Source organism: Burkholderia sp. BCC1993 (genome assembly GCF_905339865.1).
Taxonomy (GTDB): domain Bacteria; phylum Pseudomonadota; class Gammaproteobacteria; order Burkholderiales; family Burkholderiaceae; genus Burkholderia.
The window spans coordinates 339,519-383,521 of the sequence record NZ_CAJPGZ010000007.1 but is presented as its reverse complement, the minus strand read 5'-3'; the positions used below and the strand labels follow the sequence as shown (position 1 = coordinate 383,521).

At 66.9% G+C, this 44,003-nt stretch carries 39 protein-coding genes, 1 other RNA gene and 1 pseudogene (1 of these 41 only partly in view); 5 read left to right on the top strand and 36 right to left on the bottom strand.

All coding sequences use genetic code 11. The features are described from left to right. The 5 genes and pseudogenes from U4Y91_RS14480 to U4Y91_RS14460 all read right to left on the bottom strand — a co-directional run. Positions 1–162 (bottom strand): annotated as a pseudogene (locus U4Y91_RS14480) (acetyl-CoA C-acetyltransferase); the annotation flags it as partial. Positions 163–261: 99 nt separating this feature from the next. After that, the gene (gene phaC / locus U4Y91_RS14475; RefSeq protein ID WP_321805580.1) at positions 262–2,136 is read right to left on the bottom strand and encodes a class I poly(R)-hydroxyalkanoic acid synthase; all 1,875 of its coding nucleotides are present in this window, start codon (positions 2,134–2,136) and stop codon (positions 262–264) included. Between the two features lie 132 nt (positions 2,137–2,268). Further along, on the bottom strand, positions 2,269–2,406 hold the full coding sequence (locus U4Y91_RS14470) for a hypothetical protein (RefSeq protein ID WP_321805579.1): 138 nt from the start codon (positions 2,404–2,406) through the stop codon (positions 2,269–2,271). A 121-nt stretch (positions 2,407–2,527) separates the two neighbouring features. After that, a complete protein-coding gene (gene pgeF, locus U4Y91_RS14465; protein WP_321805578.1) occupies positions 2,528–3,367 on the bottom strand; it encodes a peptidoglycan editing factor PgeF in 840 nt (279 codons plus the stop codon). Between the two features lie 6 nt (positions 3,368–3,373). Continuing rightward, a complete protein-coding gene (locus tag U4Y91_RS14460) occupies positions 3,374–4,594 on the bottom strand; it encodes an RluA family pseudouridine synthase (RefSeq protein ID WP_321805577.1) in 1,221 nt (406 codons plus the stop codon). Between the two features lie 41 nt (positions 4,595–4,635). On the opposite strand from U4Y91_RS14460, the gene U4Y91_RS14455 reads away from it, so the two are divergent. Then, positions 4,636–5,460, top strand: a complete 825-nt coding sequence (locus tag U4Y91_RS14455) for an outer membrane protein assembly factor BamD (RefSeq protein WP_059604424.1) — start codon at positions 4,636–4,638, stop codon at positions 5,458–5,460. A gap of 80 nt (positions 5,461–5,540) precedes the next feature. Here U4Y91_RS14455 and U4Y91_RS14450 read toward each other — a convergent pair whose 3' ends face one another. From U4Y91_RS14450 to U4Y91_RS14440, 3 genes are all read right to left on the bottom strand, one after another. Beyond that, the gene (locus U4Y91_RS14450) at positions 5,541–7,784 is read right to left on the bottom strand and encodes an ATP-dependent DNA helicase (RefSeq protein ID WP_321805576.1); all 2,244 of its coding nucleotides are present in this window, start codon (positions 7,782–7,784) and stop codon (positions 5,541–5,543) included. A gap of 55 nt (positions 7,785–7,839) precedes the next feature. Continuing rightward, a complete protein-coding gene (locus U4Y91_RS14445; RefSeq protein WP_006755091.1) occupies positions 7,840–8,055 on the bottom strand; it encodes a YdcH family protein in 216 nt (71 codons plus the stop codon). 77 nt (positions 8,056–8,132) lie between these two features. Further along, the gene (locus U4Y91_RS14440) at positions 8,133–8,882 is read right to left on the bottom strand and encodes a hypothetical protein (protein ID WP_321805575.1); all 750 of its coding nucleotides are present in this window, start codon (positions 8,880–8,882) and stop codon (positions 8,133–8,135) included. A 158-nt stretch (positions 8,883–9,040) separates the two neighbouring features. On the opposite strand from U4Y91_RS14440, the gene U4Y91_RS14435 reads away from it, so the two are divergent. Then, complete coding sequence (locus tag U4Y91_RS14435) at positions 9,041–11,368, top strand: Tex family protein (protein WP_321805574.1); 2,328 nt, start codon at positions 9,041–9,043, stop codon at positions 11,366–11,368. Between the two features lie 115 nt (positions 11,369–11,483). Here U4Y91_RS14435 and U4Y91_RS14430 read toward each other — a convergent pair whose 3' ends face one another. The 17 genes from U4Y91_RS14430 to ndk form a co-directional block, all read right to left on the bottom strand. Next, entirely contained in the window at positions 11,484–13,397 is a 1,914-nt protein-coding gene (locus U4Y91_RS14430) for a potassium transporter Kup (RefSeq protein WP_321805573.1), read from the bottom strand. Positions 13,398–13,680: 283 nt separating this feature from the next. After that, the gene (locus tag U4Y91_RS14425; RefSeq protein WP_044848884.1) at positions 13,681–14,277 is read right to left on the bottom strand and encodes a phosphoribosyltransferase; all 597 of its coding nucleotides are present in this window, start codon (positions 14,275–14,277) and stop codon (positions 13,681–13,683) included. 8 nt (positions 14,278–14,285) lie between these two features. Continuing rightward, a complete protein-coding gene (locus U4Y91_RS14420; protein WP_044848883.1) occupies positions 14,286–15,632 on the bottom strand; it encodes an adenylosuccinate synthase in 1,347 nt (448 codons plus the stop codon). 113 nt (positions 15,633–15,745) lie between these two features. Continuing rightward, positions 15,746–16,894 carry an ATP phosphoribosyltransferase regulatory subunit gene (locus U4Y91_RS14415; protein WP_321805572.1) on the bottom strand — a complete coding sequence of 383 codons (1,149 nt, stop codon included), beginning with the start codon at positions 16,892–16,894 and terminating at the stop codon, positions 15,746–15,748. A gap of 100 nt (positions 16,895–16,994) precedes the next feature. After that, a complete protein-coding gene (locus U4Y91_RS14410; protein ID WP_009687995.1) occupies positions 16,995–17,186 on the bottom strand; it encodes a DUF2065 domain-containing protein in 192 nt (63 codons plus the stop codon). A 36-nt stretch (positions 17,187–17,222) separates the two neighbouring features. Continuing rightward, on the bottom strand, positions 17,223–18,122 hold the full coding sequence (locus U4Y91_RS14405; protein WP_321805571.1) for a protease modulator HflC: 900 nt from the start codon (positions 18,120–18,122) through the stop codon (positions 17,223–17,225). Positions 18,123–18,137: 15 nt separating this feature from the next. Beyond that, positions 18,138–19,496: an FtsH protease activity modulator HflK gene (gene hflK, locus U4Y91_RS14400; protein ID WP_321805570.1), complete on the bottom strand. Its 1,359-nt coding sequence runs from the start codon at positions 19,494–19,496 to the stop codon at positions 18,138–18,140. Between the two features lie 47 nt (positions 19,497–19,543). Then, complete coding sequence (hflX, locus tag U4Y91_RS14395) at positions 19,544–20,719, bottom strand: GTPase HflX (protein WP_321805584.1); 1,176 nt, start codon at positions 20,717–20,719, stop codon at positions 19,544–19,546. A gap of 72 nt (positions 20,720–20,791) precedes the next feature. Beyond that, positions 20,792–21,031 carry an RNA chaperone Hfq gene (hfq, locus tag U4Y91_RS14390; RefSeq protein WP_006399927.1) on the bottom strand — a complete coding sequence of 80 codons (240 nt, stop codon included), beginning with the start codon at positions 21,029–21,031 and terminating at the stop codon, positions 20,792–20,794. Positions 21,032–21,172: 141 nt separating this feature from the next. Next, entirely contained in the window at positions 21,173–22,510 is a 1,338-nt protein-coding gene (gene der / locus U4Y91_RS14385) for a ribosome biogenesis GTPase Der (protein ID WP_321805569.1), read from the bottom strand. Between the two features lie 247 nt (positions 22,511–22,757). Continuing rightward, complete coding sequence (gene bamB, locus U4Y91_RS14380; RefSeq protein ID WP_321805568.1) at positions 22,758–23,903, bottom strand: outer membrane protein assembly factor BamB; 1,146 nt, start codon at positions 23,901–23,903, stop codon at positions 22,758–22,760. A 40-nt stretch (positions 23,904–23,943) separates the two neighbouring features. Further along, positions 23,944–24,573, bottom strand: coding sequence for a tetratricopeptide repeat protein (locus U4Y91_RS14375; RefSeq protein WP_044848983.1), 630 nt, complete (start codon positions 24,571–24,573; stop codon positions 23,944–23,946). Positions 24,574–24,628: 55 nt separating this feature from the next. After that, positions 24,629–25,969 (bottom strand): histidine--tRNA ligase, encoded by a 1,341-nt coding sequence (gene hisS, locus U4Y91_RS14370; RefSeq protein ID WP_321805567.1) that lies wholly within the window; start codon positions 25,967–25,969, stop codon positions 24,629–24,631. Positions 25,970–25,990: 21 nt separating this feature from the next. Further along, positions 25,991–27,295, bottom strand: coding sequence for a flavodoxin-dependent (E)-4-hydroxy-3-methylbut-2-enyl-diphosphate synthase (gene ispG / locus U4Y91_RS14365; RefSeq protein ID WP_321805566.1), 1,305 nt, complete (start codon positions 27,293–27,295; stop codon positions 25,991–25,993). A gap of 106 nt (positions 27,296–27,401) precedes the next feature. Beyond that, positions 27,402–28,415: a helix-turn-helix domain-containing protein gene (locus tag U4Y91_RS14360; RefSeq protein WP_321805565.1), complete on the bottom strand. Its 1,014-nt coding sequence runs from the start codon at positions 28,413–28,415 to the stop codon at positions 27,402–27,404. A gap of 163 nt (positions 28,416–28,578) precedes the next feature. Beyond that, positions 28,579–29,718: a 23S rRNA (adenine(2503)-C(2))-methyltransferase RlmN gene (gene rlmN, locus U4Y91_RS14355; RefSeq protein ID WP_044848980.1), complete on the bottom strand. Its 1,140-nt coding sequence runs from the start codon at positions 29,716–29,718 to the stop codon at positions 28,579–28,581. Positions 29,719–29,773: 55 nt separating this feature from the next. Next, positions 29,774–30,199 carry a nucleoside-diphosphate kinase gene (ndk, locus tag U4Y91_RS14350; RefSeq protein WP_011352265.1) on the bottom strand — a complete coding sequence of 142 codons (426 nt, stop codon included), beginning with the start codon at positions 30,197–30,199 and terminating at the stop codon, positions 29,774–29,776. A 251-nt stretch (positions 30,200–30,450) separates the two neighbouring features. Here ndk and U4Y91_RS14345 point away from each other — a divergent pair, with 251 nt between their 5' ends. Further along, positions 30,451–31,149, top strand: a complete 699-nt coding sequence (locus U4Y91_RS14345) for a Bax inhibitor-1/YccA family protein (protein WP_006761414.1) — start codon at positions 30,451–30,453, stop codon at positions 31,147–31,149. 66 nt (positions 31,150–31,215) lie between these two features. On the opposite strand, the gene rlmD is transcribed toward U4Y91_RS14345, so the two are convergent. After that, positions 31,216–32,613, bottom strand: coding sequence for a 23S rRNA (uracil(1939)-C(5))-methyltransferase RlmD (gene rlmD, locus U4Y91_RS14340; RefSeq protein WP_124614463.1), 1,398 nt, complete (start codon positions 32,611–32,613; stop codon positions 31,216–31,218). A 228-nt stretch (positions 32,614–32,841) separates the two neighbouring features. On the opposite strand from rlmD, the gene U4Y91_RS14335 reads away from it, so the two are divergent. Further along, a complete protein-coding gene (locus U4Y91_RS14335) occupies positions 32,842–33,702 on the top strand; it encodes an endonuclease/exonuclease/phosphatase family protein (RefSeq protein WP_321805564.1) in 861 nt (286 codons plus the stop codon). Positions 33,703–33,729: 27 nt separating this feature from the next. On the opposite strand, the gene U4Y91_RS14330 is transcribed toward U4Y91_RS14335, so the two are convergent. From U4Y91_RS14330 to ffs, 10 genes are all read right to left on the bottom strand, one after another. Next, positions 33,730–34,506: a 3'-5' exonuclease gene (locus U4Y91_RS14330; RefSeq protein ID WP_321805563.1), complete on the bottom strand. Its 777-nt coding sequence runs from the start codon at positions 34,504–34,506 to the stop codon at positions 33,730–33,732. Between the two features lie 3 nt (positions 34,507–34,509). Beyond that, entirely contained in the window at positions 34,510–35,595 is a 1,086-nt protein-coding gene (rpoS, locus tag U4Y91_RS14325; protein ID WP_321805562.1) for an RNA polymerase sigma factor RpoS, read from the bottom strand. 11 nt (positions 35,596–35,606) lie between these two features. After that, positions 35,607–36,488, bottom strand: a complete 882-nt coding sequence (locus U4Y91_RS14320) for a peptidoglycan DD-metalloendopeptidase family protein (RefSeq protein ID WP_321805561.1) — start codon at positions 36,486–36,488, stop codon at positions 35,607–35,609. A gap of 5 nt (positions 36,489–36,493) precedes the next feature. Continuing rightward, a complete protein-coding gene (locus tag U4Y91_RS14315; protein ID WP_321805560.1) occupies positions 36,494–37,423 on the bottom strand; it encodes a protein-L-isoaspartate(D-aspartate) O-methyltransferase in 930 nt (309 codons plus the stop codon). Next, complete coding sequence (gene surE, locus U4Y91_RS14310) at positions 37,420–38,181, bottom strand: 5'/3'-nucleotidase SurE (protein WP_124486298.1); 762 nt, start codon at positions 38,179–38,181, stop codon at positions 37,420–37,422. Before surE ends, U4Y91_RS14315 begins: the two co-directional genes overlap by 4 nt. Positions 38,182–38,399: 218 nt before the next feature. Next, positions 38,400–39,605 carry a CaiB/BaiF CoA-transferase family protein gene (locus U4Y91_RS14305; protein WP_321805559.1) on the bottom strand — a complete coding sequence of 402 codons (1,206 nt, stop codon included), beginning with the start codon at positions 39,603–39,605 and terminating at the stop codon, positions 38,400–38,402. A gap of 48 nt (positions 39,606–39,653) precedes the next feature. Further along, positions 39,654–40,250: a recombination mediator RecR gene (recR, locus tag U4Y91_RS14300; protein ID WP_044847271.1), complete on the bottom strand. Its 597-nt coding sequence runs from the start codon at positions 40,248–40,250 to the stop codon at positions 39,654–39,656. Between the two features lie 31 nt (positions 40,251–40,281). Continuing rightward, positions 40,282–40,608 (bottom strand): YbaB/EbfC family nucleoid-associated protein, encoded by a 327-nt coding sequence (locus U4Y91_RS14295; RefSeq protein ID WP_006755698.1) that lies wholly within the window; start codon positions 40,606–40,608, stop codon positions 40,282–40,284. Positions 40,609–40,702: 94 nt separating this feature from the next. Next, positions 40,703–43,069: a DNA polymerase III subunit gamma/tau gene (locus U4Y91_RS14290; RefSeq protein ID WP_321805558.1), complete on the bottom strand. Its 2,367-nt coding sequence runs from the start codon at positions 43,067–43,069 to the stop codon at positions 40,703–40,705. 127 nt (positions 43,070–43,196) lie between these two features. Further along, positions 43,197–43,295: signal recognition particle sRNA small type (ffs, locus tag U4Y91_RS14285), an RNA gene on the bottom strand. A 427-nt stretch (positions 43,296–43,722) separates the two neighbouring features. On the opposite strand from ffs, the gene trxA reads away from it, so the two are divergent. Further along, positions 43,723–44,003: the 5' portion of a thioredoxin TrxA gene (gene trxA, locus U4Y91_RS14280; RefSeq protein WP_006402348.1), read on the top strand. Its footprint extends 46 nt past the window's final position; 281 of the gene's 327 nt are visible here — the first part of the coding sequence; its start codon is at positions 43,723–43,725; its stop codon lies beyond the right edge, outside the window.

The window sequence follows — 44,003 nt, the reverse complement described above, 5'->3', positions numbered from 1 at the left end:
GCCCATGATCACTTCGCTCACCTGCTCGGGCTTCACGCCCGAACGCTCCAGCACCGCGCGAATCACCGTCGCGCCCAGCTCCGGTGCCGCGACCTTCGCAAGCGAGCCGCCGAATTTGCCGACCGCGGTCCGCGCGGCCGATACGATCACTACGTCCGTCATTTCCGTTTCCTCCGGGCCCGCACGACACGGCGCATCGCTACCGGCCCTGTTAAAAAAACTGCGGTGCATCGGACAGCGTGCGCCGCTGTCCGGTTTTCGTCAATCGCGCTGCAACACGTAGCGACCCGGCGCTGGCTCGATCACCGGGAACTGCTCGCTCCCGGCCTTGGCGGGCGGCGCGACCTTGCGGCCGCCGTACTGGTCGAGCCACTCGACCCAGGTCGTCCACCAGCTGCCCGGCTGCTCGGTCGCACCGGCAAACCAGTCGTCCGCCGATGCGGGCAGGTCGCCGTCGTTGACCCAGTAGCTGCGCTTCTTCTTCGCCGGCGGATTGATCACGCCCGCGATGTGACCCGACGCGCCGAGCACAAATTTCAGCGGACCCGTCAGGATCGACGTCGATGCGTAGGCCGTCTGCCACGGCACGATGTGATCCTCGCGCGACCCGTAGATGAAGGTCGGCACGTCGATGCGCGACAGGTCGACGGATTCGCCGCACACCGTCAGCGCACCCGGCACGCGGAGCTTGTTCTCGAGATAGGTATTGCGCAGGTACCACGCGTACATCGGGCCCGGCAGGCTCGTCGAGTCGCTGTTCCAGTACAACAGGTCGAACGCGGCGGGCGTGCGGCCCTTCAGGTAGTTGTCGACGACGTAGTTCCACACGAGGTCGTTCGGCCGCAGGAACGAGAACGTGTTCGCGAACTCGACGCCGCGCATCAGCCCCGGCGCGGCGCCGTTCTTGCCGCCGATGGTCTGCTCGCGCATCTGCACGTGCGCCTCGTCGACGAACACGTCGAGGATGCCGGTATCGGTGAAGTCGAGCATCGCGGTCAGCAGCGTCATCGACGCGGCCGGATGTTCGCCGCGCGCGGCGAGCACCGACAGCGCGGTCGCGAGCATCGTGCCGCCGACGCAGAAGCCGAGCGTGTTGATCTGCTCGCGACCGCTGACCTGCTGCACGGCGTCGATCGCCGCGAGCAGCCCTTCGTTCATGTAGTCGTCCCACGTCTTGTGCGCGACCGACGCATCGGCGTTGCGCCACGACACGAGGAACACCTGATGGCCGTTCGACAGCGCATGCGCGACGAGCGAATTCTCGGGCTGCAGGTCGAGGATGTAGAACTTGTTGATGCACGGCGGCACGATCAGGAGCGGCCGCTCGAACACCTTGTCCGTCTTCGGCGCGTACTGGATCAGCTGGATCAGGTCGTTCTCGTAGACGACCGCGCCTTCGGTACACCCGAGGTTCTTGCCGACCACGAACTGCGATTCGTCGGTCTGCGAAATTTTGCCGCGCTGCATGTCGCCGAGCAGGTTCATCATCCCCTGCCGCAGGCTTTCGCCCTGCGTCTCGAGGATCGATTTCTGTGCGTCGGGATTGAGCGCGAGGAAGTTGCTCGGCGCCGCGGCGGCCGTCCATTGCTGGACGGAGAAACGGATGCGTTCGCGCGTCTTCGGATCGGTCTCGAGCGCGTCGGCCAGCTCCTGCAGGTAGCGCGCGTTGAGCAGATACCACGCAGCCGCGAATGCATGCGCGGGCGACGCCTTCCAGGCATCCCCGCTGAAGCGGCGGTCCTTCAGTTCAGGCGACTCGAGCTTCGCGGCGGCGGCCTGCTGCATCAGCGTCATGCAGTCGCGCGCATAGTCGGCCTGCAACTTCTGGAGCCGTTCGGGCGGGATCGCGGCTACCGGCAGCTTCAGCCCCGCGAACGGCGATGCCAGGCCTCCGAAGGCGCCCAGATCGGGCATCGACGGCATCTGGAACGGAACCGATGTCGGGAACTGGAATGCGGCGAATGGATTCGCGGTGGTCGACGCCGTTGCGGCGCGCGCCGGATCGGCGAAACCGCGCCACGCGTTCAGCCATGCCTCGAACATCTGCTGCATCGGCTGGGTAGCCTGGCCGAATCCGGTGCTGCCCGTGGAAGTGCCCGCCTGAGCGGACGTCGACGAATTTTTCGATGCTGTCATTACCTGCCTTACCGGTGATTCGTGAGCGTCAATCGTGAAATCCTGCTCGCGCGCGGCGTGCCGGTTGCGAGCCGGGCCGTCATGCTCTGGAGAGGCGTCTCCAGATTCTGCCGCAGTGCGGTATTTTTATCATTATCGTTTTCCCCATGTGAAGCGCTGCGTCAAACCGCTGAACATTTCTGCTCGAAGATAATCCGCGCGCAACAGGCGGGACAAGGCTTCCGGCGAAACATAAAACATTTTGATTGACTTGACTTCGCGATTATTCATTCGGTTGTCCATGCAACGCCGCATTGCCGCGCCAATATCGAGTTAAGCCGATTTCGCAACGCAACAAACCGCGCGCGCAGGCGCACGCGGTCAGCCCACGCGGTCAGCCCTTAGTCAGCTTTCAATCGGCCAGCCAGATCGCCGCCGCCATGCGGCCAGTCACGCGGTCACGCCGGTACGAATAGAAGCGTGCGGGTTCGGTGACCGTGCACGCGCGCCGGCCGCTCACGTGCGCCACGCCTGCGCGCGCGAGGCGCAGGCGCGCGAGCGCATGGAGATCGGCGAGGTACTTGCCGGGCGCGCCGTCGATCGCGACGAACGCTTGCCGCGTCTCATCATGCTCCGACTGCGGAGCGGTGTCGAGAAACGCCTCGCGCACGTCGGCGCCGACTTCGAACGCCTGCGGGCCGATCGCGGGCCCGAGGTACGCATGCAGCGCATCCGTCGCGCCGCCGGCGAGCGCCGCGACGCGCGCCGCGGTCTGCTCGACGATGCCGGCCGCGAGCCCGCGCCAGCCCGCGTGCGCGGCGCCCACCGCCCGGCCCTGCGCATCGCACAGCAGCACCGGCAGGCAATCCGCGACCATCACGACACAGACCGCCCCCGTGCGGTCGGTCACGCTCGCGTCGGCCTGCACGGGCGCCGAGGCAGCCGGCGCGGCCTCGATCACCTCGTCCGCACGCACGACCTGCGCGCCGTGAACCTGCTCGAGCCATGCCGCGCGCGACTGCCCCGCCAGCGCGAGCAGGCGCGCGCGATTCGCCGCGACATGGGCCGGATCGTCACCGGTATGCGGGCCGAGATTCATCCCGCCCGGCAACGCGGCGCCGTCCTGCCAGCGCCCGTACGGGCCTTCGCTCACGCCGCCGTCGCGCGTCGTGATCAGCGCGCGCACGCGCGGCGCCACCTGCCAGTCGGGCTGCACGCAATCCTGCCACGTCAACGGCGCCAGGTTCGTCATCGGCACTCACTCCTCCTCATCGTCGTAATCGTCGTCGTGATTCTCGTCGTGATCCCGATAATCGCCGGCGAAATCGTCATCGTCGTAGACACCGTCTTCATCGTCGAATTCCTCGTCGCCCTGCCCGAAGCCCAGCGCCGCGACGAGCGCGTTCATGTCGTCCGGCAACGGACAGCGCCACTGCATCGTCTTGCCCGTGACCGGATGCACGAGGCCGAGCCGCCATGCGTGCAGCGCCTGCCGCGCGAACCCGTCCGGCAGCGGCGCGACCGAGCGCTTGCCGCGCGCGCGCCCGTACACCGGATCGCCGAGCAGCGGATGCCCGACATGCGAGCAGTGCACGCGGATCTGGTGCGTGCGGCCGGTTTCGAGGTCGCACTGGATCGCGGACACCGGCTGACGTTGCCACATGCATGTGTCAACCGTGCGGAAATGCGTGCGCGCGGGCTTGCCCGACGCGCCGGTGACGACGGCCATGCGCGTGCGCTCGCGCGGATCGCGGCCGATCGGCGCGTCGATCGTGCCGTCCTCGGGCATCGTGCCCCACACGAGCGCGAAATAGCGGCGCTTCACCGTGCGCGCCTGCAGTTGGCGCACGAGGTCGGTCTGCGCGGCGAGTGTGCGCGCAACCACCATCAGGCCGGACGTCTCCTTGTCGAGCCGGTGCACGATGCCCGCGCGCGGCAGGCCGGCCGCCGCGTCGCCGTAGCGGTGCAGCAGGCCGTTGAGGATCGTGCCGCTCCAGTTGCCGGCAGCCGGGTGGACGACGAGGCCCGCCGGCTTGTTGATGACGACGAGCGCGTCGTCCTCGTAGATCACGTCGAGCGGCACCGGCTCCGGCGTGAACGCCAGCTGCTCCGGCAGCAGGTCGGGCACGAGCTCGATCCTGGCGCCGAGCGGCACCGGCTGGCGGATCTTCGCCGGCGCGCCGTCGACCAGCACGCGTTGCGCCTCGATCCAGCTCTGCAGGCGGCTGCGGGAGAATTCGGGGAACAGTTGGGCGAGCGCCTTGTCGAGGCGTTCACCCGCCAGCGACAGCGGCACTTCGACGACGCGCGGCGCCTCGTCGGCCGCCGCGGACGGCACCACAGGCGGCTGCAGCGCGCCTGCAGCCAGATCGTCATCGGGGGAATCCCCCGACGCAGCGTCGGCGGGCCGATCGCTTGGGCTATAATCTTCGCGATTTGGCTTGCCCCGCGGGGCATTCTGCGAACTTGAACGGGTCATTTAGACTGGGTCACCGAGACTTGAAGCTAGGACATGCGAGCATGATGAATTCGACCAAACGTACGGCCAAAACCGTCGCCGCCCGAGCTGCGGCGGTAGCGGCCGCGGCCCTCATCGCCGGCTGCCACGGCTTGCCGCAGAAGCAGGACGAGACGGCTACCTGGTCGAACAACAAATTATACTCAGAGGCCCAGGACGCACTGTCCGGCGGCGACTGGGGCAAGTGCGCGAAATATTTCGAATCGCTGCAAGGCCGCGATCCGTTCGGCCATTTCGCGCAACAGGCGCAGATCAACGTCGCGTACTGCAACTGGAAGGACAACGAAGCGGCAGCCGCCGACCAGGCCGTCGACCGCTTCATCCAGCTGCACCCGGATCACCCGGATATCCCGTACGCGTACTACCTGAAGGGGATGATCCACTTCAACGACGATCTCGGCCTGTTCGGCCGCTTCTCCGGCCAGGACATGAGCGAGCGCGATCCGCAGGCACTGCGCGAATCGTACGACGCGTTCAAGGTCGTCGTCGACCGCTACCCGAAGAGCAAGTACGCGCCGGACGCCGCCGCCCGGATGCGCTACATCGTCAACGCGCTCGCCTCGCACGAAGTGCACGCGGCCGACTACTACTATCGGCGCGGCGCCTATGTCGCGGCGATCAACCGCGCGCAGCTCGCGATCAAGGACTACAAGGGCGCGCCGGCGATCGAGGACGCGCTGCACATCATGATCCTGTCGTACGGCAAGCTGAACCAGCCGGAACTCGCGGAAGACACGAAGCGCGTGCTCGCGGGGACTTTCCCGGACAGCCCGTACATCACCGGCCACTCGCGCCCCGGCACGAAGAAGTCGTGGTGGCAGTTCTGAGCGACGCCCGTGCACCAACAAAAACCCGGCCATCGAGCCGGGTTTTTTGTTGGCGCCGCCCGTAGCAGGCGGCGGTGCGGTTATGCGCGTTTTTCCGCGCGATGCTCGTCGAAAAAGTCCTGCACGACCGCGATCTCGCGGGTGCGCTTGAACGGCGGCAGGCTCTGCCAGATCCGGCGGCCGTAAGGCTTGTCGACGAGCCGCGTATCGCAGATCATCAGCACGCCGCGATCGGTCTCCGCGCGAATCAGGCGGCCCGCGCCCTGCTTCAGCGTGATCACGGCCTGCGGCAGCTGGTGAACCGCGAACGGGCTCAAACCCTTCTTGGTCAGCGCGTCGAGCCGCGCGGCCAGCACCGGATCGTCGGGCGGCGCGAACGGCAGCTTGTCGATCACGACGAGCGACAGCGCGTCGCCGCGCACGTCCACGCCTTCCCAGAAGCTCTGGCTGCCGACGAGGATCGCATTGCCGTACGAACGGAAGCGATCGAGCAGCTCGGTGCGGCTGGCGTCGCCCTGCACCAGCAGCGGCATGTTCCAGCCGCGCGACTCGATCACGTCGCGCAGCTTCGACGCGATCCGGTCGACCGCGCGCAGCGTCGTGCACAGCATGAAGACGCCACCGCCCGATGCCTCGATCGCCGGCAGCGCGGCGTCGAACACGGCGTCGGTAAACGCCGGCGACGACGGCTGCGGCAGGTTGCGCGGCACGTACAGCAGGCCCTGCGTCTGATAGTCGAACGGGCTCGCGAGCGTCATCGAGCGCCGCGAGCTGAGCCCCATCTGGGCCGCGTAGTGCGTGAAGTCGCCGCGCACCGACAACGTCGCCGATGTAAAGACCCACGCGCGCGGCACGCCGGCGCGCTGCTTCGCGAAAATCGGCGCGACCGACAGCGGCGTTTCGTGCAGCTGGACGGTATGCGCGAACACCTCGACCCAGCGCACCTTCTCGTTCGGGTCATCGGCGGCCGCCTTGTCGCCGGCGGCGGCGGCATCGGCCTTCGCGGCCGCTTCCGCCGCACCGGGCGCGACCCAGCCCGCGAGCAGGTCCTGCAGCTCGCGGGCGCGCCGCAGGCACGCGCCGAGCGATTCCGCCCGCTCGGCCTGGCTCGCGAGCGCCGAGGCAAGCGCATCGAGCGCCACGTCGAGCGCATCGAGCGCGCCGAACATCGGATGATCGTCGCCCAGTTGCGCGAGCGACATGCGCACGATCTGGTCGTTCGCGAACGCGAGGCGCAGGTCGCGCGCCGCACGTTCGAGATCGCCGCCGAGCTTCACCCACTCGACCGCATCGCGCGCATGGCTCAGGCCCTCGGCGACCGTGTCGCGCGCGAGTTCGAGGATCTGCGTGGTCGACAGCGTCTCGCCGAAGAACAGCGTGGCCGTCTCCGGCAGCTGGTGCGCCTCGTCGAAGATCACCGTGTTCGCGTTCGGCAGCAGTTCGGCCATCCCGGTGTCGCGCAGCATGATGTCCGCGAAGAACAGGTGATGGTTGACGACGACGACGTCGGCCTGCTGCGCCTCGCGCCGCGCCTGCATCACGAAGCATTCCTTGTAATGCGGGCACTCCTGGCCGAGGCAGTTGTCGCGCGTCGACGTGACCATCGACCACACGGGTGCCGTCTCCGGCACGCTCGCGAGCTCGGCCTTGTCGCCGCTCTTCGTGATCTTCGCGAACCGGACGATTTCCTGCAGGTACGCGGTGTCCTGCCGCGACGGCAGGCGGCCGTTGTCGGCCGTGCGCTGCAGGTAGTAATGGCACAGATAGTTCGAGCGGCCCTTGAGCATCGCGACCGTCACCGGCACCGCGAGCGCGTTGCGCACCGTCGGGATGTCGCGCTGGAACAGCTGGTCCTGCAGGTGCTTCGTGCCGGTCGACACGATCACCTTGCCGCCCCACAGCATCGCGGGCACCAGGTATGCATAGGTCTTGCCGGTACCCGTGCCGGCCTCGACGATCAGCGTGTTGTCGCCGGCGTCGCCGTCGGTGTCGGCGGCGTCACCGTCCGCGGCGGACTCGGCCGCCTGGGCGCCTTCGCCGAGGCGGCGCGCCGGCCGCTTGCGGGTCTCGAAGATTTCCGGCTCGGGCATCCGGCGCGCGGACGCCTCCATCGCGGACGCGACCGCGCGCGCCATCTCGATCTGCGACTGGCGCGGGTGATAGCCGTCCAGCGCGCGCGCAAGCAGTCCGCCTTCGCCGAAAATCGTGTCGAGTTCGTCGACGCGCTTGCGGCTCAGCTCGAAGGTGCCTTCGGGCGCACGAACGCGCCCGGCGGACGACGCGTCACGCCGGGCATCGGGGTTGGCTTCAAGCGGTGAATTCAAGGCAAGCGTTCCTGTGTCCAGCGCCCAGGCGGCGCCGGCGCTTGCCAGGCCGCGCTCAGGCGCGCTTATCCGGTTCCAGCTGCGATTGCAGCAAAATGATTTTGTCCTTGGCCGCCAGCTTTTCCTTCTTCAGCCGGTGCAGCGTGATGTCGTCGATGTCGGAGTGTCCTTCCTTCAGCTCGATCTCCCGAGCGAGCTGCTGGTGCTGCTCCTGCAATGCTGCCAAACGGTTGTGCAATTCCTGCTGCTGTTCCGTGGGACGGTTTTGCATATGCGCCTCCTCATCGAAGCAGCGCGCCGACTGGCGTGCCGGCACGCACGAGACTGACTCCGGATCAATCCAACACGTTACTGCCCCTGCTGTTGCTGCTGCTTGGCCTTGTCGGCCGCTTCCTGCTGACGCCGTTCGACATCGGCCTTGTGCTGGGCGGCTTCCTTCTGCTTCTGCTCGTAGCGCGCGGCGTTGTCCGCCCGCTCCTGCGCCTTCTGCGCGCCCTGCTGGCGCGCCTCGTCGAGCTTGTGCTGGAAATCCGCCTGCTTCTGGTCGTATGCCTGCTTGTTCGCGGCGCGCTGCGGCCCTTCCGCGCCACGCTGCGCCCGCTTCAGTGCATTCTGCTCCTGCTTGTCGCGGAACGCAGCCGCGTTCGCCGCATCGTTCGCCGCGCGCTGCGGCGCTTCCGCCGCATTCTGCGCCTGCTTCAACGCCTGCTGCTGGTCGCGTTGCTGCGCCCGCACCGCGCGCTGCTCGTCGTCGAGCGCGAGCTGCTCCTGACGGATGCTCGCCCGCTCCTCGCGCATCCGGTCGCGCGCCACGCCGAGACAGTGATTGACGAAGAACTTGCTGTAGCAATCGTGCTCCGCCACGGCATAACGATAATCGTTTTCCGCGGAACGTTGATTGAGCACTTTTTGACGGGCGTCAAAATCCTGCGTGGCGGATGCGACAGGCGCGGCGACAGCGGCGTCCGGCGCGGTTGCGCCCGATGCCTGTGCGTACGCGACGGTGGACCCGGCGGACAAAGCCGCGGCAAGCGCTGCGCCGAGCGCGACGAGAGAAATGCGGGAAGTTGGCAACGTCGTAGGAAAGCTGCGGGACATGTGTCAAATTCTATCACCCCCGGCTGGACGCTCCGCCATTTATGGCAAAATGCCCCGCTTCACTCACCCGCGGCATCTGGTCCGGCGGGCCCGTCTCGCAGCCCGCCGCGCGGTCTGCCGGCCCGCGCCGCGATTTCAGCAGGCAGATCATCCACGACATGACGGAAACCGTAGCACTCAAGATCGTACAGCGCATCGCCACCGAACTGTCCGTCCAGCCGCGCCAGGTCGCGGCGGCCGTGCAACTCCTCGACGAAGGCTCGACCGTTCCGTTCATTGCCCGGTACCGCAAGGAAGTGACCGGCAACCTGGACGACACGCAGCTGCGCCAGCTCGAGGAACGCCTCCTGTATCTGCGCGAGCTCGAGGATCGCCGCGCGACGATCCTGTCGAGCATCGACGAACAGGGCAAGCTGACCGACGAACTGCGCGCCGCGATCGACGCGGCCGACAGCAAGCAGGTGCTCGAAGACCTTTATCTGCCGTACAAGCCGAAGCGCCGCACGCGCGCGCAGATCGCCCGCGAAGCCGGCCTCGAGCCGCTCGCGCAGGCACTGCTCGCGAATCCGCTGCTCGACCCGCAGACGGAAGCCGCCGCCTACGTCGATGCCGACAAGGGCGTCGCCGACGTGAAGGCCGCGCTCGACGGCGCGCGCGACATCCTGTCGGAACAATTCGGCGAAACGGCCGAACTGCTCGGCAAGCTGCGCGACTATCTGCACAGCCAGGGGGTCGTGTCGTCGGCGGTCGTCGAAGGCAAGGAAAACGAGGAAGGCGAGAAGTTCCGCGACTACTACGACTACGCGGAAACGATCCGGACCGTGCCGTCGCACCGCGCGCTCGCGCTGTTCCGCGGCCGCAACGCCGGCGTGCTGACCGTCAAGCTCGGCCTCGGCGAGGAACTCGACGCGCAGGTCCCGCATCCCGGCGAAGCGATGATCGCGCGCCATTTCGGCATCGCGAACCAGAGCCGCCCGGCCGACAAGTGGCTGTCCGACGTGTGCCGCTGGTGCTGGCGCGTGAAGGTGCAGCCGCACATCGAGAATGAACTGCTCACGCAACTGCGTGAAACGGCGGAAGCCGAAGCGATCCGCGTGTTCGCCCGCAACCTGAAGGACCTGCTGCTGGCCGCGCCGGCCGGCCCGAAGGCGGTGATCGGTCTCGACCCCGGCCTGCGCACGGGCGTGAAGGTCGCCGTGGTCGATCGCACCGGCAAGGTGCTCGCGACCGACACGATCTACCCGCACGAACCGCGCCGCGACTGGGACGGCTCGCTCGCGAAGCTCGCGCGCATCGCCGCGCAGACGCAGGCCGAGCTGATCAGCATCGGCAACGGCACCGCATCCCGCGAAACCGACAAGCTCGCGAGCGAGCTGATCTCGAAGCACCCCGAACTGCGGCTGCAGAAGATCGTCGTGTCGGAAGCCGGCGCGTCGGTCTATTCGGCGTCCGAGCTGGCCGCGAAGGAATTCCCGGAGCTCGACGTTTCGCTGCGCGGCGCCGTGTCGATCGCCCGCCGCCTGCAGGACCCGCTTGCCGAGCTCGTGAAAATCGAGCCGAAAGCGATCGGCGTCGGCCAGTACCAGCACGACGTGAACCAGCGCGAACTCGCCCGCTCGCTCGACGCGGTGGTCGAGGATTGCGTGAACGCGGTCGGCGTCGACGCGAACACCGCGTCGGTCGCGCTGCTCGCACGCGTGTCGGGCCTGAACGCCACGCTCGCCCGCAACATCGTCGACTATCGCGACGCGAACGGGCCGTTCCCGTCGCGTGACCACCTTCGCAAAGTGCCGCGCCTCGGCGACAAGACTTTCGAGCAGGCCGCCGGCTTCCTGCGCATCAACGGCGGCGAGAATCCGCTCGATCGCTCGTCGGTGCACCCTGAAGCCTACCCGGTCGTCGAACGGATCCTCGCGAAGATCAGCAAGCGGATCGACGACGTGCTCGGCAGCCGCGACGCGCTGTCCGGCCTGTCGCCGACGGAATTTGTTGACGAACGTTTCGGCCTGCCGACCGTGCGCGACATTCTGTCCGAACTCGAAAAACCGGGTCGTGACCCGCGCCCCGAATTCAAGACGGCAACGTTCCGCGACGGCGTCGAGAAGGTCTCCGACCTGATGCCCGGCATGTTGCTCGAAGGCGTCGTGACGAACGTCGCGGCATTCGGCGCGTTCGTGGATATCGGCGTGCATCAGGACGGCCTCGTCCATGTGTCCGCGATGTCGACGAAGTTCATCAAGGATCCGCACGAAGTCGTGAAGGCCGGCCAGGTCGTCAAGGTCAAGGTGCTCGACGTCGACGTGAAGCGTCAGCGCATTGCGCTGACGATGCGCCTCGACGACGAAGCGGCCGCGCCCGGCATGGCGCCGCGCGGCGGCCAGGATCGCGGCAGTGCCGGCCGCGGCGGCAGCGCCCGTCCGCAGCGTTCGCGCGAACCGGAACCGGCCGGCGCGATGGCCGCGGCGTTCGCGAAGCTGAAGCGCTGATCACGCGAAGGCTGTTGACGTATAAAAAACCCGCCAAAAGGCGGGTTTTTTATTGCTTCAGCGAGCGCGCAGCCAGATCGGCATGGGCCGCATGCGCGGCCACTGCGCGCACCGGTCAGATCTCGATCTTGGTACCGAGTTCGACGACGCGGTTCGCCGGGATCGAGAAGAAGTCGGTCGGCTTCGCCGCGTTCTGGTGCATCCATGCGAACACGCGTTCGCGCCAGATCGACATGCCGGGCAGATGCGTCGGCACGACCGTTTCGCGCGCGAGGAAGAACGAGGTGTCCATCAGCTCGAACGTCATGTCGTGCGTGCGGCCGAATTCCTCGAGCACGGCCTTCACGTCCGGCGTCTCGTTGAAACCGTACTCGGCCTTGACGATGAAGAGGCCGCCGCCCGCGTCGCGCGAACTCAGGCGCTTGTCGTCGCGCACGTACGGAATGTCGCGTGTGACGAACGTCAGGAAAATGGTCCGCTCGTGCAGCACCTTGTTGTGCTTCAGGTTGTGCAGCAGGCTGACGGGCACGAGCTTGTCGTTGCCGGTCAGGTAGATCGCGGTGCCCGACACGCGGTGCGGCGGATGCGCGAGCAGCCCCTGCAGGAACGGCTCGAGCGGGATACCGTCGGCGGCCGTGCGCTCCTTGACGATATGGCGGCCCTTGTACCAGGTCATCAGCAGGAAGAACAGCAGCGCGCCAATGCCGAGCGGCAGCCAGCCGCCCTGCGCGACCTTCAGCAGGTTCGCGCCGAAAAAGCCCAGGTCGACCGCGAGGAACACGGCGATGATCGCGCCGACGAGCAGCCGGTTCCAGTTCCACACCTTCACCATCACGACGGCCGCGAGCACGGTCGTGATCACCATCGTCGCCGTCACCGCGATGCCGTACGCGGCAGCGAGGTTGTCGGAGCTCTTGAAGCCGATCACGATGCAGAGGATCACGAACAGCAGCAGCCAGTTCACGACCGGCACGTAGATCTGGCCGATCGCCAGCTCGGACGTATGCAGCACCTTCATGCGCGGCACGTAGCCGAGCTGGATCGCTTGCGACGTCAGCGAATACGCGCCGGAAATCACGGCCTGCGAAGCGATCACGGTCGCGACCGTGGACAGCACGACGAGCGGCAGCAGCGCCCAGTCCGGTGCCAGCAGGAAGAACGGGTTCTCGATCGCCTTCGGATTCTGGATCAGCAGCGCGCCCTGGCCGAAATAGTTCAGCACGAGCGACGGCATCACGAGCCCGTACGCGGCGATGCGGATCGGCTTCGCACCGAAATGGCCCATGTCCGCGTAGAGCGCTTCCGCACCGGTCAGCACCAGCACGACCGAACCCAGCACGACGTAGGCCTGCAGCAGGTGCTCCGACATGAACGACGCCGCGTAATACGGATTGATCGCCGCGATGATGCCCGGCACGCGCACGATGTGATATACACCGAGCGCCGCGATCACGACGAACCACAGCACCATGATCGGCCCGAACAGCTTGCCGACCAGCGCGGTGCCGTGACGCTGGATCCAGAACAGCGCGATCAGGATCACGATCGTGATCGGCATCACGAGATGGGACAGGTGCGGCGTCGCGATCTCGAGGCCTTCGACCGCAGACATCACGGAGATCGCCGGCGTGATCACGGCGTCGCCGTAGAACATGCAGGCGCCGAAGATCCCGAGCGCCATCAGCGCGCCCGCGACGCGGGTTTTCGAGTCGAGCGGTCGCAGCGACAGTGCCATCAGCGCGAGCACGCCGCCCTCGCCGTTGTTGTCGGCCCGCATCACGAACAGCAGATACTTGATGCCGACCACCAGGATGATCGCCCAGAACAGCAGCGAGATCACACCGAGAATCGAGCCTTCCGTGAGCGGAATGCCGTGTGCGGGGCTGAACGCCTCCTTCAGCGAATACAGCGGGCTCGTGCCGATGTCGCCGAACACGACGCCGATGGCCGCTATCGCAAGCGCCCGCATCGAGTGTTGGTGCGTCGAATGCGCATGGGCTGCGTCGGTCGCCTGGATCGTGTCGTTCATATGAAGCGTAATAATCGGGTCCGGTCGGACAAAACGAGCGCTATTCTACTCGCGCCCCCCTGAAAAACCGTCCTGCCTTGTTGCCCTTAAACCACGTGATCCACGCTGCGCATGCAATCCTGCGCGAGCTGTGGCAGGGCTGCCATCATAGCCGGGGCCGCGCCATCTGCCTACCGCGCGCACCGATCGCCGTGCCCGCCGGCGCGGCGCGCCAATGGCGCGCCAATAAAAAACGGCGCCGCAAGCGGCGCCGTACAAGGCTTTCCTTCGATCGGCCGGCCGCTTACGCGCCCGAACCGTCGCGCTGCGCGCGACCGCGCTTGATCCATGCCTCGAGGTTGTGCGGACGAACCGTGTCCCACTCTTCGAACGGCTGATGAATCCACGGATTCGTCGGCAGATACTGTGCGTGATAGTCAGGCTTGACCTTCGAGCAGCCCTTGTACCAGAGCACGGCCGAACGCACGGCCGTGACCGACGGATAGCGCTCCTTCAGGTGCTCCTGCACGCGCGCGAGCGTGACGCCCGAATCGACGAGATCGTCGACCAGCAGCACGTTGCCCGCGAGACTGCCGCGCGTCATCGTGATGTACTGCGCGATGTCGAGCTCGCCCTGCTCGGTGCCGGCCGCTTCGCGGTACGAACTCGTCGCGAGGATCGCGAGCGGGACGTCGTAGATGCGCGACAGCTGGTCGCCGACGCGCAGACCGCCGCGCGCAAGGCACAGGATCTGGTCGAATTTCCAGCCCGATTCATGCACCTGCAGCGCGAGCAGCTCGATCAGACGATGGTATTCGTCCCAGCCTACCCACAGGTTCTTGTCGTCGTTGCGCGGATCGGTCATCAAGTCTGCCGCCGTCATCGTGATTTGCTGCGTCATGCCGAGAATTACACCTTGAACGGATGGCGAAGCAGGATCGTCTCGTCGCGATCCGGCCCCGTCGAAACCATGTCGACCGGCACGCCGGCCACTTCCTGGACGCGGGTCAGGTAGGCCTGCGCATTCGCCGGCAGCGCGTCCCACGTCTTGATGCCGACGGTGCTTTCCTTCCAGCCGGCGAACGTTTCGTACACGGGCTCGCAACGCGCGACGTCGGCCGCACCGCGCGGCAGGATGTCCACGTCCTTGCCGTCGATCTTGTAGCCGACGCACAGCTTGACTTCATCGAGGCCGTCGAGCACGTCGAGCTTCGTCATGCACAGGCCCGACACGCCGTTGATCTGGATCGAGCGGCGCAGTGCCGCTGCGTCGAGCCAGCCGGTGCGGCGCGGACGGCCGGTGACCGAGCCGAATTCCTTGCCGACGTTCGCCAGCGTGACGCCGACCTGGTCCTGGCGCTGCGGGTTGTCCGCGTCGTACAGTTCGCTCGGGAACGGGCCCGAGCCGACGCGCGTGCAATACGCCTTCGTGATGCCGAGGATGTAGTTCAGCTTCTGCGGACCGACGCCGGCGCCGGCCGATGCCGCGCCCGCGACGCAGTTGCTCGACGTGACGAACGGATAGGTGCCGTGGTCGATGTCGAGCAGCGTGCCTTGCGCACCTTCGAACAGCAGGTTCTGACCGGCGTTGTTCGCGTCGTACAGGCGGCGCGACACGTCGGCCACCATCGGCTTCAGGCGGTCGGCATAACCGAGCATCGTGTCGAGCGTGGCCTGGAAATCGACGGCCGCGCCACCCAGGTACTGGGTCAGCACGAAGTTGTGGAAATCGAGGTTTTCGCGCAGGCGGTCGGCGAAGGTCTTCGCATCGAACAGGTCCTGCACGCGCAGCGCGCGGCGGCCGACCTTGTCCTCGTACGCCGGGCCGATGCCGCGGCCGGTCGTACCGATCTTGCCCGCACCCTTGCGCGCTTCGCGCGCCTGGTCGATCGCGATGTGGTACGGCAGGATCAGCGTCGTGGCTTCGGAGATGAACAGGCGATCGCGCACGTTCACGCCGGCCTCTTCCAGCTCGCCGATTTCCTTGAACAGTGCCTCGGGGGACAGGACGACGCCGTTGCCGATGTAGCAGGCGACGCCTTCACGCATGATGCCCGACGGAATGAGGCGCAAGATGGTTTTCTTGCCGCCGATGATGAGGGTGTGGCCGGCGTTGTGACCGCCCTGGAAACGCACGACGCCCTGAGCGTGGTCCGTCAGCCAGTCGACGATCTTGCCCTTGCCTTCATCACCCCATTGCGTTCCCACGACGACCACATTGCGCCCGGGAGTCACGTTCACTGCGCTGGCAGACATGTTGATTCGTTAGCTGGTTAAAAACGTATTCTACCTATGTTCGCGGGCGATTCCGAATTTTTCCGTTTCGCTTCAACGATATGCACGCCGAACGACGGCCCGCGAACGCCTGTTTAACGGGGCTCGACCACCCATGCGCCGTCACGCTCGACGAGCGAACGGTCGCAGGCGAACTCGTCGAGCACGTGGTCGTGTCCCGGCAATGCCTGGATCACGACCTCGCCCGCGTCGCGCAGCGCCGCAACGGCCGCGCTCAGCGCGTCGCCCTGCGCCCACGGCGCGAGAATCGCGGTGCCGCGCGCCTCGACCGGCGAAATCCGCGCGAGCTCGCGCAGGTCGAGCGAGAAGCCCGTCGCCGGGCGGGCGCGGCCGTAGGCCTGGCCCACGTGGTCGTACCGGCCGCCGCGCGCGATCGCGTTCGGCACGCCGTCGATGTACGCCGTAAACATCGCGCCGCTGTGGTACGCGTAGCCGCGCAGGTCGGCGAGATCGATCGCCACCTCGACGCCCTTCGCCTGCGCCGCAAGCTGCGCGAGATCGTCGAGCGCGCGCGTGATCTCGGGCAGCACCGGCAGGCGCACACGCGCCTCGTCGAGCACGCTCGCGTCGCCGTACAGATGCGGCAGCGCACGCAGCGCTGCGCGCGTGTCGGCGCCGAGATCGTCGGTGAGTTCGTTCAGCAGCGGCACGTCCTTGCCCGACAGCGCGTCGTACAGCGCCTCGCCGCGCTCGGAAGCCTGCGCATCGCGCGCGAGCAGCGCCGCGAGCACGCCCGCGTGGCACAGATCCAGGCGGATGCGTGACAGCCCCGCGAGGTGCAGCGCGTCGAGCATCAGTTGCTGGATCTCGAGATCGGCTTCCAGCCCGGCGTGCCCGTAGATTTCGGCGCCGATCTGGATCTGTTCGCGCGTCGCGTGCAGCCCGCGCGGACGCGTGTGCATCACGTGGCCGGCATAGCAGAGGCGCGTCACGCCCTGGCGGTTAAGCAGGTGCGCGTCGATGCGCGCGACTTGCGGCGTGATGTCCGCGCGCAGGCCGAGCGTGCGGCCCGACAGCTGGTCGACCAGCTTGAAGGTGCGCAGGCGCAGGTCGTTGCCGCCGCTCGTCAGCAGCGATTCGAGGTATTCGAGCAACGGCGGCATCACCATTTCGTAGCCGTACGAACGGAAGCGGTCGAGCAGCCTGCGGCGCAGCTCCTCGATCTTGCGCGCTTCCGACGGCAGCACGTCGGCGATATTCTCGGGAAGTAACCAGGTCGACATCGGTACGGTCCTACGACGGGAAACAGGGCGCGACATGCGCGCCGCGAAATGAATCGGAAATCGGCAATCGGGCGGAACGAACGGCGGGTGCGCCGTCCGGTCAGGTGGCGAGCAGCAGCAGGACGAGCCCGAGCGCCATCACGATGAGCCCGCCGATCCGGATATGATGCGGCGGCCGCTCCGCTATTCTACGAAACGTGTCGCGCCAGGCGACGGGAAACACGAAGGGGAACGCCCCCTCGATGATCAGCATCAGTGCTACCGCGAGCAACAACGAGCCAGCCAGGTCCATGCGAGCGACGGCGCCGCTCGACGCGGCGCCCCAAGGTCAGTGTTTGCGGGGAGCGGGTGCCGCCGGTGCGGCACCGCCCGTCGGGCTGCGCATGAAACGGAAAAACTCGCTGTCGGGGTCGACGACGATGATGTCGTTGCGCTTGAAGGTATTCCGGTAAGCCTGCAGGCTCGCGTAGAACTGATAGAACTGCGGATCGCGGCCGAACGCATCGGCGGCGATCGACGCGGCCTTCGCGTCGCCCTCGCCCTTGATCGTCTGCGCGGACTTGTACGCATTCGCGAGCACCGCCTGCTGTTCGCGTTCCGCGTCGGCCTTGATCTGCTCGACATCGGCGGCGCCATCCGCGCGCACCTGTGCGGCCTGGTCGCGCAGCGCGGCAATCATCCGCCGATAGACGGCATCCGTCTGCGCAGCCGGCAAGTCGACGCGCGTCAACTGCACGTCGACCACGTCGACGCCGAAGCCCGATGCCGTCGCGCGCACCGCGTCGCGCGCCGCATTGGCAATCTCGCGCTGCCCGCCGAGCGCGTCGTCGAGCGCGCGCTTGCCGAACGCGTCGCCGAGTGCGCTCTTCAGCGCGCCGGCCAGACGCTCGGCGGCCGCCGCCGGGTCGCCGCCCGTCGCCGCGAAATACTTCATCGGATCGCTGATCCGATACTTGACCGCATACGCGACGAGCAGGTCGTGCTTGTCTTCGGTCGCCAGTTGCAGCGGATCCGACGACTCGAGCGATTGCAGGCGTGTGTCGATCAGCGTCGCCGTCTGCAGCGGCGGCGGCAGCTTGAAATGGATGCCGGGGCCCGCGAGTTCCGGTTGCGCGCCGTCGCGGCCCGACAGCACGGCAGCATGGCGCGGATCGACGGTCAGGACGGTCGACGACGCCGCGAAGGCGGCGATCACGATTGCGACGACGAGCGCAATGATTCGGTTCATGTTCTGCGCTCCCCGTTACTTCGTATCGTCTTCACGCGAGCGGCTGCGGAACGCTTCGCGCGATCGCAGCACGTCGCTGCCCTGTGCGGGCGCCGCCGCGGCCGAAGCCGCGCTCGCGGGTGCGCTCGCCGCGGCGGCGGCCGGCGCCGACGTCGCGTCGGGCGCGGATGCGCCGGCGGGCGTCGCGGCATTCGTCGCATTCGCGGCGTTTTGTCGCCCCTGCTCGACGAGCTTGTCGAGCGGCAGGTACACGACGCTGTTGCCGCCCTTGTTGCCGACGAACACCTTCGTCGCGTTCGAATAGATTTCCTGCATCGTCTCGAGGTACATCCGCTCGCGGATCACCGCGGGCGCCTTCGAATACTGTGCATAGACTTGCTTGAACCGGTCGGCGTCGCCTTCGGCCAGCGTGACCACGCGATCGGCATACGCCTTCGCTTCGTCGGCAAGTTTCGCGGCGTCGCCCTGCGCCTTCGGCAGCAGATCGTTCGCGTAGACCTGTGCGGCACGCTTCGCGGCTTCGCGATCATCGCGCGCCTTCGCGACTTCGGCGTACGCGGCCTGCGTCTGCTCGGGCGCTGCGACGCTCTGCATCGTGACGGCCGTCACCTCGAGCCCCGACTGGTAGCGATCGAGATCGCGCTGGATCGCGGCGGACAGCTGCGCGCGCAGCGCGTCGCGGTCCTGGTTCAGCATGTCGGCCGCGCTGCGCGTGCCGACGATCGCGCGCACCGCGGCCTGGGCGGCCTGCGACACGCTGCGCTCGGGATCGACGCTGCGGAACAGGTAATCGGTTGCCGAACGGATCCGGTACTGGACGACGAAACGCACGTCGACGATGTCGGCATCACGCGTCAGCATCGCCGCTTCCTTCACGTTCGCGAGACGCACGACGTTGTTGCGGCCGATCTCGATCGAACGGACCTGCGACGTGTCGACGATCTCGTGTGACGCGAACGGATACGGCGCGCGCCAGTGCACGCCCTGGCCGACCGTGCCCGACAGCTTGCCGAACTGCAGCACGACGCCCGTCTGGCCGTCCTGCACGACGAACAGCCCGCTGCCCGCGTAGACCGCGACCAGCACGCCGATCACGATGCCGACGCCGACGCGCGCGGCCCGGCCGTTGTCGGGCCGGAAGCCGTTGCCGCCCTTGCCGCCGAACAGGCCGCTCAGACGCCGGTTGAAGTTGCGCCACATCTCGTCGAGATCGGGCGGACCGTCACCGTCGCCACCGGGCGGACGCTTCGATTCGTTCACACGCGGACGGGATCCGTCGTTGCCCTTGCCTTCGCCGCGTCCCCAGCGGGGATCGTTGATCGACAGCAAGGCGCGCATCCGCCGCCAGGTACTCCGCTCGTTGTATTCGTTCACCAGAGTTTGTTCACCAGATTAGACGCCAGCGAACCGGCCGGGACCGGTTAGCGCCCGTGTTCGGAAATCGTGTGGTCTTCGTGTGGTTCAGCGGGTACGCCGTCGAGCGCGCCGTTGGGTAACGTCGCGCCGGTAAGGTGTTCCGCGGAGGCGATCTCGGCGATGGCGGCACGCAACGCGTCAAGACCCTGACCGGTGCGTGCGCTCAAAAAGACGCGCGAAATATTACCATACTCGTCCCGCTCGACCGCGTCGCCGCGGGCCGCCAGCTCGGGCACGGCATCGATCTTGTTGAACACCAGCACCTGCCGGATCGTGTCCGCGCCGATCTCGTGCAGCACGCCGTTCACCTGCTCGATCTGTTCGAGCCGCACCGCGCTCGACGCGTCGACCACGTGCAGCAGCAGATCCGCATGGATCGTTTCCTCGAGGGTCGCGCGAAACGCGGCAACCAGCTGGTGAGGCAGTTCCCGGATGAACCCGACCGTATCGGACACGACGATCTGACCGGCCTCGTCGCCGAGGTACACGCGTCGCGACGTCGTATCGAGCGTGGCGAACAGCTGGTCGGCCGCATAGGCCTGCGCTTTCGTCAGCGCATTGAACAGCGTCGACTTGCCCGCGTTCGTATAGCCGACGAGCGACACCGACATCGTGCCGCTGCGCGCGCGCTGGCGACGCTGCGTGCTGTGCTGCCGGCGCAGCCGGTCGAGCCGCGACTTCAGCATCTTGATGCGCTCGCCGATCAGCCGGCGGTCGGTTTCGAGCTGGGTTTCGCCGGGGCCGCGCAGGCCGATACCGCCTTTTTGCCGCTCCAGGTGAGTCCACGCGCGAATCAGCCGGGTCGACAGGTATTGCAGCTGCGCGAGTTCGACCTGCAGCTTGCCTTCGTGGCTGCGGGCGCGCTGCGCAAAGATATCGAGGATGAGGCTCGTGCGATCGACCACGCGCCGGTTAAGCGCCTGCTCCAGATTACGTTGCTGGGCCGGTGCGAGTGCGTGGTTGAAGATGACGATTTCGACGTTGTGCGCGTCGCAGGCAAGCCGCAATTCTTCGGCTTTGCCGCTGCCGATGAACATCTTGGCATCGGGGCTGGCGCGACGACCTGTGAGGGTGACGGCGGGACGTGCCCCCGCACTGGAGGCGAGAAGACTGAGTTCTTCGAGGCTGGCTTCGAAATCGGTCTTGCCGAAGTCGATGCCGACGAGCGCTGCGTTGATCAAATTATCGGGTGTCAAGATAAGGCGGCTGGCATCGGTCGCTCGCGGCGACCGGATGCCGGCCGCTGCAATGGGTTAGGACGAGGCTTCCGCGTCCGGGTGGAAATTCACCGGGCGCGCCGGCACGACCGTCGAGATGGCGTGCTTGTAGACCATCTGGGTCACCGTATTACGGAGCAACACGACGTACTGGTCGAACGATTCAATGTTCCCTTGCAGCTTGATGCCGTTGACGAGATAGATCGAAACGGGAACGTGCTCTTTGCGCAGTGCGTTCAAAAACGGGTCTTGTAACAATTGCCCTTTGTTGCTCATGGCGTACTCCATCTTTTTTTGCAGGTTGATCTGGATTGGCGACGAAGAAAAAGAGATCCGGCGCCAATCGCTACACTATAGCTGATTTTGCCTGCCCCGCCCGGGCGTAGGCCATGCGGCCTATCCCTTGCAGGACCTGCTTCAGCCCTTGTCCGCGTACGGGTTGTTCGACGAACGGAACTCTATGCGCAATGGAGTCCCGGTCAGTGAGAAAGTTTCGCGGAATCGGTTTTCGAGGTAACGCTTGTAGGTTTCCGTCACCGCGTCGAGCGCGTTGCCGTGGATGACGATCAGCGGCGGATTCTGGCCGCCCTGGTGCGCGTAGCGCAGCTTCGGACGCACCGGGCCGCGACGACGCGGCTGCTGAAACTCGACGGCCTCGATCAGCGCGCGCGTGAGCTTCGGCGTCGGCAGCTTCGCCATCGCCGCCGCGTACGCGTCGTCGACCGAGCGCATCAGCGCGCCGATGCCCGTCTTCTTCGCGGCCGAAATGTAGTGCGACTTCGCGAAGTCGAGGAATTTCAGCTTGCGGGTCAAATCCGCTTTCGCGCGATCGCGCGCGTGGTCGTCGAGACCGTCCCACTTGTTGACGCCGATCACGAGCGCGCGGCCCTGCTCGACGACGAAGCCGGCGATGTGCGCGTCCTGGTCGGAAATGTCCTGCTGCGCATCCAGCAGAAGAATGACGACGTTCGCGTCGGAGATCGACTGCAGCGTCTTCACGACCGAGAACTTCTCGATCGCCTCGAACACCTTGCCGCGGCGTCGCAGGCCCGCGGTATCGATCAGCGTGTATTTCTTGCCGTCACGCTCGAAGTCGACGTAGATCGAATCGCGCGTCGTGCCCGGCATGTCGAACGCGATCACGCGGTCCTCGCCGATCAGCGCGTTCACGAGCGTCGACTTGCCGACGTTCGGCCGGCCGACGATCGCGATCTTGATGCCGCGCGACGGATCGTCCTCGTCCGCTTCCTCGGGCTGCCCCGCGTACGCGACTTCCAGCGCCTCGTTGATCATGTCGGTCACGCCGTCGCCGTGCGCGGCCGAGATCGCGCGCGGATCGCCGAGGCCGAGCTCGTAGAAGTCGGTCGCGACCGCCGTGTACTTCATCCCCTCGGCCTTGTTGACGACCAGGAAGATCGGCCGGCCGGTCTTGCGCAGGTAGTCGGCGATCGACTTGTCCTGCGGCGCGAGCCCGTTACGACCATCGACGATGAACACGACGACGTCGGCTTCCTCGACGGCCTGCCGCGTCTGGCGTGCCATCTCGTGCAGGATGCCGTCCTTCGCGACGGGCTCGAAGCCGCCGGTATCGACGACCAGGTACGGCCGTTCGCCGACGCGCCCTTCGCCGTAATGGCGATCGCGTGTCAGGCCCGGCAAGTCGGCGACCAGCGCATCGCGCGAGCGCGTGAGCCGGTTGAACAGCGTGGATTTCCCCACATTGGGGCGCCCAACGAGGGCAATGACCGGTTTCATCTGTGTTTTCTACGGTGATGCGCAGCAGCGGGAGGCCCGCTGCTGCGGGCGGCTGCGCTGAATGAAAATATCACGAATTCGCGCCGCGCCGGATGCGCGCGCCGGGCGCGCGGTGCGCGCCGTCGTCTTTCGTTTCGAACTGCCTTTCAAATACCGAGCGGCCGGGGACACCGGCCGCCTTCATGTCGCGCGACCGTGGCGCGCGGGACAGGCCCGCCGCGCCGCGATTGCGCCTGTTGCGTGCGCGTCAGCGCGGACGGAATCCGTACAGGCCGCCGTCCTTGGTCTGCACGACGAGCGTATTGCCCGCCAGGACCGGCGCCGCGGTGATCGCGCTGCCGTCCGTCTTCATCCGCGCGATGAAGCTGCCGTCCTCGCGCGACAGGAAGTGCACGAAGCCCTTGTAGTCGCCCATCACGACCGCATGGCCGAGCAGGTAGGGCACGCCGACGTCGCGGCTCTTCAGCTTGTCGTTGCGCCAGAGCGGGTTGCCGCTCGCCGCGTCGTAGGCCGTCACGACCGACCAGTCGTCGCCGCCGGCAACGACAGAATCGTCCTGCGCGAGACCGCTGCGGCTCGAGAACGCCTTTTCCCACAGCGGGCGGCCCGAGTTCGCGTCGAAGCAGCCGAGCTGGCCCTGGAACGTGACCGCGCACGCTTCGGCACCCACGAGCGTCGGCGGACCGCTGACGTCGTTGATGCGCTCCACTTCGGTCACGCCCTTCGGGAACGACACGGGCGTCTGCCAGAACGGCTCGCCCGTCTGCAGGTTGATCGCGACCAGACCGCCGCCGGGGAAGCCCGCCAGCACGGCCGCATCGCCCGCGAACGTCATGCCGGCCGACACGCGCAGGTTCAGCGGCACCGCGCGGTTGCGGTAGTTCCACTTCTGCTCGCCCGTCTGCCCGTTGAACGCGATCACCTGACCGTCGATCGTGCGCACGATCACGAGGCCGTTGCCGACCAGCGGCGGCGAGAAGATCTCGCCTTGCACGGCCGTCTTCCACAGCTGCTTGCCGTCGGGACCGAGCACGAACACACCGCCCTTGAGCGCGCCGACCGCGGTCAGGTTGCCGTCGCTGCCGACACCGGCCGACAGGTCCGAACCGACCTTCGAGCGCCACAGCGTCTGGCCCGTCTTCGCGTCGATCTTCTCGACCGAACCGTTCTCGCCCGCCGCGTAGACGGCGTCGCCCACGGCCACTGGCGAGAACAGGTAGCGCCCGCCCTTGCCGACGCTCGCCTTCCAGACCTGTTGCACGTCCATGACGGGCTTGAACTCGGTGAGCGGCGTCGGCACGCGGCGCGCGTCCTTCGACGACGAGCAGGCCGCCAATGCCAGGACAGCCGCCGCGCAGGCTACGGGCACAGCGTAACGTTTCAGCAAATTCATCGGTTAGCGAAGCAGAGTTAAGAGGTTGAGGGGGCCGGGATCAGCCGCCGAGCGCATCGAGCTTGAACTGCACGAGCTGGCGCGCGGACTGGTCGTCCTGCGACAGGCCGGCGAGCGCGAGCTTGTACGCGGCGCGCGCATCGTCGGTCTTGCCTTGCGCCGCGAGCAGATCGCCGCGGCGATCGGCCACGAGGCCCTTGAATGCATCCACCGGCGTGCCGGACAGCAGCGCGAGGCCCGCGTCGTATGCCTTCTCGTCGAGCAGCAGCGACGCGAGACGCAGCTTCGCGATCTGCTTGTACTCGTCGTCCTTGGCGTGATCGGCGGCCCATTGCAGCTGCGCCTTCGCGCCGGCGGCGTCGCCGGCCGCGTACAACGTCTTCGCGGCCGTGAGCGCGGTCATCTGCGCATACGGCGTGCTGCCGAACTTGTCTTCCATGTCGGCGGCCGCACGGGCCATCGTCGCCTTGTCGTTCGCGGCAGCGGCCTTCTGCACCTGCTCGTACAACCCGGAAGCCTCGGCGGCCTGACGGCGCTGCCAGTAATTCCAGCCGTTGAAACCGGCCGCGACGACCAGCGCCGCGAGCACGATCCACGTCGTGAGGTTGCCCCAGCGGGCCCACCACGCCTTCAGACTTTCAATCGATTCTTGTTCGTCGTGATAACTCATCGGCGAGCGATTCCTTCCATTTCAGGCTTTTCTTGTCGAGCGAATGCCAGCGCGATCAGTCGTCGCCGTCTTCGGCGGATGCAACCATCGCATTGATTAGGAATTCGGTCAAGCTTTCGACCGGTACGGTCTGCTGAGCGTTCTTTTCGCCGTCCTCGCCCGCACCGCGCAGCGCTTTCACACCCACCGTGCCGTTCGCGACCTCTTCTTCGCCGAAGATCACCGCGAACGCGGCACCGCTCGCATCGGCCCGCTTCATCTGCGACTTGAAGCTTGCCGGGCCGCCGTCGGCGCTGCAGTGGAAAATCACGTCGAGGCCCGTATCGCGCAGACGCTCGGCCGCGATGAACGCCTGCTCGCGCGCGGTCTCGCCCTGGTGCACCACGTACACGTCGACGCCTTCCTGCTCGGGTGCGAGATCCTCTTCCTTCAGCAGCTCGAGAATGCGCTCGATGCCCATCGCCCAGCCGCATGCGGCGGTCGGCTTGCCGCCGAGCTGCTCGATCAGCGGATCGTAGCGACCGCCGGCCGCGACCGTGCCCTGCGCGCCGAGCTTGTCGGTCACCCACTCGAACACGGTCAGGTTGTAGTAGTCGAGGCCGCGCACGAGACGGGGGTTGATCTTGAACGGGATGTTGTTCGCGAGCAGCAGGCGCTGCAGCCCTTCGAAGTGGGCACGCGACTCGTCGCCGAGGAAGTCGATCAGCTTCGGCGCGTTCTGCGCGATTTCCTGCAGCGCCGGGTTCTTCGTGTCGAGCACGCGCAGCGGGTTCGTATACAGGCGACGCTTCGCGTCCTCATCCAGTACGTCGGCGAACTGCTCGAGATACTTGATCAGTTCGACGCGGTGCGCGGCACGCTCTTCGGCGAGGCCGAGCGAGTTGATCTCGAGCTTGATGCCGGTCAGGCCGAGGTCGTCCCACAGGCGCTGGCACATCATGATGATCTCGGCATCCGCATCCGGGCCCGCGAAGCCGAGCGCCTCGACGCCGACCTGGTGGAACTGGCGGTAGCGGCCGCGCTGCGGACGCTCGTGACGGAACATCGGGCCGATGTACCACAGGCGCTTCGGGCCGTCGTACAGCATGTTGTGCTCGATCGACGCGCGCACGACGGCCGCGGTGTTCTCCGGGCGCATCGTCAGGTTCTCGCCGTTCAGCGCATCGGTGAAGCTGTACATCTCCTTCTCGACGATGTCCGTGACTTCGCCGATGCCGCGCGTGAAGAGCTGCGTGTGTTCGACGATCGGCGTGCGGATGTTCTGGTAGCCGTACGCGCGCAGCAGCGATTTCACGGTAGCTTCGAAGAACTCCCAGAGGCCGGCATCCTGCGGGAGGATGTCGTTCATGCCCTTGACGCCGGCGAGCTTCTCGATCTTGCGTTTCTGTTCAGTCATCGTTCGTGTGTGTGGACGAATTTAGTTCAGGGCCTCGGTACGGCCGTAATTGCGAGCGACGTAGTCGCTGACGATCTGCTGGAATTCCTCGGCGATCCGCTCGCCGCGCAGCGTCTTGACCTTCTCACCGTCGATGAAGACGGGCGCGGCCGGGTTCTCGCCCGAACCCGGCAGGCTGATGCCGATGTTCGCGTGCTTCGATTCGCCCGGGCCGTTGACGATGCAGCCCATCACCGCGACGTTCATCTTCTCGACGCCCGGATACTCCTTGCGCCAGGCCGGCATCTGCTCGCGCAGGTAGGTCTGGATCTGCATCGCGAGTTCCTGGAACAGCGTGCTCGTGGTGCGGCCGCAGCCCGGGCACGCGATCACCATCGGCGCGAACGAGCGCAGGCCCATCGTCTGCAGGATTTCCTGGCCGACGATCACTTCGCCCGTGCGCGACGCACCCGGTTCAGGCGTCAGCGAAATGCGGATCGTGTCGCCGATCCCTTCCTGCAGCAGCACGCCGAGCGCGGCCGTCGACGCGACGATGCCCTTCGAGCCCATGCCGGCCTCGGTCAGCCCGAGATGCAGCGCGAAGCCGCAGCGGCGGCCGAGTTCGCGGTACACGGCGATCAGGTCCTGCACGCCGCTGACCTTGCACGACAGCACGATGCGATCGCGACCGAGGCCCAGCTCGACCGCGCGCTCGGCCGAGCCGATCGCCGACTGGATCAGCGCTTCGTACATCACGCTCTGCGCATCCCACGGCTGCGAGCGCGCGCCGTTCTCGTCCATCATGCGCGCAAGCAGGTCCTGGTCGAGGCTGCCCCAGTTCACGCCGATCCGCACCGGCTTGTCGTACTTCGCCGCGGCTTCGATCATCTGCGCGAACTGCGTGTCGCGCTTCGCGCCCTGGCCGACGTTGCCCGGGTTGATCCGGTACTTCGACAGCGACTCCGCGCAGCCCGGGTAGTCGCGCAGCAGCAGGTGGCCGTTGTAGTGGAAATCGCCGACGAGCGGAACGGTCACGCCCATCCGGTCGAGCTGTTCGCGGATGGCCGGCACGGCGGCCGCGGCCTCCGGCGTATTGACCGTGATGCGCACCAGTTCGGAGCCCGCATTCGCGAGTTCCTTGATCTGGATCGCCGTGCCGATCGCGTCAGCCGTGTCGGTATTCGTCATCGACTGCACGCGCACCGGCGCAGCACCGCCGATCGTCACGAGCTGCCCGCCCCAACGAACATCCACCGCATGCGACACGCGACGCGGCTGATGCCCGCCGAACACCGGCTCGGTTGAACAAATCTGACTGCTGCGTGGGGATTGAGCTTCGGATTGCATCGATAGATCCATTTACGCGGAATGCGCCGCGAGGCGGCGCATGAATTGAAAAAGCGCCGTGCCCTCGCGGCCTGTCCAGGACAGGCCTGCGCCACGGCGCTTGACGTCAGGGCAGCGTGAACCGCGCCACGTTACCCCGCGCTGCCGAATATTTTGCCGGATCGACCGGCTTTCCGTCGAACGCGACCGTATCAAGGCCTGCCTTGTTGCCGATCGTGACCTTGAACGGACCGTCGCCGGCGACCTGCTTCGTCTCGCCGGCCCGCACCAGCGCCGAGAACAGTTCCTTGCCGCTCTTGTCGCGCACGCTGAACCAGCAATCCTGCTTGACCTTCAGTTCGACCATCGACTGGCCTGCCGCGACCACGACGCTCGCGGGCTGGGCCGGCACGGCCGCGCTGCTCGCCGCGGCCGTCGCGACGACCGGTTGCGACGCGGGCACGGCGGCCGTCGGGGTCGGGGCCGGAGCAGCCGACGCAACGGCCTGCGGTGCCACGGCGGATGCCGCAACCAGCGCCGGAGCGTCGTTGCCGGCTGCCGCCGACGCACCGCCCTCGGCTGCCGCTTCGACGGAAGACGCCGCCGGCGCGCTGGCCGCCGACGCGTGTTCGGTGCCGCCACCCTTGAAGCGCGCGAGCCAGCTCGACGAATCGCCGCCAGTGTGCCACATGAGTACCGCGATCACCGCGACGACGACGATCGCCGTCCCCCACAGCCACGGATGATGGTGCGACGACCCGCCAAGCGGAATCGACACGCGGCCGCGCGGCAGATCCGTCCCCGACGACGCGGGCATCGACAGATCGACTTCCTGCACGCCACGCTCGCGGCGCAATGCGTGGGCGAACGGCTCCGGATCGACGCCGAGCATCTTCGCGTAGCTGCGCACGACGCCGAGCGCGAACGTTACGCCGGGCAAATGGCTGATGTCGCCAGCCTCGAGCGCACGCAGCTTCTGCGGAGCGACCTTGAGCCGCGCCGACACGTCGTCGACCGTCCAGCCCTTCGCCTCCCGGAGCTGCGCCAGCCGGCTGCCGACGGCCGCCAGCGTTTCAAGCCCCGCCGGTGCCGGCTTCGCGGCATTCGTCTCTGCGCCGTTGGTCGGCTGCGGCTCACTCATCCTTGTCCTCGCGTCGATTCTTCTTCACTGGCGGGCGCCGCCGGCTCCCGCAACTGTCCACATCATGCGCGGCGCCGAGGCGCCGCGACCGATCGCTATTCGCGTGTTGTACCGCAAGAAGTCCAGGCATCCGCACCCACGCGGCCCCGACCAGGCGTCCCCGTCAGATCGCCCGAACTTCGATGATTTTTGCTGCTGCGCCCGTTCGCTCCGCCAGGCGCGTGCGATCCTTCACGGCGCCGGCCAGCTGGCCGCACGCGGCGTCGATGTCGTCGCCGCGCGTCTTGCGCACGGTCGTGACGACACCCGCGTCGATGAGGACCTGTGCAAAGCGCTTGATCTGCTCCGGCTTCGAGCGGATGAGGCCCGATTCCGGAAACGGATTGAACGGGATCAGGTTGAACTTGCAGGGCACGTCACGCGTGACGGCCAGCAGTTCGCGCGCATGCGCTTCGGTGTCGTTGACGCCGTCGAGCATGCAGTATTCGAAAGTAATGAAGTCGCGCGGTGCGACTTTCAGATAGCGCTGGCACGCGGCCATCAGCTCGCGAAGCGGATGCTTCTTGTTGAGCGGCACCAGTTCGTCGCGCAGCGCATCGTTCGGCGCGTGCAGCGAAACGGCGAGCGCGACCGGCAATTCGGCGCCGAGGCGGTCCATCATCGGCACCACGCCGGACGTCGACAATGTGACGCGGCGGCGCGACAGGCCGTACGCGTTGTCGTCGAGCATCAGCCGCATCGCGGGCACGACCGCGCTGTAGTTCAGCAGCGGCTCGCCCATGCCCATCATCACCACGTTGGTGACAACCCGTTCGGCCTTGCCGTTCGGACCGGGCGCGCGACCCAGCGACGCACGCAGCGCAAACTCGGCCATCCGGAGCTGGCCGATGATTTCGGCTGTCGACAGGTTGCGGGAGAAGCCCTGCTTGCCCGTCGAGCAGAAGCGGCAGTTGACCGCACACCCGGCCTGCGACGACACGCACAGCGTGCCGCGCGTCTCTTCCGGGATGAACACGGTTTCGACCGCATTGCCGTTTCCGACGTCGATCAGCCACTTGCGCGTGCCGTCGGTGGAAACGTGATCGCTGACGATATCGGGCATCACGATCGACGCGCGGCCCTTGAGCTTTTCTCTCAGGGACTTCGCGAGATCGGTCATGCCGTCGAAATCGCCGGCGTTGTACTGATGGATCCAGCGCTGCAATTGCTTGGCGCGGAACGGCTTCTCGCCGAGGCTGCCGCAGTACGCGACAAGACCTTCGGCATCGAAGTCGAGAAGATTGACGGAAGTTTCGCTCGTCATGATGTGCTGCCTTGCCGCGTGCGCTGAATCCTGCCTACTTGTTGCCAGCCAGGGCTTAGCGCGAGTAGACGTTCATTTCCGGGAAGAAGAATGCAACTTCGACCGCAGCCGTTTCAGCAGCGTCCGAGCCGTGCACGGCGTTCGCGTCGATGCTGTCGGCGAAGTCGGCGCGGATCGTGCCCTTTTCCGCCTTCTTCGGATCCGTCGCGCCCATCAGGTCGCGGTTCTTCAGGATCGCGCCTTCACCTTCCAGAACCTGGATCATCACCGGGCCCGAGATCATGAAATCGACGAGGTCCTTGAAGAACGGACGTGCTGCGTGAACTGCGTAGAACTTCTCTGCGTCCGCACGCGACAGGTGTGCCATGCGCGATGCGACGATCTTCAGGCCGGCGCCTTCGAAACGGCTGTAGATCTGGCCGATCACGTTCTTTGCCACCGCATCCGGCTTGATGATCGACAGGGTGCGCTCGATTGCCATAAAAACTCCAAGAAATTAAGAAGTTACAGGTTCAAATGAATCCGCTATTGTAGCACGATCCCGTGTATCATTGCGATTGAACCCTTACAGGAGCGAAAGGTTCCAAATCCATATGTTTTTTGCGCCGCCCGGCCATTGAAACCTCGCGGCACGGAACGTATCTTAGCCATAGCTGCTCCGGTTTGCTGCGCCGCACACCGCGCGCGCCGAACCGGCCCCGGACGCCCACGCGTTCAATGTTAGGAGAAACCATGAACGACTATCCGTACAATTTCGGCCGCGGCGGCTCCGTCAGCACCGCAGAGGTTCGCAATCGCGTGCTGCGGAACACGTACTGGCTGCTCGCGCTGTCGATGGTGCCGACGGTGCTGGGGGCATGGGTCGGCGTCGCGACGGGCTTCTCGCTGTTCGCGGCCACGAGCCCGATGATGAGCCTGCTCGCGTTCTTCGCAATCGCGTTCGGCTTCATGTTCGCGATCGAGCGGACGAAAAACAGCGCGGCCGGCGTGTTCGTGCTGCTCGGCTTCACGTTCTTCATGGGCCTGATGCTGTCGCGCCTGCTGAGCTTCATCCTCGGCTTCTCGAACGGCCCGTCGCTGATCATGCTCGCGTTCGGCGGCACCGGCATCATCTTCGCCGCGATGGCGACGATCGCCACGGTCAGCAAGCGCGACTTCTCCGGGCTCGGCAAATGGCTGTTCATGGGCGTGATCGTGATCCTGCTGGCCTCGGTCGCGAACATCTTCCTGCAACTGCCGGCGCTGATGCTCACCGTGTCGGTGCTCGCGATCGCGATCTTCTCGGCCTACATGCTGTTCGACGTCCAGCGCGTCGTGAACGGCGGCGAGACGAACTACATCTCGGCCACGCTCGCGATCTACCTCGACCTGTACAACGTGTTCACGAACCTGCTCGCGCTGCTCGGCATCTTCGGCGGCAACCGCAACTGACGTTCGCCGTACCCCATGAAAAAACCGGCCCGAGGGCCGGTTTTTTTACGTCCACCGCCCGCCCGCTCAGTCGCGCTCGAACAGCGCGATCGATTCGACGTGCGACGTATTCGGGAACATGTTCACGACTCCGGCGCCCTTCAGCCGGTAGCCGGCCTCGTGCACGAGCAGGCCTGCGTCACGCGCGAGCGTCGACGGGTTGCACGACACGTAGACGATGCGCTTCGGCAGCGGGCCTTCGCCGCTCTGCGCGATTTCGGCCAGCGCCTTCGACACCGCGAGCGCGCCTTCGCGCGGCGGGTCGATCAGGAACTTGTCGAATGCGCCGAGCGCACGAAGGTCGTCGCCCGTCACCTCGAACAGGTTCCGGCACGCGAACGTCGTGTGGCCGTCGACGCCGTTCTCGCGCGCATTCGCCAGCGCGCGGGTCGTCAGCGTCTCGCTGCCTTCGATGCCCATCACCTCGCGCGACAGCCGCGCGAGCGGCAGCGTGAAGTTGCCGATCCCGCAGAACAGGTCGAGCACGCGATCGTCGCGCGACGGCGCGAGCAGGCGCAGCGCGCGACCCACCAGCACGCGGTTGATCTGATGGTTGACCTGCGTGAAGTCGGTCGGCTTGAACGGCATGCGGATGCCGAACTCCGGCAGCGTATAGTCGAGCGGCACGTCGAGCGGATAGAACGGCGTCACCGTGTCCGGGCCCTTCGGCTGCAGCCAGAACTGCACCTTGTGCTCGTCGGCGAACGCGCGCAGCAGCGCTTCGTCGTCCGCATTGATCGGCTCCAGCACGCGCAGCACCAGTGCCGTGACTTGCGAACCGACCGCGAGCTCGATCTGCGGCATCCGGTCACGGATCGACAGCCCCTCGACCAGCCGGCGCAGCGGCACGAGCATCGCCGATACGTGCGGCGGCAGCACTTCGCAGCTCGTCATGTCGGCGACATAGCTGCTCTTCTTTTCATGGAACCCGACCAGCACGCCGCCCTTCTTCGCGACGTTGCGCACGGTCAGGCGCGCACGGTAGCGGTAGCCCCACGACGGACCGTGGATCGGCGCGAACATCGTCTCGGCGCGCAGCTTCGACAGGTGCCACAGGTTGTCCTCGAGCACGCGCTGCTTGATCGCGACCTGCGCGCGCATGTCGAGGTGCTGCATCGAGCAGCCGCCGCAGGTGCCGAAGAATTTGCATTTCGGCTGCGTGCGCAGCACGCTCGGGCGCAGAATGTCGACAACGGTCGCCTGCTCGTAGCTCGGCTTGCGACGGTAGCTCGAATAGGTCACGCGCTCGCCGGGCAGCGCACCCTCGACGAAGATGACCTTGCCCGGCGTGCCGTCCTCGGTCGCCGTGCGGCCGACACCGCGCGCTTCCATGTCGAGCGATTCGATCTCGAGAACCGGGGCAGGCCCGGGCGCGACGGGCGCATTTTTCGATTTGCGCGCAGAAGTGGGGACGGCTTCGGACACCAGCTTTTCCTGACAAAACGTTGAAGAAGGCGAGATTGTAGACGACGAAAGCCCGCGTCGCCCGCTTTCGTGGCGCAAGCGTCGATACTGACGCATCTGCCGCGCCGCATCATGCAGGAACGGCCTGCAGGCCATCCGCCGCCGGCCCGCATGCGCGGCGTCTCGCGAGGTCAGCCGGCGGCACACGTTCTGCTCGCAACAGACTCAGGGGACTCGGGAGACTCGGCCATGCGACTGATCGACTGGAACATCCAATGGAGTCGGGACGCGGACGGCGTCGTCGACCTCCCCCGCACGATCGCCGCCGCCCGCCGGCTCGGCGACTTCGACGTGCTGTGCCTGCAGGAAGTCACGCGCGGCTTCGGCGCACTGCCCGGCCAGCCCGGCCCCGACCAGTTCGCCGAACTGGCGGCGTTGCTGCCCGGCTATACGATCGTCGAAGCGATCGGCGCCGACCTGCCGCCGCTCGAACCCGGCGCACCGCGCCGCCAGTTCGGCAATGCGATCGCGACCCGGCTGCCGATCGGGCGCGTGCTGCGCCAATTGCTGCCGTGGCCGGCCGACGCCGACGCGCCTTCCATGCCGCGCGTCGCGCTCGACGTCGAACTGGTGTTGCCGTCGGGTCGGCTGCGGGTCGTCACGACGCATCTGGAATTCTATTCGGCGCGCCAGCGACTCGCGCAGGTCGACGCATTGCGCGCCCGGCACCGCGAAGCGTGCGCGCATGCGGACCAGCCCGCGCCGGCCGAAAATGCCACGGGGCCGTTCAGCAAGACCGGCCAACCGCGTGATGCCATCCTCTGCGGCGACTTCAACAGCGCATTCGGCAGCGATGCGTACCGGCGCATGCTCGAGCCGATCGCCGACGCACCGTCGTTCGTCGATGCGTGGATCGCCCGACACCCGGACCGCACGCCGCCGCCGACCGCCGGCGTCTACGACACGGCGCAATGGTCCGACGGGCCGCTCGCATGCGACTTCGTGTTCGTGACCGATACGCTGCTGCCGCGCGTCACGCGCTGCGAGATCGACGGCGACGCGCGCGAATCGGATCACCAGCCGGTCGTGCTCGAACTCGATCGAGATTGATCGCGGCCTCAATGCGGGCCGCCCGCGTCAAGCGTCGAAACCAGCCAGGTATTCGGCCCAGTGCGACGCGGGCTCCTGCGCGAGCGAATTCTTCACGAGCAGGATCTCGTCCGCATATTCGCTCGGCGTCAGGCCGCCGCGCATCAGCTGGAACCGGCAATACAGCAGGTAGGTATTGACGACGTCGGTTTCGCAATAGTTGCGGATTTCCTCGATCCGGCCATCCTGGAACGCCGGCCACACCTGACTGCCGTCCATTCCGAGCTTGCCCGGGAACCCGCACAGCTTCGCGAGCGCGTCGAGCGGCGCATTCGCGCGCGCCTGATACATCGCGAGCACGTCCATCAGATCGGTGTGCCGCGAGTGATAACGCGAGATGTAGTTGTTCCACTTGAACTCGCGGTCGTCCTCGCCCAGATCCCAGTAGCGCGACGCGGGGACCCCGTGCACGAGCGCACGGTAATGGAGCACCGGCAGATCGAAGCCGCCGCCGTTCCACGACACGAGCTGCGGCGTGTATTTCTCGATCACGCGATAGAACGACTGGACCAGTGTCGCCTCGGTGTCCTGGGGCGTGCCCAGCGAGCGCACGCGGAAACCGTTGTTGTCGCGGAACACGCAGGAGATTGCCGCGATGCGCTGCAGGTGATGCGGCAGGAAATCGCTGCCGGTCTTCTCGCGGCGCGCGGCGAACGCATGCTCGGCCACCGCGGCATCGTCCAGCGTCGCGGGCAGGTCTTCCAGACGGCGGATGCCGTCGACATCGGGAATGGTCTCGATGTCAAAAACGAGAATCGGAGTCATCAGTTACAGAACGGCGTCCTTGCGTACGCCATTGGAGGCAAAGAACCGCTTGAGGCGCACCAGCGCTTCCTGCTGGATCTGCCGCACGCGCTCGCGCGTGAGCCCCATCTCGTCGGCCAGCTCCTCGAGCGTGGCCGGTTCGATGTGGTTCAGGCCGAAGCGGCGCTCGATCACGTGCCGATGCTTGTCGGACAGCCGCGACAGCCACGCGCGCGTGAGCGTCTCGAGTTCGCGGTGCTGCACCTCCGCGTCGGGCGACTGGCTCTGGTCGTCGGGCAGCAGGTCGAGCAGGCTGCTCGCGGGATCGAGATCGAGCGGCGCGTCGAGCGACGCGGTGTGCTCGTTGAGCGCAAGGATGTCGGTGACTTCCTCGGCGGTCTTGCCGGTGAGATAGGCGATGTCGTCGATGCTGGCTTCACGGCGCTCGGCGGCCTCGCCCGTCGACATCGAATTCTTTTCCAGGTGACGCTTCGCGCGCAGCACCTGGTTCAGTTCGCGGATCACGTGCACGGGCAGACGCACGGTGCGAGCCTGGTTCATGATCGCCCGTTCGATGCTCTGCCGGATCCACCACGTCGCGTAGGTCGAAAACCGAAAGCCACGCGTCGGATCGAATTTCTCGATCGCGTGCATCAGGCCGAGGTTGCCCTCCTCGATCAGGTCGAGCAGCGGCACGCCGCGGTTCAGGTAACCCTTCGCGATACTGACGACGAGACGCAGGTTGCGCTCGATCATCACCTGCCGTGCCTCGAATTCGCCGGCCTTCGCGAGACGGGAATAGCGCTGCTCCTCCTCGACGGTCAGGAGCGGCTTCACGCTGATACGGTTCAGGTAATGCTGGATCGTGTCGGCCGTGAGCTCGGCCTGCAGCAATGCGCGGAAATCGTCGACGTCGGGCGCGGCTTCCGCCCGGCCTTCGCGCTCGTCGTCGCCGTCCGCTTCGGCGTCGCGTGCCTCGAGATCACGTTCGTTTTCCGCGACGTCGTCTTCGTCGTCCTTCGAAGCGCCAGCTCGCTCCACCGATGCTTGCGTGGCACGACTGATCTTCTCAGACTCGGCTTGCGGCTCGTGGCGCTTCGATTTCGGCATGGTCGTCTCGGTTATTGAGGCGGCAAATACTTCAGCGGATCGACAGGTTTACCCTGCCGGCGAACCTCGAAATGCAGCATCACGCGGTCGGCATCGCTGTTACCCATCTCGGCGATCTTCTGCCCCTTCGTTACCGCGTCCCCCTCTTTTACCATCAAAGCGCGATTGTGTGCATACGCCGTGAGGTAAGTTGCATCGTGTTTGATGATAATGAGGTTGCCATAGCCACGCAGGCCGTTGCCCGAGTAGACGACGCGGCCGTCGGCCGCCGCCTTCACGGCCTCGCCGGACGTGCCGCCGATATTGACGCCCTTGTTCTTCGCGTCGTCGAAACCGTTCAGCACCGGACCGCGCACGGGCCATGCAAACGTCACGGGGCCGCTCGGCGCGGCTGCCGTATCGCTCGATGCGGCGGCAGCCGGCGGCGTGAGCGCGGACGACGAGCCCGCGGCCGGCGTCGCGGGACCGCTGCTGAGCGGCGCGGTCGCGACGGCGGCGCCGGTGATCGGCGCGGCAGCCGGCGAGCCGGCAAGCGCGGCACCGCCCGGCGGCGCGACACGCAGCAGCTGGTCGACTTCGATCTGATTCGGGTTCGCCAGGTTGTTCCAGGTGGCGATGTCGCGATAGTTCTGCCCGTTCTCGAGCGCGATCCGGTACAGCGTATCGCCCGGTTTCACACGGTAGAAGCCGGGCGGCGGCGGGCCGAGCGGCACTGCCGGCTGCGCGGCGGCGGTCGTGCCGAGCGATCCGGAGCGGTCGACGACGGGCGCGTTGTCGAGCCGTGTCGCACAGGCGGCCAGTAGCGTGGAGAACGCAGCCACACAGATCGCGCGCTGGGCGAACGTGAGCGGTTCCCTGGTTCGGTTGTTTTGCATCGCGCGCAACATACTCATCGGTTTCAAATCACTCCGGATTTTAAAGGGACAAAGAAAACGCGATCAAGCCGTGACTCCCGCCATTGCGCGTGCGCGACGCGCTCGACGAGCGTGAGCACCTGGGGCTGCCCGCTCTGCGCGCCGACCGGCGCGACGAGCCGCCCGCCGATCGCGAGCTGCTCGAGCAGCGCCTGCGGCACGTCGAGCCCCGCCGCCGCGATCACGATCGCGTCGAACGGGCCCGCGGACGGCAGGCCGACACGCCCGTCGCCGTAATGCAGACGGATGTTCGGCACGCGCAGCGGCCGCAGGTTCAGCTTCGCGCGCTCGTAGAGCGGCTTGATGCGTTCAATCGAATACACGTCGCGTGCCACGTGACTCAGCACCGCGGCCTGGTAGCCGCAACCGGTGCCGATCTCGAGGACGCGCTCGAGCGTGCGGCCGGCCATCGCGAGCTCGATCATGCGCGCGACGACCGACGGCTTTGAAATCGTTTGCTGGTGGCCGATCGGCAACGCGGCATCCTCATAGGCCTGCGTCGCGAGCCCGGGATCCACGAACAGGTGGCGCGGCACTGCGGCCATCGCATCCAGCACGCGCGCGTCGGTCACGCCGTTCGCGCGCAGGCGTTCGACCATGCGCTCGCGCACACGTTCCGACGTCAGCGCGAATGCACCGGCCGGCGCGACGCTCGGCGCCGCCGGCTTCGGCATCGCGGGCTTCAGCACGGTCGGCTTCGGTGCGGTCGCCGGCTTCGCGGCGGCCGTGCCGGGCACCGTGCGGGCGACGCCCGCCTTCACCGCCACCGGCTTCAGCACGGCAGCGGGCTTGTCGACGGCCTTAGGCACCGCGCTCGCCGCATGACGTTCACCGGCCCGGCCCTCCGATTTGCGTGGCGCTCGCTTGAGATCTTCGAGCGCGAGCGGGAACCGCTTCGCGCGCTCGCCGCTCATGAAGCCCGCCCTCCTGCGCGCGCCCATTCGCGCGTTGCAGGCAGCATTTGCGTATGCGTGAGATCGAGCTGCAGCGGCGTGATCGAGACGAAACCGTTTGCGACGGCGTGGAAATCGGTGCCTTCGCTCGCGTCCAGCGCCGCACCCGCGGCACCGATCCAGTAGACCGGCTCGCCGCGCGGGTCGGTCTGGCGAATCACCGGCTGCGAGGGGTGACGCTTGCCGAGGCGCGTGACCTGCCAGCCTTTCAGTTCGTCGTACGGCAGATTCGGAATATTGACGTTCAGCAGCGGCTGACCGGGCAGCGGATGCGCGAGAAAGTGCTCGACGATTTCCGCGGCGACGCGCGCCGCATCCGCGAGATGCGCCCAACCCTTGTCGGCCAGCGAAAACGCGATGGCCGGCACGCCGAACATGATGCCTTCGGTGGCGGCCGCAACTGTCCCTGAATAGAGCGTGTCTTCGCCCATGTTCTGGCCGTTGTTGATCCCGGACACGACGAGGTCGGGCCGCGCGTCGGCCATCCCGGTCAGCGCGACGTGCACCGAATCGGTCGGTGTGCCGTTCACGTAGAAGAAACCCGTATTCGTCGCGCGCTGCACCGACAGCGGCCGCGACAGCGTAAGGGAATTCGATGCGCCGCTGCAATTCTGCTCGGGCGCGATCACCGTGAGGTCGGCAAGCGGCTGCAGCGCGTCGCTGAGCGCGGCGAGACCGGGGGCGAGATAGCCGTCGTCGTTGCTGAGTAGGATTCGCATCCGGCGATTGTAACCGAGGAAAGATGGCGCGAGAGCGACAGTCCGGCGGGTGCGGACGGGCCCGCACGCACGACGCGCGCGCGGTGCGCCGCCGCATTGCGCGGCGGCGTTTGCAGGTGCGGGAAAACGCGGTGCCGCCCGGCTTTTCCCCCTCGAAGGGCCGCCGTGACGAGATACCCGTTCGGCAGACCTGACGCGCAGCGTCGAGCGCGCGGCGCTCAGATCGCGCCGGCCTCGCGCAGCGCGGCGATCGCCTGCGCGTCGTAGCCGAGACCGCGCAGCACCTCGTCCGTATGCTCGCCGAGTTCCGGCCCGAGCCAGCGCGTTTCGCCCGGCGTGCCGGACAGCTTCGGCGTGATGTTCGGCAGCGGAATGTCGGTGCCGTCGGCCAGCTTGAAACGCTGGATCATCTGCCGCGCGACGAACTGCGGATCGGTGAACATGTCGGCGGCGCTGTAGATGCGCCCGGCCGGCACGTCGGCCGCGTTGAGCACGGCCAGCGCGTCGTCGATCGTGCGCGGCGCGAGCCAGGCGGCGATCGCGTCGTCGATCTCCTGCGTGCGCGGCACGCGTCCGTCGTTGCGAGCGAGCGCGGGATCGTCGGCGAGGTCGTCGCGTTCGATCGCCTTCATCAGCCGCTTGAAGATCGGGTCGCTGTTGCCGCCGATCACGATGCTGCCGTCGCGGCACGCGTAGGTGTTCGACGGCACGATGCCAGGCAGCGACGCGCCGGTGCGCTCGCGCACCATCCCGTACACGCCGTACTCGGGCACCACGCTTTCCATCATGTTGAACACAGCTTCGTACAGTGCAACGTCGACCACCTGCCCCGCGCCGCCGTTCACGTTGCGGTGGTGGAGCGCCATCATCGCGCCGATCACGCCGTGCAGCGCGGCGATCGAGTCGCCGATCGAGATGCCGATGCGCGGCGGCGGCAAATCGGGATAGCCGGTGATGTGGCGCAAGCCGCCCATCGATTCGGCGATCGCCCCGAAGCCGGGCCGGTCGCGGTACGGGCCGGTCTGCCCGTAACCGGACAGGCGCACCATCACGAGCCCGGGGTTGTCGGCCGACAGCACGTCGTAGCCGAGCCCGAGCTTCTCGAGCAGGCCCGGGCGGAAGTTCTCGATCACGATGTCGGCCTCGCGCGCGAGTTGCCGCGCGATCGTCTTGCCGGCATCGGATTTCAGGTTGAGGGTGACCGATTTCTTGTTGCGCGCCTGGACCGACCACCACAGCGACGTGCCGCCCTGCTCGGGATGAAGCTTGCGCCACTTGCGCAGCGGGTCGCCGCCGTTCGGATCCTCGATCTTGATCACTTCCGCGCCGAATTCGGCAAAGAGGCGCGACGCGAACGGCCCCGCGATCAGCGTCCCGAATTCGAGCACTTTGACGCCCGCGAGCGGGCCCTGGCTGGTGCTCATGTGTCTCCCTGGCATGAGGAACGGCGCCGCCGGCCGGCGGCGCCCGGCTTACATCGTGCGGCGGTCGAGCATCGCGCGCGCGATGGTGCCCGCGTCGACGTATTCGAGTTCGCCACCCACCGGCACGCCGCGCGCGAGGCGCGTGACCGCGAGCCCGCGCGCCTTCAGCGTCTGGCCGAGGTAGTGCGCGGTGGCTTCGCCCTCGTTCGTGAAGTTGGTCGCGAGCACGACCTCCTTGACGACACCGTCGGACGCGCGCCGCACGAGGCGGTCGAAATGGATTTCCTTCGGGCCGATCCCGTCGAGCGGGCTCAGCCGCCCCATCAGCACGAAATACAGCCCGCGGTACGTCATCGTCTGCTCGAGCATGATCTGGTCGGCCGGCGTCTCGACGACGCACAGCAGCGTCGGATCACGCTCCTCGTCGCTGCACACCTCGCAGATCTGCGCTTCCGTGAAGGTATTGCACTTCTCGCAGTGCTGCAGGTGCTCGGTCGCGAACAGCAGCGACCGGCCGAGCCGTTCCGCACCCTCCCGATCGTGCTGCATCAGGTGGTACGCCATGCGTTGCGCGGATTTCGGCCCGACGCCGGGCAATACGCGCAACGCTTCGACGAGCGCGGACAGGGCGGACGGCTGTTTCATACGGCGGCTGAAAGCTGAACGGAGGCTGCACTCAGAACGGCAGCTTGAAACCCGGAGGCAGCGGCAGGCCCGACGTCATGCCGCTCATCTTTTCCTGCGACGTCGCTTCGGCCTTGCGCACCGCATCGTTGAACGCGGCCGCGACCAGATCCTCGAGCATGTCCTTGTCGTCCGCGAGCAGGCTCGGGTCGATCGCCACGCGACGCACTTCGTTGCGGCAGGTCATCGTCACCTTGACGAGGCCGGCACCCGACTGCCCTTCGACTTCGATCTGCGCAAGCTGCTCCTGCATCTTCTTCATGTTTTCCTGCATTTGCTGCGCTTGCTTCATCAGTCCGGCGAGGTTGCCTTTCAACATGGGAATACTCCTTCTTGATCGTGTGAAAACCGGCACGCGGCGCGTGCCGGTCAATGTGTGCGGGCGTGATTGTGCCTGTCGCGGTGCGCTTCGTTCAATGCAGCGTCGGCGGCGTGCCGTCCGGCGCCGGATCGGCGAGCGGCCGCACCGAGCCTTCGACGATACGCGCGCCGAAGTCACGCACGAGCTGCTGGACGAACGGATCGCCATGGATGTCCTGCTCTGCCTCGCGCTGGCGTGCCGCACGTGCAGCCGCATCGAGCGCCGCCGCAGTGCGCCGCGCGGGCCCGACCTCGACCGCGACCTCGACGGCCTTGCCGAGTGCATCGGCCAGGGCCGCCTTCAGTTTCGCGACCTGGGCGGCGTCCGCATACTGCGGCACCGGCACGGACAGTTTCAACGTTGTCGCGTCGACGGCCGTCAGCTCGCTGTTGAACGCGAGCTGATACGCGACGCCCTTCAGCGGCAACCGCGCGGCCAGCGCCGGCCATTCGCCGTCGAAGCCGACCGGGTCGAGCGCGATCGCGGGCGGCAGCGGGCGCGTGTCGACCGGTGCGGACGGACGGGCCTCCACTGCCTTCGGCGCAATGCGCACGTCGTCGGGGCCGCTGTCGAACACGGGCACGAAGCCGTCGTCCGCCGCACCGCCGAACATCTCGTCGGCGCTGAGCGGCACGTATTCGTCCGGCGGAATGTCTTCCCACGGCGGCGGGGCCTGGCGCGTGTCGGCAGCCTGCGGCGCGCGGGCCGCCGCGCGCGGCGTCGGTACCTGCACGGCAGGACGCGCTGCCGCCGGCTTTTCGACGGCCGGCTGGGCCGCCGCCGGCTTGGGCGCGGCGCCCGCGCGCGCGCGGTCGGACGACACGCGCATGCCGGCATTGCGCAGCACGTCGAGTGCGGCAGCTGCACCGCCGCGGGCCGACGGGCGCGCGGCGGGTTCGGCTGGCGCGGCACGCGGCGTCGGTTCGGCAGGCGGCGCAGGTTCGTCGTTGCGCTTGGCGGCGGCAGGCGGTTCAGGTTCGTTGCGGACAGCCGGCGGTGCATCGCTCGGCGGTACCGCCTGAGGTGCCGGGATCGCTTGCGGCTGCGGTGCGGCCGGCGCTGCGGGCGCAGCCGATGTTGCCGCGGATGCAGATGCCGGTGTCGAAACAGCCTTCACTGCCGGCGCAATCGCCGCATCGTCGGACTGGACCGCTGCCGGACGCGCAGCGGGCGTAGCCGCTTGCGGACGTGCGGCCGCCACGGCTGCCGGCTGCGGCGCCGACGACTTGGGTGCCGCAGCCGACGCAACGGCAGCGGCCGCACGCGGCGCGGATGCTGGTGCAGGCACGGCACGCGGCACGGCCGGCTGACCGCCCGGCGCACTGCCGGCGCCGACGGCCGGCTCGAACGCGAGCATCCGCAGCAACGTCATCGTGAAGCCGGCGTATTCGTCCGGCGCAAGGCCGAGCTCCGCGCGCCCGACCGTCGCGATCTGATAGAACAGCTGAACCTGCTCGGGGCTCAGCGTCTCCGCAAAGCGGCGCAGATCGGCCGCTTCCGGCCATTCGTCGAGCACCGAGCCCGGCGCGAACTGCGCCCAGGCGATCCGGTGCAGCAGGCTGGCGAGATCCTGCAGCGCGGTGGAAAAGGACAGGCTGCGCAGCGACATCTCGTCGGCGATCGCGAGGATCTCCGGGCCGGTGCCGGCCGCGAGCGCATCGAGCAGGCGCACCATGTAAGTCTGGTCGAGTGCGCCGAGCATGCCCGACACCGCCGATTCGGTCACTTCGTTCGCCGAGTAGGCGATCGCCTGATCGGTCAGCGACAGCGCATCGCGCATGCTGCCCTGCGCGGCGCGCGCGAGCAGACGCAGCGCCTGCTGCTCGAACGAGATCCGCTCTTCGCCGAGGATCCGTTCGAGGTGCGACACGATGTGCCCGGCCGGCATCTGCTTCAGGTTGAACTGCAGGCAGCGCGACAGCACGGTGACGGGAATCTTTTGCGGATCGGTGGTCGCGAGGATGAACTTGACGTGCGGCGGCGGCTCCTCGAGCGTCTTCAGCATCGCGTTGAACGCGTGGTTCGTCAGCATGTGCACTTCGTCGATCATGTAGACCTTGAAGCGCGCATCGACGGGCGCGTACACCGCGCGCTCGAGCAGCGCGGCCATTTCGTCGACGCCGCGGTTGCTCGCGGCATCCATTTCGACGTAGTCGACGAAGCGGCCTTCGTCGATCTCGCGGCACGCGCGGCACACGCCGCACGGCTGCGACGTGACGCCGGTTTCACAGTTGAGCGCCTTCGCGAAGATCCGCGACAGCGTCGTCTTGCCGACGCCGCGGGTTCCGGTAAACAGATAGGCGTGATGGAGACGCCCGCCGTCGAGCGCGTGCGTGAGCGCCCTGACGACGTGCTCCTGGCCGACGAGCGAAGCGAAATCCTTCGGACGCCACTTGCGTGCGAGAACTTGATAGGTCATCGGGAAATTGTATCAGTAACGCTGCGTCGCGCCGACACGCGAAACGGTGCGGAAAACAGGCAAGACGCAGGTAAAACGGAGAATGACGCAGAAATAAAAAACGCCCGGCGAACGGGGCGAGAGGAAAGGTGACGAGCCCGACCCTCGGCACTGGCAGAAAACGATTGTGGCTGCTTCGTTCCCGACCTGACCAGGTTCACCGCCCCACCATGCGAGGAGGCCCGTCACGGCATATTCTATCACCGCTTCCGGGCAAATGCGACCGTTTGTTCGCAACAATGCGCACGATCGAGCAAACCGGCGCGCGTACGGGCTTGTCGATCCGGCGCGAACAGGCGCGAACAGGCGGATGGATAGCGGGATAGATACCGTGACTCTTGTATTTTGCGAGCCGGCCTCCACGTTCGGATCACAACGGTCGAACGGCGCGTCGTACCCCTACTCGCGTAGCGGCTACTATCGCCGCCCGCAGCAGATAGCAATTTAGGCTAATATGACGCCCGAACGACCCGCGAGCCGCGCGATGCAGCGCTTACGCCCTTCCTTCCGGAGAGCGGAGTGACCTGCCGCAGCGGCCGGCAGCCGACAGGCCGCCGGAGCGCCGCAACGCGCCAAGCAGGCAGTCCCCGAACCGTGTAAGAGGTATTGACCCAATGAGCGAACAGATCAAACACATCAGCGACGCATCGTTCGAACAGGACGTCGTCAAATCCGACAAGCCCGTGCTCGTCGACTTCTGGGCCGAATGGTGCGGCCCGTGCAAGATGATCGCCCCGATCCTCGACGAAGTCGCGAAGGACTACGGCGACAAGCTGCAGATCGCGAAGATCAACGTCGACGACAACCAGGCAACGCCCGCGAAGTTCGGCGTGCGCGGCATCCCGACGCTGATCCTGTTCAAGAACGGCGCGGCCGCCGCACAGAAGGTCGGTGC

Excerpts from the sequence above, each read along its gene's own strand:
- phaC (WP_321805580.1), bottom strand. The coding sequence starts at position 2,136 with ATGACAGCATCGAAAAATTCGTCGACGTCCGCTCAGGCGGGCACTTCC.
- U4Y91_RS14470 (WP_321805579.1), bottom strand. The coding sequence starts at position 2,406 with ATGAATAATCGCGAAGTCAAGTCAATCAAAATGTTTTATGTTTCGCCG.
- pgeF (WP_321805578.1), bottom strand. The coding sequence starts at position 3,367 with ATGACGAACCTGGCGCCGTTGACGTGGCAGGATTGCGTGCAGCCCGAC.
- U4Y91_RS14460 (WP_321805577.1), bottom strand. The coding sequence starts at position 4,594 with ATGACCCGTTCAAGTTCGCAGAATGCCCCGCGGGGCAAGCCAAATCGC.
- U4Y91_RS14455 (WP_059604424.1), top strand. The coding sequence starts at position 4,636 with ATGATGAATTCGACCAAACGTACGGCCAAAACCGTCGCCGCCCGAGCT.
- U4Y91_RS14445 (WP_006755091.1), bottom strand. The coding sequence starts at position 8,055 with ATGCAAAACCGTCCCACGGAACAGCAGCAGGAATTGCACAACCGTTTG.
- U4Y91_RS14440 (WP_321805575.1), bottom strand. The coding sequence starts at position 8,882 with ATGTCCCGCAGCTTTCCTACGACGTTGCCAACTTCCCGCATTTCTCTC.
- U4Y91_RS14435 (WP_321805574.1), top strand. The coding sequence starts at position 9,041 with ATGACGGAAACCGTAGCACTCAAGATCGTACAGCGCATCGCCACCGAA.
- U4Y91_RS14430 (WP_321805573.1), bottom strand. The coding sequence starts at position 13,397 with ATGAACGACACGATCCAGGCGACCGACGCAGCCCATGCGCATTCGACG.
- U4Y91_RS14425 (WP_044848884.1), bottom strand. The coding sequence starts at position 14,277 with ATGACGCAGCAAATCACGATGACGGCGGCAGACTTGATGACCGATCCG.
- U4Y91_RS14420 (WP_044848883.1), bottom strand. The coding sequence starts at position 15,632 with ATGTCTGCCAGCGCAGTGAACGTGACTCCCGGGCGCAATGTGGTCGTC.
- U4Y91_RS14415 (WP_321805572.1), bottom strand. The coding sequence starts at position 16,894 with ATGTCGACCTGGTTACTTCCCGAGAATATCGCCGACGTGCTGCCGTCG.
- U4Y91_RS14410 (WP_009687995.1), bottom strand. The coding sequence starts at position 17,186 with ATGGACCTGGCTGGCTCGTTGTTGCTCGCGGTAGCACTGATGCTGATC.
- U4Y91_RS14405 (WP_321805571.1), bottom strand. The coding sequence starts at position 18,122 with ATGAACCGAATCATTGCGCTCGTCGTCGCAATCGTGATCGCCGCCTTC.
- hfq (WP_006399927.1), bottom strand. The coding sequence starts at position 21,031 with ATGAGCAACAAAGGGCAATTGTTACAAGACCCGTTTTTGAACGCACTG.
- der (WP_321805569.1), bottom strand. The coding sequence starts at position 22,510 with ATGAAACCGGTCATTGCCCTCGTTGGGCGCCCCAATGTGGGGAAATCC.
- bamB (WP_321805568.1), bottom strand. The coding sequence starts at position 23,903 with ATGAATTTGCTGAAACGTTACGCTGTGCCCGTAGCCTGCGCGGCGGCT.
- U4Y91_RS14375 (WP_044848983.1), bottom strand. The coding sequence starts at position 24,573 with ATGAGTTATCACGACGAACAAGAATCGATTGAAAGTCTGAAGGCGTGG.
- hisS (WP_321805567.1), bottom strand. The coding sequence starts at position 25,969 with ATGACTGAACAGAAACGCAAGATCGAGAAGCTCGCCGGCGTCAAGGGC.
- ispG (WP_321805566.1), bottom strand. The coding sequence starts at position 27,295 with ATGCAATCCGAAGCTCAATCCCCACGCAGCAGTCAGATTTGTTCAACC.
- U4Y91_RS14360 (WP_321805565.1), bottom strand. The coding sequence starts at position 28,415 with ATGAGTGAGCCGCAGCCGACCAACGGCGCAGAGACGAATGCCGCGAAG.
- rlmN (WP_044848980.1), bottom strand. The coding sequence starts at position 29,718 with ATGACGAGCGAAACTTCCGTCAATCTTCTCGACTTCGATGCCGAAGGT.
- ndk (WP_011352265.1), bottom strand. The coding sequence starts at position 30,199 with ATGGCAATCGAGCGCACCCTGTCGATCATCAAGCCGGATGCGGTGGCA.
- U4Y91_RS14345 (WP_006761414.1), top strand. The coding sequence starts at position 30,451 with ATGAACGACTATCCGTACAATTTCGGCCGCGGCGGCTCCGTCAGCACC.
- U4Y91_RS14335 (WP_321805564.1), top strand. The coding sequence starts at position 32,842 with ATGCGACTGATCGACTGGAACATCCAATGGAGTCGGGACGCGGACGGC.
- U4Y91_RS14330 (WP_321805563.1), bottom strand. The coding sequence starts at position 34,506 with ATGACTCCGATTCTCGTTTTTGACATCGAGACCATTCCCGATGTCGAC.
- rpoS (WP_321805562.1), bottom strand. The coding sequence starts at position 35,595 with ATGCCGAAATCGAAGCGCCACGAGCCGCAAGCCGAGTCTGAGAAGATC.
- U4Y91_RS14320 (WP_321805561.1), bottom strand. The coding sequence starts at position 36,488 with ATGAGTATGTTGCGCGCGATGCAAAACAACCGAACCAGGGAACCGCTC.
- U4Y91_RS14315 (WP_321805560.1), bottom strand. The coding sequence starts at position 37,423 with ATGAGCGGCGAGCGCGCGAAGCGGTTCCCGCTCGCGCTCGAAGATCTC.
- surE (WP_124486298.1), bottom strand. The coding sequence starts at position 38,181 with ATGCGAATCCTACTCAGCAACGACGACGGCTATCTCGCCCCCGGTCTC.
- U4Y91_RS14305 (WP_321805559.1), bottom strand. The coding sequence starts at position 39,605 with ATGAGCACCAGCCAGGGCCCGCTCGCGGGCGTCAAAGTGCTCGAATTC.
- recR (WP_044847271.1), bottom strand. The coding sequence starts at position 40,250 with ATGAAACAGCCGTCCGCCCTGTCCGCGCTCGTCGAAGCGTTGCGCGTA.
- U4Y91_RS14295 (WP_006755698.1), bottom strand. The coding sequence starts at position 40,608 with ATGTTGAAAGGCAACCTCGCCGGACTGATGAAGCAAGCGCAGCAAATG.
- U4Y91_RS14290 (WP_321805558.1), bottom strand. The coding sequence starts at position 43,069 with ATGACCTATCAAGTTCTCGCACGCAAGTGGCGTCCGAAGGATTTCGCT.